Raw genomic sequence first — 57,671 nt, 5'->3', positions numbered from 1 at the left:
CCCTGAAAGCTGGTTTTTGAGGGTTTTGAGAAGATGACCCTTTAAATCCCATAATTTAATAGTATTGTCTTCACTTGCAGAAGCCAGAATTTTGCCATCGGGACTGAAGGCGACCGTATTTACGGTATCATGATGTTCTTCGAGGATATGTTTACCCTTTAAATCCCAAAGTTTGATGGTATGGTCGTCACTGGCAGAAGCTAAGGTTTTACTATCGGGACTAAATGCAACGCTGGTAACAGCGGCCTGATGTCCTCTGAAGATTTGGTGTTTCTTGTCCTTTAAATTCCAGAGGATAGCGGTATTATCAAGACTTCCAGAGGCTAGGCTGTAACCGTCAGGACTGAAGGCGACACTGGTGACAGCAGCCTGATGCCCTTTGAAAATTTCTTGTTGTTTCTTAGTATTTAAATTCCAAAGGATGATGGTTTTGTCGTCACTACCAGAGGCCAGAGTTTTGCTGTCACGGCTGAAGGCAAGGCTGGTGACAGCAGCCTGATGTCCTCTGAAGGCTTGCAGTTTATTCCCTTTCAAATCCCAAAGGATGATGGTTTTGTCAACGCTTGCAGATGCTAAAGTCTGACAATCTGGACTTATAGCCACACTTGTAACTGCATATTGATGTCCTGGAAAGATTTGCGGCTTCTTTTGCCCTAAATCCCAAATGTGCGGCTTGTTTTGGCTTAGATCCCAAAGTTGAATAATATTATCTTTACTACCAGCAGCGAGGATGTTACATTTGCCGTTGTTACGCTCATCGGCATTGAGAGGAAAAACTACACTTGTAAACGCTGCTTGCTTCCCTGGAATTGTAAGCCTTGCCGCATATTGGTTCAAGGTTGGCAAGAAATTAGTTTTTAAATCCCAAAGTTTGACAGTTTTATCTTCACTAGCAGAAGCAAGGGTATTACTATCGGGGCTAAAAGCTACGCTGGTAACTGCATACTTATGTTCCCTGAAGATTTGCAGCATGTTGCCACCTAAATCCCAAAGTTGAACAGTATTGTCTTTACTACCAGAGGCAATATTTTTACCGTCAGGGCTAAAGGCAACGCTTGTGACAGCAGCTTGATGCCCTGTAAAAGTTTGCAGAAGTTTTCCCCCTAAATTCCAGAGGATGACGTTATTATCTTTACTAGCAGAAGCGAGAATACTACCATCGGGGCTGAAGGCTAGACTTGTGATATCTCCTTCATGTCCTTTGAAAGTTTGCAGTTGATTGCCATCTAAATCCCAAAGGATGACGGTATTATCTTCAGTACCCGTGGCAATAGTTTTGCCATCGGGGCTGAAAGCTAGAGTTGTGATCTCGACGTCATGCTGGAACGGCTGGTTTTGTTTTTGAGCGCACTTTATTAAATTCCAACCTTTGACAGTATTATCTTTACTTTCTGCGTCAATAGGCTTACCAATCTCGTAACACTTTTCACTTGTGGCATCAGTTTTTGAGGGGGTTTTTGTTAGTTCTTTGCCTTGTAAATCCCAAAGTTTCACAGTTTTATCTGTACTAACTGTGGCAATAGTTTTACCATTGGGGCTAAATACTACATTTGTTACCGAATGCGGTAGGGTTATTTTTGTTAGTTCTTGGCCCTGTAAATTCCAAAGCTTGACAGTTTTATTGTCAATAGCTGTAGCAATAGTTTTGCTATCAGGGCTGAATACTACATTTGTTACCGAAGGCTGATGTGGGAGGGGGATTTTTGTTAGTTCTTTGCCTTGTAAATTCCAAAGCTTGACAGTTTTGTTGTCAATAGCTGTAGCAATAGTTTTACCATCGGGGCTGAATACTACATTTGTTACCGAAGGCTGATGCGGTAGGGTTATTTTTGTTAGTTTTTTGCCCTGTAAATCCCAAAGATTGACAGTATTATCTTTACTAACTGTGGCAATAATTTTACCATAGGGGCTATAGACGACGCTTGTTAGTGTTGCATCAAAGTTGAGAGAGAATTTAGTCAGTTCTTTGCCATCTAAATTCCAAACTTTAACAGTATTATCTTTACTAACTGTGATAATAGTTTTACCATCAGGGCTGAAAACGACGCTTGTGACTGAAGAACGATGCCCAGTTAAGTAATTGCGTGCTTGTACTCCATCAATGGCTTGTTGCAAAACTGCGATCGCATTTGCCTGAGAGTCAATTTGGTCTTGGTTTTTGATGATTATGCCACTAATTGCTGTCCAAAAACTTGTATTTTTCAAGATTTTGGCGGACTTAATTCCGTCGGTGAGAGCTTGCAAATTTTTATCGGATTTAGACAATAAGAAAGAATTTTGACGAAGAGAATCGGCTTTACTTAATTCGGCTTCTAAGCTTTTGGTGAAAGCTATTAGCCCTAAACTAGTGGTAACCAAAACAACAATTGCTCCTCCAATCATTGTCCGCTTTGCCCGAATTTCATGACACCGACGAGTTTCTTGTTCTTGTTTTTCGCGATCGCGCAGTTCTACACAAACTCGTACATAATTAGCTTCTAAGATATTTAAAAAATTAGATTTTTGTAATAATTTCCGAGCTTCTTCTAAGCGTCCCCCTCGCTGTACCAAATAGCTTTCGTCTTTTTTATTGTTGTCCCATTCCAAAGCCTCCTGACGAATCTTTTCTCGCAGCAGCAGGAGGCAACGGTTTTCATCTAACCAATTCAGCAACCTTGGCCAGTAACGAATTAAGGCTTCATGGGCGACTTCTACTTCTTCGCGTTGTGTCGCTGAATCGACGCTAGTAACCACTAGGCGGGCCCCTTCACCTGCTAACCGCTTGAGCAGATTTTTAATTAGAGACTGGGCGCTAAGAGTAGGAATTAATTCATCTAACCAAACTCGGCGGCGGGTATCGCGGCGTTTTTGTCCCTCCACCGCCGATTCATCTAAGCGGGTTAAACGGATAAAAATATTCTTGACTTGTTCTTGTTCTTCTGGTGTGCAACTATCATAAAAAGCATCAGCAGTTTGTGCGATCGCCATATTTACACCACCAATGGCTTCATACTCCACAGTCCTTAACCATCTACCATGTCGCCGCTTCCACAACTCTAGCAGTGCATGTTGTAGTAATGGCATTGCCCCTGGTTCACCTTGAACATCATCTAAAATCGAGTTACTCAAGCCTGCTTCAAAACGTAACCCCACTTGTGCGGCTTGCATTTCCATTGCTTTCCGCAGTTCTGTGGTATCCATTGGGCCAATCAGTTCTTGGCGAGATTGCATTAACTCCTTAAGTTGGGGATAGGAAGCACATTCACCCCAAAAGTCTGCCCGCATGGTAATCACGACTTTTTGCTGCCCAATAATGAACAGCAATTTATCTATAAATAACATCCGGGTGTCTTCATCAGTACAGAGCGTGAAAAGTTCCTCAAATTGGTCAATGACTAAGACTGACGCTTGATTTTGCACTTCTAAAAAACTAGCTTGTAGTTGCTTAATAGGGTTACTACTCGGTGTCATATACGCCATCATCAAATCCGGCTGTTTTTCCAACAAAGCCGGAATCAGCCCTGCTAGTACCACTGATGATTTACCACTACCCGAAGCCCCAAACACAGCTAAAAAGTTGTCTTTTGCTAACTTTTGTTGTAATTGTGTAATTAATCGTTCTCTGCCAAAAAAGAATTTGCGGTTTTCGACTCGGAAGGGATACAAGCCCAAAAAAGGACAACGAGCGTCGTAAATAGGTACTTCCTGATCTAAGGCTACAGCGTTGAAAGTGAGGTCAAGAACTGCTTGAGATAGATTGTTGACATCTTCTAAAGCTTGTTCTCGCTCTTGCCTAGCTTGTTTGCTCAAGGCTTTAGAATCTGTATTGAGCAGATTTCTCAATTTTTCTGCTGGTGGTTGCAACTTTGATTGCAGTATAGGCGATCGCTCTGCTACAAATACTTGCAATCGCTCTAAACCATATTTGATTTCGGCGTTGGTTAAGTCGCGGTCAAGTTGATCGCTAAATAGGGGCCTTCCCCCCAATCGACTAAATAGGGCGGGAACGGTAATATCCTGACGTTCTGCAAGGGAAGCAGAGGCATCCTGTAATGCTAAATCCACTTCCCCCGATTTATTTAATTGCTGGTAAAATTTTGCACATAAAGCTAAGGCGGTTTTAACAGTTACTTTCTCAGTCATGGCGATGACTGCGGGCATTCCTAAATCGCGCACTAATCTTTGCCCTAAACCCCCTAATGCCGCTTCTGCTTCTGGACTGGCACTTTCGCAGGTAGAAAGAAAGGTAAAGTGTGGTAAACCTTTGGCTCCTCTTAATGTCCGCAGTCTTTCTATTAAACGTGTTCCTGTTACTGGGTCTACTTTATTATCTGCTTTCGCCCAGTACAAAACTGTTTCACCATTATCTATGACTTTACCATGACTGACAAAGTGCAGCATCGTGTATTGTTTTGTGGTGTCGGTTAGATGGTGACACAGTTCGTCTAAAGTCGGTAAGCCAATAGCATCTTCTACTGTTGCTAAGACATCAGATGGTATTACCCCTAAAGATTGGCGGACACTTGCTACTGCGGCTTCAACGTTGAAAGAGTCTAAGCTAAATCGCTCAATTTCTGAAGGACTGGCTACCAGTATCAAGGCGCGTAAATCTCTTCTACCAATTGGAGGAAAACGTCGGTCTGTAATCGTTGGTATATATAGTGAAAATGGTGTTCGCTGCTCTAGGCTTAATAAATGCCATCCGTCATCGATGTTAGCGCACAGCCTTTCCCAACGTAAGGTTCTTAGTTCTTTATCTTCGGCTTCGATAAATAGCAACACCCGCAATGTTTCTTGGGAGTTCCGCAACGCACTTACAAAAGCATCTCTGATTTCATCACGAAACAGTGCTTTTCCTAAAAATATACCATAGTCTTTCGGCTGACCTTGTAAGCTAGTCAATCGTTGAAAATCTTCCAATGACAGTTGCAGAATTCCTTCCGAGCGTGATGATAGAAGTTCACCAGGTCGGCTATGTTCGACAACAATTGGCCAGTTATTTCCTGATTTACGCTGGATGTTAATCTCAAAGGTGTTCATAGCCTATTGGTGACTCAATTAGCAGCGCCCTATTTTTTACTGGATTGATGAAACGCGATGTTTACGACGGGCTATGATGCTTGATAGCATTAGCACATCACTTGCTACCGCTTCTCTACGAGACGCTATGCATAGCAAGATTCCTATAGAGGTAAGCTATCGGCGTCACAGATCAAACTTAGTTTTTTGAAAATACTTTAGAGTTAGGGTGTGAAAAAATTTATAAATATGCAAGCAAAAGTTAATAGAGTGATTAAAGTTAAATTTACGGCTAATGAATAGCCATTTAACTTTGCAACTTTATCTTCAAGTTGAAGTAGTTATTACCGTACTATGTGCTAGATGTTAACTAGAAACATTTGTGGTATACATCAGGCAATATACTGAATATATGTTTTTTTAATAAACTTTTTTTTGAATTAAGGGAAATTTAAAATCAGTTAATAGTTAACAGTTATCACAGTAAATAATGTAGAGACGTAGCAGTGCTACGTCTCTACAAGGGTTCTGGATAACGCATATTTAATTTCACCAGATGTCTAGTTGCGATCGCTTATAATATAAAATTTCAAAATAAAATCAAGAAGTTAAATTTTAAAAGGATTAGGGGGCGATCGCAACTATGTAAATTTAGTCATTTAGTTAATAACGGAATTTAGTTCATTTGTCTTTTAACAAGAGCATGGCCAGATTGAACATCAAACCAGTGAATATCTTCAGGGGGCAATGCTAGTGTAATATTTTCGCCACTCCAATTTTGGTCTGTTGGCAATAAAGCACGCACCGTAATCGCTCCGGTTTGTGAACCCTCAATGTTGACACTGACCAAATAGTGCATACCCAAGTTTTCAACTAAAAACACTCTCCCTTGGATAGTCTGGGTATCACCTGGTTGAGCAATGCGGACATCTTCTGGGCGGATTCCCAAAACAATCTGCGGTGGTACGGTTGGTATATCGGGGAGAAGTACTTGGAAGTTACCTGCGATCGCATATTGTCCCCTACAAGGTAAAGTCAGTAAATTCATTTGTGGACTACCAACAAATCCAGCCACAAATAGATTCGCTGGATGGTTATAGATGCGGTCTGGTGGGTCAAGCTGCTGGACATAGCCATCGCTGAGCAATGCAACTTTAGTGGAAAGCGTCATTGCTTCGGTTTGGTCGTGGGTGACGTAGACAACTGGCACTTTTTGGGCTGCAAAAATTTGCTTGATATCGGCTCGGACTCTTTCTCGCAGTAGTGCATCCAGGTTACTTAAAGGTTCATCTAGCAGGTACACATCGGCATTACGCACCAAAGCACGACCGACAGCAACCCTCTGCCTTTGACCTCCAGACATTTGTCCAGGCTTGCGGTTCATTAACTCTGCTAATCCTAAAACTTCTGCCACTTCTGCAACTCGCTGTTTAATTTCTGTAGGTGGTACTTTTTTCAGCTTGAGTCCAGAAGCGAGGTTTTCGTACACTGTCATGTGAGGATAGAGTGCATAGCTTTGAAAAACCATTGCAATGTTGCGATCGCTTGCTCGTTTATAGGTAACATCCACTTCCCCAATCTTGATTTGACCGCGAGTCGGTTCTTCAAGACCCGCAATCATTCTTAGGACGGTAGATTTGCCACAGCCAGAAGGGCCAAGTAAAGTGAGAAACTCATGGTTATCTACAGTTAAACTAACGTCTTTAACAGGGATAACTTTAGGATTATAGGTTTTGTTTAAGTTTGTGAGTTCGAGTTTAGCCATTTGTCATTTGTCATTTGTCATTGGTCATTTGTCATTTGTCAGAAATTATTATTCTCCCCTCTGCTTCCCCTGCCTCCCCTGCCTCCCCTATCCTTTGACAGCACCAGCAGTAAGACCTTGGACAATTCGGCGCTGGAAAAACAAAACTAGTAAAATTAAGGGTAACGTCCCCACAACAGTTGCAGCAGCGATCGGGCCATAGGGAATTTCATATATTGTCGCACCACCCAACTGAGCCGCAGCAACAGGAATTGTCTTCAACTCTTCACGGGTCATAAATGTGAGAGCGAAAATAAACTCGTTCCAAGCAAAAATAAAGGTAAGGATTCCAGTAGTCACCAAGGCGGGAAGGGTCATGGGTAGCACGATTTGCCATAGTAACTGAAAGGTGTTGTAGCCATCGACCCTAGCGGAATCTTCCAAATCTTTTGGCAATTGTTGAAAAAAGCTTCTCAGTACTAAAATTGTTAGCGGCAAATTGATGGCAGTGTAGGGTATAATCAGCGCCAGATAATTGTTGCCCAATCTCAGTGCTTGGATAATTTCTAACAGTCCTAAGAACAACAGAATCCCAGGAAATAAGGTAACAATTAAAACGCTGGCGAGGATAAATCGTTCACCCCAAGGGCGTAACCGTGCGAGAGCATAAGCCGCAGGTGCGCCGATCGCTAAAGATACAGCTGTAGAAGTAATCGATACAAAAGCACTGTTGAAGATATAACGCCAAAATGGACGACGGGTGAATAACTCAATGTAGTGATTGAAAGTAAATCGGGTGGGAAAATAAACAGTAGGAACGGCAGCAATATCCTCATTCACTTTAAACGAGGTCAGTAATTGCCATAAAGCTGGGGATAAGCTGAATAGCACTATTAATACAACTATTATGGGCAGTAAGATTTTTTTAAGAGAAAACTTGGTTCCCCCTGTTCGTTTTGGAGTCGTTGGAACTGCTTGTGGAGTTACACTCATGAGTTAAATGGCTCCTGATGTTTTGGCACGGTATTTGTTAAGTAAGAAACTAGCGATCGCTACCGCAGCAATCAATATTAAAAATGTCACTACTACCAGGGCTGCTCCATAACCAAAATCTAAGTAGCGCATCACCGTAGAATAAATATACAATGACACCACTTCCGTAGCGCCACCAGGCCCACCCCCGGTCATCACAGCAATCAAGTCGAAAATCCCGAAAGCTTGAGCAAACCGAAATAGCACTGCAATTAAGATTTGTGGCAGCAGCAGTGGCAGGGTAATATTGCGGAAGCTTTGCCAAGCAGTTGCCCCATCGACCGAGTAAGCTTCATAGAGGTCTTGTGATATCGACTGCAACCCAGCTAGCAACAGGATACTAATAAAAGGCGTAGTTTTCCAAACATCAGCAAAAACCACTGCTATCATCGCCAGCGTTGGATCTCCTAACCAGTTAATTCCAGTCCCAATCAGCCCCAATCGCCGCAGTATATCGTTTACAACTCCAAACTGGTCGTTAAAAATCCAAGCCCACGCCAGACCAATCAAAGAGGTAGGCAAAGCCCAAGGTATAATCGCGGTTGTACGCACTATGCCCCGCCCAAAAAAAGCCTGGTTGAGAACTAGCGCAACCCCCAGTCCTAGCACTAGTTCTGAGATTACTGATGCTGTTGTGAACACCGTTGTCGCCCACAAACTCTGCCAGAAACGACCATCCCCCGCCATCCGCACATAATTTTCCAAACCAGAGAATACAGGTTGTAGCTCTGTTCCTAGATTTCTAGTAAATACGCTTAACCAAAATGCTCGTAAAATCGGGTAGGCAAATACAAACAACAACAGCAGCAATGCGGGTGTTAGTAATATCCAGGCTGTTTGTTGTTCTCGACTTCTAAGTGTATTTAAATTTGTCATTTGTCATTTGTCATTGGTCATTGGTCATTGGCAAAGAGGAGGCAGAAAGCACAAGTTTTTTAATTTTTAATTTTTAATTGCTTTCCCCCTGCTCCCAGCAATCGCCGCGTTTCCGCAGCAGCAGCTTGCATTGCTCGTTCAGAATTCATCCGACCGGATAAGGCGGCGCTAAGATAACGCTGCAAAATATCTGATGTCTGAGCATATTGGGCAATCGGCGGACGCAAAACTGCATTGCCCACGACCTCCAATAATTGCGGATAGTGGGGGTATTTAGCGACAATCTTTGAGTCTGTAAATAAATCCCGGCGACTTGGCACATAGCCCGCACTAAAAATAAATCGGTGCTGTGCTTCCCGACTGGTAAAATATTGAATTGCTTTCCAAGCCTCTTCGGGATGTCTAGAGGTTTTAGAAATCCCTAAACCCCAGCCCCCTAAACAAGCCGCTCCCGTCTTACCAGGAGCATGAACCATCGGTTTAATTGCTATTTTGCCCCGGATTGGCGAATTTTCTGCCTGGGCTAAAGGCCACGCATAAGGCCAACTGCGTAAAAATGCTACTTGACCACTTTGGAACAAGCGTCGGGTGTCTTCTTCTTGATAAGTCGTGACTCCAGGAGGAGAAATGCCTTCTCTGATAGTACTACGTAGAAACTCAATGGCTCGTAATGTTTCTGGTCGATCTAGTCCAACTTCGAGGGTGTCGGGATTAACCCAGAAACCACCAAAGCCATCGAGAACTTCTGCAAACATCGCCACAAGTCCTTCATATTGACGACCTTGCCAAACATAGCCCCACTTCACCTGGTTTTTCTTCTGCAAGACTTGAGAAATTCGGATCAAATCATCAAAGGTTTCTGGCGGTTGCAATCCTGCTTGTTTGATTAAATCTTCCCGGTAGTAGAGCATTCCCACGTCGGAACGCACTGGAATACGGTACAGCTTGTCTTGATAACGTCCTCCTTCTACATCCTGCGATGAAAATGCTCCCAGATCCTGTTTAGAAATGCGATTGTCTAAAGGTAGCAACCATCCAGCAGCAGCAAACTTGGATGTCCAAATAACATCCATATTAACTAGGTCATAAGGGGATTCACCTAAGATAAAAGATGAAGTATATAGGTCTTCGAGCAAATTTGTAGCATTCGGCCCTTCAACCAGGTTTATGCGAATACCTGGGTTCTCAGCCTCGAAGTCTCTAATCAAACCCTGTCTCCAAGGTTCGGCATCAGGGGCAGTCATTAACAGATTTAGGGTAACTGGTTGCTGTGAGAGTGCTACCCAACTGAACAATATGATGCTCAACAGAGTTGCTAGGAAAACCCCTATATGTAAATAACTCTGTTTTTGGATAAATTTTTGTAATTTGTTTATTGGCTTTCGGTGCAACATTGTTAATGTAGCGATCGCTAGTACCGCAAGGCAGAAGTCAAAAGTCAAAAGTATTATGGAATCTGCTTTTTAGGGATTTTAAATGGTTGCTCTATTTCCGCCGTGGCGTACTAGTGGTAATTATTCAGAAATAAAAGCATAAATTATCTGAAAAAAAATTGTTTCATATTTTAGTGTACTCCTTTGGAGAACCCGCAGGGTAGCGATCGCCAAAGTACGGATGTTGCGATTACTTTGCTTCACTACATTATGTACCCTGCACGAACGCCAAGGGCGATCGCAATGACAAATTATATTTTTAGACATTTGGGATGCCCCCGTTCATCGTTGCCTTCAGTAACGGCTTTTTTCTTTGTCATGTCTTAACAAGCATATTTTGTGGGCATCATAATCCCAAGTCAAATACATCAGCTAGCAACCATAAAACTTTTTGGCAGCAAGTTTTATCATTTACAACTATGTATCGATTTATGGCAGACAATTTTAGACGTTATTTCTTTGTTTCTCGATATAGTTTGTATACTGAGTTGATTTTAGGATACTTACAGATTCAATCGGGAGTCATATGTAGCGTAGGTATTTGGACATTATCAGAAGCTAAGTTACAAGCTGCCCAAGCACATCAGACTTGGAAATCACCTTCAGAATTGACCGAGCGAGTCAGCAAATTCAAGAGGCAAGAAGAAAGTACGCTTAAAATGCCTCCCTATCGATTAAAGCCAACACCCATTTTGATGGCGGCACCCGAAAACTTCAATCCTGATTTGCAATTACCGACAGCGCTACCCGAACCACCGCAGAATTCTAGCCCACCACCAACTTCCACTGAACCACCGCAGAATTCTAGCTCACCAACAACTTCTACCGAGCCAAAAAAGCCGGGTGCAGTTTTGGAAAGTATTTATACGGACTATCGCTATGACACAGATAACTTTGGCCAAACCAATTTATTCTTTGAACCAAGGATTCAGTTTCGATTGAATAATGGCAATAAAATATTTATCAAGACAGGTTTTAACTTCTTTGAGCAACGTGGTGTTGAATCAGTTACTAATTTTCCCTTGCAAGTTGGATGGCAGGGAAAAATTAGGCAAACGACTTTGCAAACAGCAGTTGGAGTCGATGTGTTCAATCGTTTACCTACAGCTATTAATCTCAATGCTAAGGTAGAGGTTCCGATTTCACGGCCACGAGTTTCGTCATCCGGTCAATTGCTATCGGCAGTAATGCTATCAGGTAATTTAGAACAAGGGCCTTATAAATCTAATGCCCGAACTTTAGACAATCAAATTACTGCTTGGCGATTTGGGCCTGATTTGTATTGGCAGATTGACCGTCACACCAGCTTGTTTTCATCATTACGTTTGGGCAGTTATAACGATGGTAATGCTGAGGTGCAGTCATTTAGTAGGCTAGAGCGCAAGTTTGGACAGTTTTCTCTAGCAGCTAACTTATTCAATTGGAGTTTTGCTCGCAACTTAGAACGCACAAGTGGCTATTTTTCTCCAGCAGATTTCTTAGTGTACAACGCTGAGGTGGCTTGGGAAGGAGATATTTCTAAATTCTTACGCTGTCGCCTCGCTGCTAACTTAGGACAGCAGCGACTTCAAGGAGAATTTGATAACGCCTATACCTATCAAACGCGCTGTACAGTAAAGCTTTCACCAAATATAGAGACAGAGCTTGGCTATAGCTTTAGCAATGTCCGAAATCAAGAAACAGGGGGAAGTGCATACGCTGGTAATTCCTTGACAGGGCAGTTGCGGGTCAAATTTTAGAAGGCAGGGGGCAGGAGGTAAACCCTATAAATAATTTCAAATCTAAAATCTAAAATCCAAAATTGTATAAGCCTTAAGAATGAAAGCACCATTACCTGATAACGAAACACAGCGAATCGAATCTCTTTTAGAGTATAAAATTCTCGATACTGGTTCGGAAGCTGCCTTTGACGACCTTACCCGTTTAGCCTCATATATTTGTGAAACTCCCATTGCCTTAATCAGTTTAGTTGATAGCGATCGCCAGTGGTTCAAATCAAAAGTTGGTCTGGATGCGCTACAAACACCCAGAAATGTGGCATTCTGCGCCCATGCTATTATGCAGCCTGAGGTTTTTGTTGTACCTGATGCAACAGTTGACGAAAGGTTTGCTACAAACCCCTTAGTCACCTCTGACCCTAATGTTCGGTTTTATGCTGGTATACCACTGACTAACCCTGAAGGATATGCGCTAGGAACACTTTGCGTAATTGACCGTGTACCAAGAAACCTCTCTTCAGAACAAGTTGAAGCATTACGAATTTTAGGTCGTCAGGTAATCAAGCAACTAGAAATGCGGCGCACTTTAGCAAATTTAGTATTGGCGAACGATACACGCAAACAGGCACAGAAGGTACACAAACAATTTTTTAAAAGAGTAGCCGGGGGGTTTGGGTTAGCATCGGCAATTCTAGTTTTGATTGGTATGATTTCTTATCAAAATACACGTATATTAATTGATAATAATAATCAGGTAGAAAAAACCCAAGAGAAAATCAATAAACTGGAAGAATTACTGTCTGAAATGAAGGATGCTGAGACCGGACAACGCGGTTATATCCTCACTGGACAAGAAATTTATCTGGAACCTTATCAAGCAGTAATTACAAACATCAATCCAAAAATTGCAGAACTGAAGCATTTAATCTCAGATGAACCTGGCCAACAAAAGCAGTTTGCAAACCTTGAATCTTTGATAGCTGCAAAACTTGTCATACTCAAGCAGACTATATACCTGCGTCAAAATCAGGGATTCGAGGCCGCCTTGCAGGTAATCCAAACAAATCAGGCAAAAAATCTTATGGATCAGATCCGCAAGGTCATCCATGAGATAGCGAATCAGGATAAAAGGTTATTAAAACAACAGTCACAAGCTGCAAAAGCCAGCGCTAAAAACACGATTTTGACACTTGCCTTCGCTATTTTTTTAAGTTTTCTTGTTCTGGCTATAGTCTACTACTTCATTTTTCGTGAGGTAAAAGAGCGTAAATTAACAGAAGAGACACTAAACACAGAACGCAACTTTATCTCAGCAGTCCTTGATACAGCCAGCGCTTTAGTAATAGTTCTTGACACACAAGGGCAAATCGTTCGCTTCAATCAAGCTTGTGAACAAATAACTGGTTACTCATTTGATGAGGTGAAAGGAAGGCATTTCTGGAACCTGTTTTTACTTCCTGAAGAGATAGACCCGGTTAAAGCAATTTTTAAGGAGTTGCGTATTGGTGCAGGTCGTAACAAATACGAAAACTATTGGCTAACGAAGGATGGCAGTCGGCGGTTGATTGCTTGGACTAACACTACCTTGCAAGATTATGAGGGCGACGTTGAATACATTGTTGGGACAGGTATCGATATCAGTGATGCCTATGAGGAACTTCGTTTACGTAAACGAACTGAACAACATTTGAAAGCAGAGTATGCTACAACACGCGTCTTAGCAGAGTCAACTACAATCAACGAAGCCATGCCCCAAATTCTGCAAGGAATCTGCGAGAGTTTGGGATGGAATTTAAGTGAATTTTGGATAGTAGATCAGCAAGCAAATCTACTGTCATTGCTAAATTCATGGTATAAAATATCCTACAAAATGCAAGAATTTGACATCTTAAGTCGGCAGATTACGTTTGCACCAGGAATTGGGCTGCCTGGTCGTGTCTGGGCTAGTGTTGAACCTGTTTGGATTGCTGATGTTGTTGAAGATCAGTATTTCCTCCGCTCTCAAATCGCTGCCCAAGCAGACCTGCACGGAGCTTTTGGTTTTCCGATCCGTAGTGGTAAAAAAATTATTGGTGTCATTACCTGCTTTAGCCATGAAGTCCAGCAACCTGACCCAGATTTGGCAACGGTCATGAATTCTATTGGTGATCAAGTAGGGCAGTTTATTGAGCGCAAACAGGCAGAAGAAGAACTTCAACGCCAAAATTTGCGATCGCAACTATTTACTGAAATCACCCTCAAAATTCGTCAATCTTTGCAAATCAAAGAAATTCTCCAAATCACTGTTACGGAGGTACAAAAAATCCTCAATAGCGATCGAGTTTTGATTTATCAACCATTGGCAGATGCATCTGGAGCCACCATCGTTGAGGCAGTAGTTTCTGGCTGGCTGGCAATCAAAGACAAAGAGCTAGTCGATGCTTACTTTCAAGCGGAATATACACAGCAGTATTATCTACAGCAGTATCGTCAAAAACGGAATCTGGGGCTTATTGACTTAGATATAACTGAAGTCCAAAAAAGCCACATCGAATTACTGCAACAATTTGGGGTAAAGTCCAATTTGGTCATACCCATTCTGGTCAAAGAAGAACTCTGTGGTTTGCTAATTGTCCATCAATGCGGTAGCTACCGTCAATGGTCTAGCTTTGAAACTCATCTTTTACGACAAATCGCCGATCAAGTAGGTATTGCCTTAGCCCAAGCCCAAATGTTAAACGCAGAAACTCAACAGCGAAGAGAACTCGAAATTGCTCGTCATCAAGCTGAATTAGCTTCTAAAACCAAAAGTGCTTTTTTAGCGAACATGAGCCATGAAATCCGAACTCCGATGAATGCTGTGTTGGGCATGACAGGCTTAATGTTAGACACTCCTTTAAACTCGGAGCAACGCGATTTTATTGAAACAATTCGGATTAGTGGAGATGCCCTCTTAAGCCTAATTAACGAAATTTTGGATTTATCCAAACTTGAGGCTGGGGAAATGGCTCTAGAAACTCTAGATTTTGACTTATCTACCTGTGTAGAAGAGGTGTTAGAACTATTGGCTCCCCCAGCCCATAATAAGGGATTAGAAATTGCCGCATTAATTTATCCCAATGTCCCCACCCAGCTGCAAGGTGATGCTGGCCGCCTGCGGCAAATTCTCATGAACCTGATTAGCAATGCGATTAAGTTCACTAGTAATGGAGAGGTAGTACTACGAGCAGAATTACGTTCGCAAAACTCTACTACAGCCACCATCTATTTTTCCATCACAGATACTGGTCTTGGTATTACCTCTGAAGACCAATGCAAACTCTTTGCGCCATTTACCCAAGTAGATGCTTCTACAACCCGCAAATATGGCGGTACAGGTTTGGGATTAGCAATTTGCAAGCAACTAGTGAGCTTAATGGGAGGAGAAATTGGCGTAGAAAGTCGCTTGGGCAAAGGATCTAAGTTTTGGTTTGAAGTAACTTGTGCCAAGCAACTTCACCCTATTTCGTCAGCAAGCGAACCCGGACTTCTGACTAATCGGCGCTTGTTAGTAGTGGATGATAATACTACTAATCGCAAAATCATCTACCATCAAGCTACTCGTTGGGGAATGATTGTAGATCAGGCTGCTTCGGCTGTTAGTGCCCTCAAAGCTATTCAGGAGGCTGCCAAGCAGAAAATTCAATATGACGTTGCTGTGATTGATATGCAGATGCCAGAAATAGATGGCATGACTTTAGGAGAGCAAATTAAGACAAATTCAGCGATCGCTAGTCTACCTTTGATTATGCTTACCTCTACTAATCAACGGGATGAAATCCAACGGGCGCTCAAAATAGGATTTGCAGCTTATTTAGTCAAACCTGTTAAGCCGTCCCGACTCTTCGATACCATCATGACTGTTTTAGGAGGGCAGATGGAACAACAGGAGTCAGAATTGAGCAGTCAGGAGGTAAAAGTCAAAAATCACGAAAACAAGAGCAACTATTATTCTCCTGTGCCTAACTCCTCCAAACTTAGAATTCTTTTAGCTGAAGATAATCTGGTAAATCAGAAAGTTGCCTTGAAGCAACTCCAAAGCTTGGGCTACAGTGCTGATGTCGCTGGTAATGGAAAAGAGGCATTGCAGCTATTAGAAAGAATTCCCTACGATTTAATTCTGATGGATTGCCAAATGCCAGTTCTCGACGGTTTAGAAACCACAAAAGAAATTCAGCGTTGGCCACAAAGTAGCTTTGTCAATAATCGTCGTCCTGTAGTAATTGCGATGACAGCGAATGCCATGAAAGAAGACCAACAAATGTGTCTAGATGCCGGAATGGACGACTATCTAAGTAAGCCAGTAATCAAAGAAAAATTGGCTGTGGCGCTAGAGCGTTGGGGAGGTGCAATTTTTAAAGAAAAAGAAACAGATGCTTTGGAACAGACAGTTTCTCCAACGGATGTAGATTCATTTGACCTCCCAATTGATTGGAAACGCTTGCATCAACTCTCAGAAAATAACCTAGAATTTGAGTTGGAACTACTACAAATGTTTGTTGAAGATATTCAACCTCATTTAGAGGCAATTAAAACAGCGATCGCTGATCATGATTTTGAGCAACTAGCGCTCCGAACTCATCAAATTAAAGGTTCTAGTGCCAATATTGGAGCTATAACTATGCATCTAGCCGCAGAAAAACTAGAACAACTAGCGAAAAAGCAAGAGCGCCGAGGTACTAGTAACTTAATTTTAGAGTTAGAAGAGTTTGTTAAACGCATCCAAGAGTTTTTGATCTGTAAAGATAGTAACGCCAAAAGTTGAAAAAATAATATTTCTTAATAAATTAACGTTAACAATTTTTTCTGAGTAATCATGAAAAATATTTATTTTCATTTCTCATTACTTATTTCCTATTTTCCAGATAGAACTTGTGAACAACTGGGAATAATAACTTTGATGTACTAAAAAAAGTATATTCGGTGAGTTAGCTGCATCAAAAGCTGAGAATTTTCAGCCTAGATGTTCAGTTAAATGGCATCACCTTCTATTCCCAATTGATTACCGAAATGTGAGGCTTTCCTAATGAGTCAGATGAGTAGAGACGATGTACGAGAACGGCTTGGTAATATCGACCAGATCCGCGATATTATTCTTGGAACACAGCTAAGAGAGTACGAAAATCGATTTAACAAGCTAGAATCAGATATATCTCTCCTGCAACAACAGATGCGATCGCATGTCGATCAACTCAAGTCAAACTTTTCGGCTGAACTAAAAGCAGGGTTTGAGGCATTGGATAAAAAGCTGAAGTCACTTAACCTAGCAACTCAAGAAGAAACTCTTGATTTACGGCAACAGGTTGATAGACTTAATAAAAAGTTCTCTAGTAGCGTTCAATCGCTCGATGAAACTTTAGATAACCAAACTACCTCGATTAGAGATGAAATCTTTCAGACGAAAGTCCAATTACAAGATGATGTCACGGCATTACGGGATCTGATTTTAGAAGAAATAGATCGACGCTTCTCGCAGTTGACAGACACTAAAGTTTCTAAAGACGATATGGCTGAAACTTTGTTTGCCTTGGGAATGCGTCTGAAAGAAACTGAATTTATTCCTAAATTGCGAGAAGCAGCCGATGAACGCAGTGATGAATATACTGCTGTACCGCTTTTAGAAACTACAAAGTTGTCAAAAGTGTTCACTCACTCCAATAGTACAGCAGAATTACATTCGTAATTAAGTTATAAGGCAAGGAGAGATAAGGGAGATGGGAAAGATAATGACTCCAAATTCTTAACTCCTAACTCTTGTAGAGATGCAATTAATCGTGTCTCTACTCTTAATTCCTAACTCAGCACTCTTAAAAGGATGACTCAGGTGGAAAATTCGATTTCTCAATCTATTGAGTTGAAACCAGGAAAAGCTGGAGAGCTTGACAATTTGCTGCATTTGCTAATCGAACTCAAAATTATCGAATCACCTGAGCAATCTTGTTCTTTATTACCACCAGAAAATGAATATATTCCAGAAGAAATTGAATTGCTGCAACTTGCTCCAGTGACATTAGAAGTATGTGAAGCTTATTTAGAATCGAATTTTAATGTTATTCAAAATATATCTAATTCCTCACAAACTACTCAAGAAGAATTAGAAAAATCTATTGAAATGGTTGCACAATTTGAGGAAAAATTAGATAACTCAGAGGATGCATTGCAAAAATTACGGGAAATATTGGTTGGATATGAATTAGCAGAAATAAATAATATTACAGCTAAAACTGAACAAAAGTTAACAAAAATAGAGAATCAAATTTATGATTCAAAAGAGCTAATAAATCTCCTGCTACCGTGCATTTCTGAGCTTTTAAGGCTAAAAATTACAGAGTCGAAAGAGGAAATTGTCGAGATAATTGCTCCTATTCTCGATCAGACTATCCGCAGTCGCACTGAACAGAATAAAATTAGCATGGGTGAGGCGATCGCACCTGTTATTCCTCTGGCTATTTCCCAGCAGATTATTATAGCTCCGGAAGAAATTTCAGATGCGATCGCTCCTACAATGGGACGAGCTATAAAGAAGCAAATTGAAATTGAACAGAATATTGTTGTGGATGCACTCTACCCAATTATTGGTAGTACCATAGCCAAATATATGGCAGAGACAATCCGTGCCATTAACCAACAAGTTGAAGAAACCCTCAGCATAGAAGGCATCAAACGTAAAATTCGTGCCAAACTACAGGGAGTTTCTGAAGCAGAATTAATTCTTAAAGAAGCTCTACCATTTACAATTCAAGCCATTTTCTTAATTCATAAAGCATCTGGTTTAGTCATCTCAGATATTCAGCATTCTGATGTAGAGCAGCTAGAGGCTGAAATGGTAGCAGGAATGCTAACAGCAATTCGTAGTTTTGCCAATGATTGCATCAATCAATCTGGAAGCATAACAGAATTAGATGCAATTGAATATGGGACATCCAAAATAATTTTAGAAGTTGCAGGATATTGTTATTTAGCAATTGTTGTGCGTGGAGAACCAAGCAAAAATTTTATTTGCAAAATGCGGCAAATTTTTAGCATAGTTGTTAAGAAATATGGTGATGTAATTGAAAAATTTGACGGCGTTCCAGATTTAATTCCTCTTGAAGTTCATACACTTCTAGAACAGTTGAAAGATACAGATATTCAGGATAAAAATAAAACAAAAATCTCACCTCTACTGGTATTAGGCTTAACATTTATCAGCACTATTCTCATTCCTTGGGGTATTTGGCAATACCGTAGTGGAGTTATACATGCCATTGAAAATAAAACTTCGTTGGCTCTAACTTCTGTTCCAGAACTAGCCGTATATCGGCTAACTGTACAAGCAGAACATAATAAATTAAAATTAACAGGACGATTACCTAATCAACTTCTTCGCCATAAAGCCGAGCAAATTGTTAAAATTACCTCTCCTAATTGGTTGATTGATAATCAAATTTTATTAGTAGAAGTACCAGCAGATCCTGTATTAGCTGCTGCTGAAGTCAAACGAATCACAGCAGTTTTAAATCAGACTGATGATATAGCAATTTCCGCTCAATACATCGCTGGTAAAGTAGCTATTGAAGGAACAGTCAACCGAATTGCAGATGCTCAGATTATTGCTCATGCATTTGAACAAATTCCAGGCGTAAAATCTGTGTCTAGTGCAGTGCGAATACAACCCCCACACATTGAAGTTCGATTTTACTTTCAACCCGACTCAGCGAGTTTAATGAAAGCAGACGCACTACATAAAGTTCAACAGGTCAAGTTTTTCCTCAATCAGCACCCAAATAAGCATTTAAAAATTATTGGTTATAGTTATGACCGTACTGGCGTGAACAAATCTCAAAAATTGGCACTGGCGCGAGCAAAAGCTGTACAACAAGCACTGGTTAAATTAGGTATCGAACCATCTCGTCTACAGGTCATTGGTAGGACAAATTTACCACCAGGAATTGATGTAACTCACCCCTTATGGTTAAGTCGCTGTGTCGCTCTAGAAGTGATAAACAAGCGATTTTAAGTTTGTAGTAGCTATGATTTATATAAAATATTCCCTACTTTAACTCAACTATGTCTACAATCTCTAAAAAAATATGTTTATTTGGTGATTTTGGTGTTGGAAAAACTAGTTTAATTCGCCGATTTGTTGAGTCTCAATTTAGTGACGAATATCTTTCAACTGTAGGAGTAAAAATCTCTCGTAAATTGGTTAGTGTTTCGGAACAAGACCTACAGCTAATAATTTGGGATATAGAAGGTAGTAATAAGTTTAAAGCAGTAGCAAAAAATTATTTTCAAGGTTCTAAAGGTGCTGTGATAGTTGGTGATGTGACACAAGCAGAAACGCTTCTTCATATCCAGGAACATATTCAAACTTTTTTAGCTGTTAATCCTAAAAGCTATATTGTTGTTGCACTGAACAAATCAGATATGATTGCAGCCGAATATTTAGAAAACATTCGTAAAATGTATCAATTCACCAATCAAGCTAATATATTAGACACGTATATAACTTCAGCTAAAACTGGCAATAATGTTGATAAAATATTTCAATTTTTAGCCACTCATTTAATTTAATTAAGATGAACTCATTTTTGATCAATTTATTATCTGTATGTGGTATTGAATATTTGATAATTGATGAAAACTTCAAGATTCTAGAGATGTCTTTGGGACTAAATCGTTTTGTCGATATTTCTAATGAATTGAAGCCAGGTCAAGATGTTCGGATTGTATTTCCCGAATTAGAGGGACTTGAAGATGTTTTTGATGCAATTTGGCAGAGAGAGCAAGATAATTTTGAATTAAAAGGAATTATGCGATCGCAAGATCCGGCTTTTCCTTTATATATTGATATTCGTATTACTAATAATATCACAGAAGATCATTTTAGTAATCGACTAATCATTGTTATTGAAGATGCGACAGAACGGATGGTTCTTGAGCAATCTTTATTTCAAGGTGCAAATGAAGCAAATCTTTTACTACGTAATTTAAAAGCTTCCAAACAATATATTGACCAAATTGTGACATCAATGGCAGATGCGTTGTTAGTGACAACGCTATCAGGTGAGATAAAAAAAATCAATTGTGCTGCACAAAAACTATTGCAATATAACGAAATAGAACTCATTGGTCAATCTATCACAAAAGTGATTAAAGAAGTCAAGAACTATCCATTAATAATTAGGGACATTAAAAGTATTGATACCTATAGTCAAGACATAAATTTTTTAGTAAAAGAGGTAGAAAGCATTTGCTATACCAAAAATGGTAAAACAATTCCCGTAGCTTTTTCATCCTCAATAGTAAAGACAGAAATTGAACATTTTCAAGGTTATGTTTACATTTTGCGAGACATGACTGAACGAAAGCAGGCAGAACTTGCTAAACAGGAATTCTTAGCGATGATTAGCCATGAGGTTCGGACTCCAATTGCATCGGTAATTGGTATGGCTAGTTTGTTGTTATATACTGAATTAGCTGATGAACAGCAAGATTTTGTTGAAACTATTTATAACAGTGGAAATTATTTGCTCAAAATTATTAACGATTTCCTTGACTTTTCCAAAATCCAGTCAGGTAATTTGGAACTAGAAGAAGAACCTTTTGGTTTGCGAAATTGTATTAATGAGGCTCTTTATATGCTTGGGCCTACAGCTAGAGAAAAAGGTTTAAAACTCACATTTTTAGATACTCCTGAACTTCCTAATACAATTGTAGGAGATATCACTAGACTACGCCAAGTCTTGATTAATTTACTCAGTAATGCTATTAAATTTACCGAAACTGGAAGCATAGAAGTTTCAGTTATAACCCGCAAGAATAGCGATATTAATCATTCTTCTACTGTAAATACTGACGAAATTCAGTTTAGTGTTAAAGATACAGGCATTGGAATTCCACGCGATCGCCTTGAACGTTTATTTAAAGTTTTCAGTCAAGTTGACTCTTCCATTACTCGACAGTATGGCGGTACGGGTTTAGGTCTTGCTATCTGTAAGCAACTGTGCGAGTTAATGGGTGGCAAAATTTGGGTTGAAAGTGAGCTTAGTGTAGGTAGTACATTTTACTTTACGATTGCCGCTTCTGTTATTTCAGAGGAGTCAGGAGCCAATAATCAAGAGTTATTTTTATTGTCCGCACGTAAAAGCTACCCTGTGTCTTCTTACCAGTCTCTTAACCCCCATAAATTAAGAATCCTCTTAACTGAAGATAATCAAGTGAATCAGAAAATAGCCTTGAAGCAACTCCAAAGCTTGGGCTACAGTGCTGATGTCGCTAGTAATGGAAAAGAGGCATTACAGCTATTAGAACAAATTCCCTACGATTTAATTCTGATGGATTGCCAAATGCCAGTTCTCGACGGTTTAGAAACCACAAAAGAAATTCATCGTTGGCCAAAAAGTAGCTTTGTCACTGGTCGTCGTCCTGTAGTAATTGCGATGACAGCTAATGCCATGAAAGAAGACAAACAAATGTGTCTAGATGCCGGAATGGACGACTATCTAAGTAAGCCAGTAATGAAAGAAAAATTGGCTGCAGTGCTAGAGCGTTGGGGAGATGCGATATTTAAAGAAAAAGAAACAGATGCTTTGGAACAGACAGTTTCTCCAACAGATGTAGATTTATTTGACCTCCCAATTGATTGGAAACACTTGCATCAACTCTCAGAAAACAACCCAGAATTTGAATTGGAACTATTACAAATGTTTGTTGAAGATATTCAACCTCGTCTAGAGGTAATTAAAATAGCGATCGCAACCCACGACTATGATAAACTAGCGCTTGAAACCCATCAAATTAAAGGTGCTAGTACCAATATGGGAGTTACAACTATGTATCTGGCAGCAGAAAAATTAGAACAACTAGCGATCAATCAAGAGCGCCGAGGTACTACTAACTTAATCTCAGAGTTAGAGGAGTTTGTTCAACGCATCCAAGAATTTTTAAGCAGGACTCTTAATTCCTAAACTTTAATAATATTTACTAATAACTAAACAGTAACGATGATCTACTGTCGGCTCATAACTCAACTTGTCGGCAATGGCGGACATGATTTTTAAACCACGGCCGCGCTCTTGCTCATTCTCCTCAAATTCAGGTGTTTGTTGCAGTTGCTGCTCTAAGTCAAAGGGTTCACCTTGAGACCAAATACGAATTTCTATATATTCATCTAATCGTACAGCTTCTATTTCAATAGGAGTTTCAATAGGTAAATTCCTGTGAGCATGTTCAACAATGTTAGTGAAGCCTTCTATCATTAGAGTTTGACATTGCCACCAAATTGTTTTATCGAGAATAGCTGGTTGATTCATCTGCTCGAACCAAGACAACACTTGAGGTGAGGCTGTCAGGTCTGTGTTGACTTTTAGATAAATTTTATTTTTCACTTTTTAACCAATAAATATTTTGAAACGATCATATTCGATAATGAATTTATTTAATTTGAGTATTTTCACTATACATTAAAAACTAAATTTAATATAACTTTAATAAAAGCAATTAATTACTTTTTATTCAACTTCGCTAAATTTAATTTATGTTTAAGATTCTGGTTATTGATGATGACCCTATAGTGCGAACAGTACTGAAAAAAACACTCCAAAATCAGGGTTACGATATTAGTGTCGCCAAAAATGGCGAGGAAGGAATTACACAAGCACAATTACTACGTCCTGCTCTGATTATCTGTGACTGGATGATGTCTCAATTAGATGGGTTAGAAGTGTGTCGTCGAATTAGAGCAGATCCACAATTAGCAACTACTTTTTTTATTCTATTAACTGCTAGGGGAGCAGCTCGAGGAGAGGAGGAAGATAGAGTTAAGGGACTTGATGCTGGAGCAGACGAGTTTGTTTCTAAACCAATAGAAATGAATGAATTGAAAGCACGGGTAAGAGCAGGGCTAAGATTACACCAGTTAAATCAGGATTTACAAAGTAAAAAAGAAGTTTTGGAGACACTAAATCAAGATTTACAAACCCAAAAGCAAATTTTGGAAGCAGAATTAGCTGAAGCTGCTGATTATGTGCGATCGCTTTTACCCTCACCACTTGTAGGAGCAGTAACTACAGAAAATCTGTTTATTCCTTCAGCACAGCTAGGGGGTGATTGCTTTGATCATCATTGGATCGACGAGGATAATTTGGCAATTTATTTGTTGGATGTATCCGGCCATGGGGTAGGTTCAGCCCTCCTATCTGTATCTGTGCAGAATGTTTTGCGATCGCAATCTCTACCGAACACTAACTTTTGTCAACCCAGTGAAGTCCTAAAAGCACTCAATCACGCCTTCCAAATGACGAAACACGGTGATAAATACTTCACAATTTGGTATGGAGTTTATCACCGCCTTAAACGTCAACTCATTTATGCTAATGCCGGACATCCACCAGCTTTATTGTTATCTAATACTTCAACAACAAGCATCCAAGTTGAACAGTTAAGTTCTTTAGATTTACCAATTGGTTTTTTACCTGATGTCCAATTTGAGGATGCTGTTTTTGATATTGGAGAAAACAGCACTCTATACATTTTTAGTGATGGTGCTTATGAAATTAATCAGTCAGACGGCAAAATTTGGGGTATTGATGCTTTCATTGACTTACTAACGAAACACAGCCAGGGAGATACCTGTAACTTAAATCAACTGTTAGCAAATATTCTCAGTTTAAATGCTCAAGATAATCTTGATGATGATTTATCTTTGGTAAAAGTTAACTTTGGTTAGGATAGTCAAATATGCATATTCAAATTTTGTTATTGTCTATCTGATTACTGTGTTGCCAATACTTGGCGATTGAATTCCTCTTGGTCAGCAAAGCTCTGGAAAATTCTATCCATTTTAGTCAATTCAAACAACATCCTGACTTGATCGTTAATAGAACAAACAAAAAGTTTACCATTAGCATTACGCACCATTTGCATTGCTGATACTAAAGCACCTAAGCCAGAACTATCGATAAACTTTACTTCTTTCATATCAAGTAACAAAATATCGACTCCATTTGCTAGAATACCGCTAATTTCACGACGTAGCTCATTACCTCTAATTCCATCTAAAATTCCAGATAACTCTAGTACTGTTACATTCAAATTCATGGTTTGTTTCCTTATTATTTTGCTTGAGAATATGTATTTATATTTTGGCATCGACCTAAGAAAACCGCAATACAAAAAACAATGTTTTTGTGTTTTATACGCAACTATTTGTGTTTGAGTACTTGGTAATTGTTATTTGCTATTGCAGTAAAAAAGCTCCCATTTACACATTGCCGGGAAATTTCAAAAGCTTCAAAATAACCATCTTTCTGACCTAACTCTCGTGCCCAAAAGCGAGATAAAACTAGTATGGCATCAAGTTGCATAAAAGCTTTGTTTAGCTCTGATTCGTAACAGCCGATAGCTGCAACTTTTTCCTCAATTACAGAGGTAATATCCACAAAAAAATTAGGTTCGAAACCACGCAAAAAAACAGGCGGTGCTGAATACCATAAAGATATATTTTTACGCGTAGCAACATTAGAAACTGCAATACCACACACTTCATGATCTCTATGTCCATATTTTTCAGGTTGTGGTGTATGAGTAATAATTAGATCCGGTTGCCAACGACCAATAGCTTCTTCAGTAACTTTAATCACTGCTTGTGTTGAGAAATTGCACTCCTCAAGTGCATGAAAATCGTAAGTTGCACCGATGATTTTACCAGCTGCATCTGCTTCTTGATGACGTGTACCCTTAATAGGTGAACTAGAAAGACCGCCATCGGTCAAAATTAAGCAACGAACATTCCATCCTGCCTTTGACATCAGACTGAGAGTGCCAGCAGCAGGTAGAACTTCATCATCAGCATGAGCATAAACTGTTAAGACAGTTCGCTGACCAAATTTGTTTAAGTCTGAATAAGTGTTCATAGCTGTTTTCTTTCTAAAAGGCTACCATTTCATTACAGTCAGAAAACTCAAAATTAAAGCATGATTGACTTTTGACTCCGCCTTGTAGTACTAGTCTCTTAGACTTCTTTTGAAGGTTGCCAAACAGATGCGCGAATAATAGCCCACAAAAGTAACAAGTTATAGATAGCCCATGCTCCATTGAGTAAATGAACCAAAGGATCATTTAAATGACCAATCGCAAAGCGATAAAGACTCCACAACATTCCTAGAATAGTGAGGGCAAAGACAACCAGCTGTGGCCAAACAAGCCGAAGATAAATTCCGGATTGGCGTTGCTTAGGCGTTACTTGGAAACTGAGTTTTTGCCCTGTAAACACACTCCATACCGCTTGGATTAATAAGGGGAATAAAGCGATCGCATATTGTTCAGAACGCCAAACTTCTCTAGCTGGAATCCCCCAAGTAGCAGCCAGGAAAGTAAGACGGTTGATAATAAAAGCTGGAAAAAAGTGTATAGCAAAGTCAGACCCATAGGTTCTAACTGGAACAATGTCCGTAAAAAAATAGATAATTGGACAAGAAATAAAAACCAGAGTTGCAAAACCAGAGAAATAACTATACATTGTCTGAAAATATTGCAATCTCTGCCAAAACATTAGCCCCGATTTTGTCAGGGGATTTTCTCTTACTAGTACTTGAATAGTTCCTTGTGCCCAGCGTAGCCTCTGTTTAAGAGTAGAACTCAAATCATCTGGCGCTAAACCTTCTGCCAAAAGTTCGTTGTGATAAATAGATTTCCAGCCAGCACTATGCAGACGCATGGCTGTATTCATATCTTCAGTAATGCTATTACTCGATACTCCACCAACTAAATCAAATTCATCTAAACGTTTTTCATCTTTAGCAAATTCATCAGCAAAATTTTGCAGTCCCACACTAACTAATGCTTCACGCCTCAATATCGCATTTGTGCCAGTATAGAACGCAGAATTCATGCCATCTTTACCTTGTTGAAGTGGCCCATAAAATAAATTTGCTCGATGTCCAAAAGGATCTCCTGGAGGAATATTGTAAAAATCTTGGCGAGTTTGTACAAAAGCAATTTGATTCTGGTCGTATTTTCCTGTTGAAAGATTATAGGTGTAGAAATAAGGCAAAACTCGCTTGAGAAAATTTGGCTTGGGAATGTGGTCAGCATCTAGAGTAACAATAAAATTTCCTGCCGTTTCTCCAGAAAAAATTGCGTAATTAATATTGCCTGCTTTAGCATGATGCGCTACACCAGGGGTCTTGGGACGAGCAATATAGCGAAACCGAGAGAGTTCCACCAGTTCCAGTTCTTTTTTGCGAATAGCTGCTTCTAAGGCTTTTCGTTCGGTGGTTAAGCGTTCGCGTAGCGTCTTTGCAGGAGAATCGCTTATACTTTGATGCTGTGGAGGTAACCAAAGAATAAACTGTCGCAGACTTTGGACAAATTCGCTAGCAAACTGCTTCGCCTCTGATTCCGATGATTGCAGCCATTGTTCAGCAGCTTGAGTATTAGGTGTAAGATTTTCCAGTTGCTTCAGACGCTCCAACAAGCTAGAGTGTTCTGCATCAATTCGATTCGCTTCTCGTTGTAGTTGTGGTGACTGCAAATCCTCAATACACAATCTTTCTGTCATAGCTCGTATATCAGCCGAGTTACCGTCATCCAGTACATAAACGCATAATTTGGTTGGCGGATAATCTATTGCTAGAGCAGCTTTGGCAGTTTCTTCTACAATTTCCGGCGGCTCGTTGTAGCAGGTGATAAATATATCCACTGTTGGCCAGTCCGATCTGGGTATAGATGGGATCATCTGGTCGAGAGACTTAATCTGTCGCACTAAAGGACGCCACAACCCAATTACAAACATTACACCACCGAAATAGCTATAAATTTCTGCTATCAGCAAAGGAATTGAGATCCAGAGCGCATCAAAATTGATGGAATCGGTGATGCGCCATTGCAAATACCAAATTCCAAAAATTAAATTTATTTCTGCCAGGTAGCGAAACAACAGCGTTCTTTTTTTGAGTGATGAACGACTGTTACCGGAAAAGTTTGAGGAATTATCACTAAGAGAAACTGAAGTCATGTTAGTACCAGTAATTAAAACAATTAGAAGTTGACCATTTAAAATTAAAAATTAATTGCTTTAAGTTTTAATTTTTAATTTCCGAAGAGTTAAGCACTAGTGGATGTCTGCCTCTAGCTTGGTAAAGCAGACTTTCTAAAATACTCGCATTTGTATTAATATCAACTGAAGCATTAACACCTAATTTAGAATTTTCATATCGTCCTGAAAAATAGCCGCGATTTTTATCGGATAGATTTTGAGTAAAGTTTCGCAGCCTTTTGGTGTAAGGATCATCTGGCATGAGCGCAAACCAAGAGAATGCTGCTTTTGTACTGATAAACCGCAATTGAGGATAGGCTTTTCCTCCAGTGTTAACGGCTTGCCAAGGTTGACCATTGGCGTAGACACTGTAATATAAAAAGTAAGGAGGACGATCTAAAGAATCTTCATTTACAGCAGTTATAATTCCAGTGCGTTTAAACCTTTGTTGTTGCACTTTGAAAAGGTTTTGTACTTGAGATTTAACAGCATCATTCCAACCCATTTCTAAACCCCAAAGTAAATAAGGATCATTCGTCAGGTAGTTAGTAGCTCCAGAGTTTTTGAAATTACGCTCGTCGATTTGCAGTTTAATTCCATCTATCTCAACGGTTTTTACTGGTGGATTGGAAAGAGCATTTGCAGCTTGAATATTCCACAGCTTTAAACTGTGAGCAGCGTATTGCTCGTAGCCTAATCGTCCTTCTTGCACTTCCAGAAGTTTGCCTGCTCTAGGAATGGCACCATTTAACCAACCATCTTTGACAAGTTTCGATGTATGCCAACGAGCAACAATGCGATTAATACGATCGCTATATTCTGGATAATGCGATCGCATAACATGCAATCCTAATAAAAATCGCGCCATATCCAAAGCTGACCAACCACTTGTACCCTTGGGATCGGGGGTGTCATTGAGTCGGCGCATTTCGGCAGTATGGGTGCTGTAAGCTTTGTTAGGCAAACCAGTTGCAGGTAGCGGCAGTTTTTCTAACGTTTGTAGCAATGTGTTCATCCGCTTTTGGAAAACATCTTGCGGCAATAACCCTAACTGGTAAGCCGCATGAATTCCTAGTAAGGCACTACCTTGATCCCACCAAGTTGTCCACGGCAAGTTATCTACCGAATTTACTAAACCTGTTTGAGGATTCCAGTTACGCTCAAAATATTTCCAAGCTCGTCCCGCAGCAATTTTATCCGCTTCTTGAGTCAATCGTGGTAAAGAAGTTGTGGGCGTTGGAGTAGCAGGTTTTTCTGGCGTAGCGGTTGGTTTTGGTGGCGTCGGTTTTGGTTTTAGTGGTAGTGGCGTGACTATCGGAGCAATCGGTTCTGGAACGGTTGATGGCGTTGGTGTTTGGACATCAGGATTAAAGTTATTAGGGGCAGCAATGATCATAGATGGGGTAGGAGAACATTGCCACGTCGCCGAACTTGGACAAAGCAGGGGTTGTTGATTTGCCGTTGCGTACAAAACTGATTGCAAAATCATGCTTTTGATGCCGCTTATTGCCATTTATATCTTCTTTGCCAACTCAGCAGGCGATAAATAGCCGAAAGCTGGATTATTTACCGCGTCTTTATAACCAGCAGATTTGCCGCTATTGCTGTTAATTGCCCAATCACATTCCTTATTAATATTGAAATAAAGAATAGCTCTTACACCCATCCCACCTAGCTGAGTGTAAGAGTCTCGTAACCATTGGTCTTTGCCACTGTTGGGCAAACCATTTTGCGTATTACTCGTACTAGCTGTTTGAGCGATGAAAATCGGCTTACTGCCAGCCATAACCTTCATCCGCTTGATATATGGTTCAAAAACCTCTTTTGGACTACTCCAATGTTTCCAAGCAGAATTACTACAATACCCCCAGTTGTACGAACTAAAGGCAACGACATCTACCGATTTGTCCCCAGGATAGTAATTTTCAAAGCGATGTTCGTTGTTTTCACTCCAACCATTAGGTGCAAATACCCAACGGATTGCCTGTGAAGATACACCAGCTTCTTTAAATATTTTTTGGATACGTTGATAAGCTAACTTAAAGTTTTGTGGGTCTTTGCTGTATGCTTCTCCGGGAATGTTCATCTCTTGCAACGGAGCGATAAACGCAATACGACCGTCCCCTCGTTTTGTCCAGTCAGAGTATGCTTTTGCCACTTTTTGCAGAGAACTATCTATGTTTCCCCTAGCAATCTGCGCTGCTGAATGAGTGGATTTGAGATTAATAAAGGCTGTGTATCCGTTTTGCTTGAGTTGTTCTAGGGAAACTGGGATATTGTAGGCAGGATTTGAGTCTTCGATATCAAAGAAAAATCCAGCAATAGAATGGCGCTTACCAACCCATTGATCGACTTGGCGCAATTGGCTATCAATTGTACTTTTATTTCCGATGTAATCTGGGGTGTACAGCCCCAGTAGTACAGGAGGATTGGAAGTTGTTTGATTTAATTTACGGTTTTCGAGTTGCTTTGAGGCATCAGCGATCGCCATTAAATTTTTACTCGCAAAGATGCTTCCTAGTAAAATTAGCATCATCAGCGCCAGTCGTACCTTGTTCATAGATTTGAAGGAATAACTAGGGATTTTGAATCAATATGTCAGTTACTGTGCAAGCTACTAACTGCATCATGTACAAGTATTCCCAAATACAACTGATTAATAACAGACACGACTTTGTAATTACAGTGAGTTGTATTTAATCAAGATTTAATAAGATTTCCCAAAATAACCCTTAAAAAGCAGAGTCAAAAAGTCGCCTGACTTTTAACTCTGCCGGTTAGCTGACTTTGTTGTAGGTGGAACTGCTTCAGGTATGGGAAGCAATACTGTTCGCTTTGTGCATTTTTAACTTGAAATTGGGCTTGGGAAAAGGTTAAAGGTTTTTCTTTTCCCTTTAACCGAAAGGTATTGGTATGGAAGACGTTCTTAGTTTGTAACTTTTGTATCCGTTACTAACTTAGTATTTTCACTACCGGAAACCCAGTAACTTCCAGAACCATCAGAAATTAACTTGGCTCGTTGTTTTGCAGTGTTGGGTAAACCTCGCCCAGAATCTCCCTTTGTAATTTCTTGCCACCAAGGAGATTTCATGCTGGTAGCCGGACGAATTAGGGGTTGTCGATTCATGGCTTTGTACAGCAAGGATTGCAAAATCATACTGTTGGTGCTGCTGGTGAAACCAACTGCCGTTTTACCTGTGGCTTCATAGAAACCTTCATAAAATCCGGCTAATGAATTGTATAAGTCAGTCGTTCCTTGCAGTAACTCTTGACTGTACTTGTTTTCTGGAAGCAGGGCATGATAGGCAAAAGCGACTGCTGTACTTACCAATCGCCCTTTTGGTACAGTTTGCCCGTCATCTCCTAAAGCCACCCAAGACTCACCCTGGCCAGTAATTGTGCTGTGGACAGTGTAAGGTTTACGATCAATTAGGGTGGTGGCTGAGGCTGTGAGAGTGCCAGTGCGACGGTAACGTTCAGCTTGCGCCTGAAAAATTGGTTCAAAGAGCGATCGCATTTGTGGATCTAGTCCAAACTCCAGTGCATAGAGTAAGAATGGATTGCTAACTGTGTATTGATTAACTTTAGATTTAGTATCTGTGCGACGGCGTTGGATTGGAACTTTCACTCCCTCAACTGAGGCAGTTTGATATTCACCGCCAACAGCAGAACCATCAACATTAAATCCCCATAATTGGAAAGCACGAGCGGCATATTCTTCATAACCCAAGCGGGTTTCAGGATTGACACGAGTAAGCGATCGCCCATCTTCCTCTTTGGTGGTTGTAGCACTAGAAAGAATACCCTCACGTACCACACGCAAGTATGACCAATCCAGCACAATTTTATCTACGGCAGCCGTATACTCTGGATGACAAGTTTTTAAGTTGTAAAGCGCTGCCAGTATTCTACCTAAATCTAAAGCTGACCAGCCGTTGCCTTCTGGAACTGGATTTCCACCATAATCTACTGATTGCAGCGTTCTGGTATCATAACCCCGACCCGGCAATTCTCCCGCAAATAATGGTAACTTTGTCAACGCTGCTAAAAGATGTCGGGTGCGCTGGTCAAATTCTTTAGGAGTAATTATATCGAGCGATCGCGCTGCATGGATTGCTGCCAGATAATCTCCTAAGCCCCAGAGGGTTGCACCTTTGAAATCACTGCGATCGTCTATCAGCCCACTCTTGGAGTGATAATTCGCTTGAAAGTATCGCCAAGCCGCCTCTGCATAACGTCGTTCAATTACTGATAGTGGTCGATCTAGTTTCAGGTTAGATGATTTGGGACTATTCACTGGTGGAATGGGTGCAACAGCCACTTCTGTAGGTTTAGAAGTACCCGCAGGGGTTGGGGTAGGAGTTGTAACAGGAGAATTTGGTTGATTTGCGGTAGGAGTCGTAACAGTAGAATTCGGTTGATTTGATGGTGTTTCAGGAGAAGCATTTTCACTGGGCTTGCCAGTAGACACAGTTACAGAACTAGAAGCAATTAAAGGGTGATTTCCCTTAGCTTTGTAGTATAAAATCTCTAAAATCAAACCATTAGTATTACCTGTCAAAGCTTTATTTGGTTGTTTTGATTCTTCATAGATACCAGCATAGTAACCACTGTCATCAGGACTGCGGAGATCCTTGACAACATCAAAAACTTTTTGAGCATAGGCATTATCTGGAAAAAGATAGCGCCAACCAAAAGCAGCTTTGGTGCTGATGCTGCGAAACTGTGGATAAGGTTGATTGGCATCGGTGATTGTAGCCCAGTTTGCACCGTTAGCGTAGACGGTGTTGTAGAGAAAATAAGGCGCTTGGTCAATATTATCTTCTGTGACAGCAGTCAACTGCCCTGTAGAATCATAACGCCGTTTTTGCACATCTAAAACCCTGGCAGCAAAATCAGCTAACTCACCTTGCAAACCAAACTCAATCCCATCAAGAATATAAGACTCACTAACAACGTAATTATTAGCGTTGGTGCTTTTAAAATCACGGGTATCAACCGGAATTTGCACACCATTAATTTTAACTAGCTGAAATGGTTCTAAAGAAATAGCCTTGGGTGCAGAGAAACCCCAAAGTTGATAACCCCTAGCGCCGTATTCTTCATAGCCAAGTCGGCCTTCTTGCACCAGCAGCGTTTTGTTGTCTGGGAGAACAGCAGCGCCATAAAGTTGTCCATCTTTGAGCGATCGCGCCACTTGCCATTTTGCTACAATTCCTTTTAGCCAGTCATTATATTGAGGATGACAGGTGCGGATAACATCAAACGCAGCCAGGATTCGCCCGACATCCAAAGCAGACCAACCAATACCTCGCTCCAGTGGATTATTGCCATAATCAACCATTTGTGCATTGGCTGCGTTATAGACTTTATTGGGCAAAGTATCTTCAAATAACTTTAAGCTGTTGAGAGTTGTCAAAAACTTGTTAAGACGTGAATCAAAATCTGCTTGGTCAGTAAGATTTAACCAACGTGCAGCATTCAACGCCATCAGGTAATTCCCCATATCCCAGAGTGTACCAGAAGGATAACCGCCTGTAGAATTGGTAAATCCCGTTGCTGGCTGATAATTTTTGACAAAATACTGCCAAGCAGCACGAGCATAAGTTTGTTCTTCAGGAGTAAGCGGGGCTGTAATATTGCCACAGCTACTGGAATTTTCGGATAAGACTGGTGTCGGGATGTAAAACAACAATTGCAGAAATGTCCCAATTAGGAACAATGCAATCCATCTCAACAGTTTTTGTTGACGGGGTTTGTATATCATAATCATAATGCAAAGAAGGAGTTAGGAGCGTCATAGGTGACAAATTTCTCGTTCCCGGCAGTATAATCACGCGCTAACCAGTGAAATTCTTGCGCTGCTTTGATCCGATATTCCGTTGTACGGATATTCTTGAGCAGTACTGCAAAGTAGGTGACGAGTGCAAACACAAAATTTTCCGGATCTAAGAAAATTGCAAACTCAGTCTAACCAAAGAAATAAAAAATTGACAAAAAAAATGCTTAGGGTGTTATTTTATTCACGTATTCAGGCTCTAAAACCCTCAACAATCTCTAAAAAGCGAATCGGAATACACTCGACTAATGCGATCGCTTTGTTGTCATATATCTCTCCGAAGAAAACAGAATGGTTTTTTAGGAGAGGGATATCAAAAGATACAACTAAATAGTGATAAAAGTAGAAGGTTGAGCCGAAAGGATACTTGCAGTGACATTATCCAACCTCGCTAACACTTGATTGTCAGAACTATCCATAATCAAGGCAATACTTCCTTGTTGCTGTATCGACAATTGACCGAACTTAAGACCACCTGACAACGCAAGCTTATCTTTACCTATTTCAAAGTCAGTAATAGAGTCTGTGCCCTCACCTAAAGCTAATACAAAAGTATCAGCACCATAACCTCCGGTAAGTACATCTTTGCCATTGCCCCCATAAAGTAGGTCATTGCCTGCACCCCCTAATAGTTGGTCATCGCCAATACCACCAAATAGCGTATCGTTTCCGTCGCCTCCGAAAAGTTGGTCATTTCCTAGATTACCTACGATAGTGTCTTGACCCCCAAACCCATAGATTTTGTTGGCTTGGTCATTACCTTTTAGGGACTCAGAGCTATCAGTGCCATTAAGAAGAGAAATTTGGTTAGCAATAGCAGTCTTATTGGTCGCGGCTTCGTATGCACCAGCATCAATCAATACACTGCCGTTGCCATCGCCATCTATGGGAGTATTCTTAGTGCTTTTATTGAAGGCATTGGAACCAGCATCGATCGCAGGACTTCCAGATTTGAGTCTAAAGTCATGATTCGCTGCATTAACAAACAACGGGTCTTTTAAAACATTTCCTGATCCTGTGTCTTTAAAAGCTCCGTTGTAAGCAATGTTATTGTCAAATGAAACATTACTAGAATTAGCTATATAATTGGCAGACGCTCCGGACTTGGCATACATAATATTGTTAGATGCCTGAACATTTTTAGAGCTGTTAATAAAAATTTCTCCAAGTAAAAGGTTTTGAGAATTTTTGTAAATTGTATTATTTACAATATCTACAGGGTTTTGTCCTTTGAAAATCTGAATACCTCCGCCACCATTGTTGTAGATTAGGTTGTTAGCAATTAAGGCTTTGCCTTCATAAAAATCAGTGCCAATATAGCTTCTATCAAGCATTATCCCATGACCTTCCTGTATTCTTCCCGTTGCATCACTAGGTACTAACTGATTGTTATCAAAGGAAGTGTTACCACGAATAATTACTTTGTAATCTTTGACATTATTATCAGAATTCCAGAGGTTCAGCATTGTAATCCCTTGGACTCCAAAGGGAGAATACCAACCATTCCCAGAAACGACATTTTTTTCTACTGTAATGTAGTCTGCTTGGGTTGTTCCAATCCCACCTCCGGGAAACTTAGAAATGTTGTTATTACTAATTGTGATGTGATGTGAATGCTGCTTTTCATCGCCATCAATATATGTAACATTAATACCATTTCCAGATGTTGCTGGATTACCTAAATTATTTTTTTCTTGGAGCGCATATTTTAATGTAGTTTCATCCCGCGCTCCCGTCATCGTCAGCCCATTAACTACTATATAAGAAGAGCCTGTAATTGAGACAGCATTCCAATTGTTTTTGTGTGCTTCTAGAACAGGTGTGTGTCCTGGATAAGCAGTAAATGTGATTGGCGCCTTAGCGGTACCGTGCTTATCTGAAATATCCAGAATGTTAGGGTAAATATTTGTGTAAGTACCATTCATGACGTAGACGGTATCACCTGCCTTCACCAAGTCTCCAGCTTTTTGAAGGGTACGAAATGCAGCTCCTTCCTTCAAGCCATCATTTTTATCATTGCCTGTTCCAGAAACGTAGTATGTTTTGCCAGCCATGAGATTAACTCCTAATATTTGTAAGGTGAATTGGTAGTACGTTCTCAGCAATAAACTATGTTGCTAAGTAGTTATTTGAATGGATAATTTATCTAGTCTTTTTAAGACAGTCGCAGTTGTGCGATGGCGTACCCGCCCTTTCCGGTGGCGATCGCGACTTAGAATCGCATCGTTTGTAGAAACACTTTTGTAAAACTGAAAATTTTTATCCTATTAACCGTTGATGGTTAAAGTAGGGATGTCGATACCGTCAATCGTTAGTGTTTTATTGAAAGTGATCGGACAATTTGCACAATACAAAGCCGGAGACTTTTCCTGTCATCTCTGCGCTTGTTGAGCGGTTAATTAAATTGGTTGAAACTTTAGTAGGTTTACCCTTTAACTTAAGGGAACTAATGTAACAACTTAGTCGAACCTGTTGTAAGCGGTGTAACTGAGTCTGGTGAACTCCTGTATTAAAACTAACCTTTACACCAAGGACACAAATCAGTAAATATTCTGAACTTAGTTATTTTTTTTACAACAAATACGAAATTTTTATGGAGACGTCGTAGTGGAATCCTGTTAATTTCTAGAGTGATATGGGAGTGGAGAGCGCTTTGTGCAAGGATTTGATGAAGTTTCTCTAAAAATTTTTAAAGAAGCGATATTTCTCGCAGGGTAAGACAGAAAGAAATAAGAAACTGAGAAAATTTGGCGTAGCCTCATAAAGAAATGGTATGAGTTTGGAGCATCAGTCAACTACTGGTGTACTTTCAAGAGCGATCGCTCATTTGTCAGAGAACCCATGTTGTCCCCTTCATTTCACAGCAGTTCTTGATGGGGTCATTCATTTCCCCCTGCTCCCTGCCCCTTTTCCTCTTCTTTGACCAAGAGAAGAGTATCCTTGTAGGGAAGCGAATGAGGGTTAAGTCTCTATTAAACTCAACTTAGAACCGCCATAGCCTAAAATGAATATCCGCCGCCAACTAATTCATAATGCATCCCTCAAAAGAGAGAGATAGGAGGCTAAACCCTGTTATAAAATAGACATATAAGGATTCGGGGGGCCATTTAACTGGTCATAAACGCCTATAGAAACTATTTTTGGAAATCTCCAAGGTTTAAAGTCCAGCCAGCTGAAGCAACTACAGAGGCTGTATCACCAGCGTATACCGGGCGATCGCATCACCACGTCCGAGTTTTCCCAGCGTCTGGCAGCAATTAGTACAGAAATCAATCAGCCTGTGTGCGCCTATATCAACCGTCGCGGACAAGTGATTCGCGTCGGGGTAGGCACACCGCGTCAAACACAAATACCACCTCTAGAATTGCCCCGTTACGGTGCAGAACGACTCAGTGGTATTCGTTGCATCGCCACCCATCTCAAGGCAGAACCGCCAAATGAGTCGGCACTCACGGCTATGGCACTGCAACGCTTAGATGCCCTAGTAGTCCTAAACATTACCGGAACAGGATTTACACGACGGGGAGGCGGTGCGACTGGATATGTCAAAGAAGCTTATCTAGCTCATCTGATACCCCAAGAGTCTCGCACGTTGATTACTAGTCCTGCTGCTTTCAAAGTAGAAGAGAGCCAAATTCAATCCCCAAGCTGGAATATATCGCCACCTCTGGGCTTGGATGATCTGGCAGAACAGGATTTAATAGACTTGGTAGAAAATCTGGAAGCGGAATTCCAACGCGAATTTGTTGCTCAGGAAGTAGATTCTGACCACGATCGCGTGTTAATTGTAGGACTAATGACCAGTGAGATAACCCCCCTACAATTCCAAGACACCCTAATGGAATTGGCGCGTTTAGTTGATACTGCTGGGGGAAATGTATTACAGACAATACAACAAAAGCGATCGCGCATTCATCCCCAGACAGTAGTTGGCGAAGGTAAAGTGCAAGAAATTGCCCTAACTGCCCAAACACTAGGAGTTAATCTCGTCGTCTTTAACCGCGACCTCTCACCCTCCCAAGTCCGCAACTTAGAAATGCAAATTGGTATCCGGGTGGTTGACCGCACCGAAGTAATTTTGGATATCTTTGCTCAACGCGCTCAGTCTCGTGCCGGGAAGTTGCAAGTAGAATTAGCACAATTAGAATACATGCAACCGCGACTGGCTGGTAGAGGTCGCGCCATGTCCCGATTGGGTGGTGGTATTGGAACTCGTGGCCCTGGTGAAACCAAACTTGAAACTGAACGCCGTGCCATTGGGCAGCGCATTTCTCGACTACAAAAAGAAGTAGACCAATTGCAAGCACATCGTTCACGGTTACGACAGCGACGACAGCATGAAGAAGTTCCCTCCGTGGCTTTGGTTGGATATACTAATGCTGGCAAATCCACTTTGTTGAATGCTCTTACTAACGCAGAAGTTTATACAGCCGACCAGCTATTTGCGACTCTCGATCCTACTACGCGCCGTTTGGTAATTCCTCATGGCGAAGCTAATAAACCTCAAGAAATTCTGATTACAGATACAGTAGGGTTCATACATGAACTGCCTGCATCATTAATGGATGCCTTTCGCGCCACCTTAGAGGAAGTCACAGAAGCCGATGCCCTACTCCATTTGGTGGATTTGTCTCATCCCGCTTGGTTGCGTCATATTCGCTCAGTCAGAGAAATCTTAGCGCAAATGCCAATAACTCCTGGCCCCGCGCTGGTTGTTTTTAACAAGATTGATCAAGCCAATAGTGAGACACTGGCTCTAGCTAGGGAAGAATTTCCCCTCGCGGTGTTTATTTCTGCGAGTCAGCGCTTGGGATTAGAAACCCTGCGTCATCGTCTTGCCCAGCTGATTGAATATGCCGTTGACTGTAGTTAAAACTTGAGTTGCGAATTCAGTGTCAACATCTTAATATTAGTGTCCTAAATTTTTAACTTTGGGGAAGGCGATTTCGCCTTCCCCAAAGTTAAATCTAAAATCTCGTGGTATCTATGGAAAACCATCAGCTTTTATTGTAAAGCGAATTACCAATCTCCCATACGAATTAATTGATTAAATATTGAAAAATAGAAGCTTAATTAAGCAAGCTGATTATGCATAGTTTAAGCTTAAAATTAGTTTAAGTGTAAACACTGAAGCTAATTATATATACTGGTAAAAATTTATTGATTGTTTCCAACTTAAAGTTTTAGTTAACCTTGATATATAAGGTAGACAATGAATAGTTTCTTATGTCAATTTATACATGAGCGTTTATTACTAAAAAAGTTCTCTTAAGACATTTTAAATGCCTTAAATAGAAACCAAAGGAGTTTAAAGCAAGTGTCTCAACTATATTCCAAGAAGATAGTAGGTTATGCGGCCTACTGTATATCAACATTAGCTGTGGTTATTTCGCAGATGCCAAGAGCAGATGCAGCCTCCATGACTTTCTCAGCTACAGGTACTAACCCAATATCAGGTGGAAGCAGTACAGCCCTTTCGGCAAAAGCTGTCTTTGATGATTCAATAGCAGGCAAGTTGACACTGACCCTTACTAATACAGGCCCAGGTGCATCAGCTCCTTCTGATGTTCTAACAGGAATCTTCTGGGATTATGCTGGATCTCCCTTAACAAACTTAACCTTGTCTTCAGCCAAAGCTCCAACCGTAATCAAGAATAATGTAACTACCGGAACTAATGTCGATCTTACCAAGGTTGGAGGAAATACAGTTGAATGGGGTTTTGCTAAGACTACCGCTAGCACTGGACTTGGTGGTGCTAGTGGCGTACTTAAGCCAGTAACTCAGCACTACGGTATTGGTACAGCAGGTTTTGGGATATCACCTGGTTTCGGTCTTTCGGGTGGACAGCAATTCAATTACGGTATTATTACTGGTTACGATAGTCCAAATTCAGCAGTAAGTGGAGGGACTTTTGTAAAAGACTCTGCCACATTCGTTTTCTCAGGGCTACCTACTGGCTTTGATTTAACAAAGATTCAGAATATTCGTTTTCAGTATGGTACTGGTTTAGATGAGCCTAGTACTTATTATATTGCTCCACCACCTCCACCTAAACGAGTACCTGAGTCTAATGCAACAGTAGCTCTTGGTTTATTTGCTCTAGGTGCGCTGAGGGTTGCCAAGAAAAAGCCTCTAGTCTCAGCTTAAATGAGAACTTGAGTACTAACTGACAACTGAGTTACGCTTTATAAGCAATTCTCACAATTAAATAATAGCCACTCTGTTTTTTAACAAAATTGGTATAAACATAATATCTTAGTCAAGAATCCAGACTTTATCTCTTGACTAATTTTTTATGTAAACCAAGTTAGCGCCTTATAAGGGTAAAGACAAAGCAAGATAAGGTATTGATAGTCTGTCAATAAATAATTTATGAATAGATTTCCTGTAGAGACGGCGATTTATCGCGTCTCTTTGTAAAGAAGGCGATTTATCGCGTCTCTTTGTAAAGAAGGCAATTTATCGCGTCTCTCTAACCGTCAAAATGGATTTGACAGACCACTAGAGTCAGTGGCAAAGTTCTAAAATTAAAAAGTATTAAATAAAGTTGAGGACTTTATGGCTGCAAAAGTAGAAATTTATACTTGGAGAACTTGCCCATTTTGCATTCGTGCCAAAAGTTTGTTGAAGAACAAGGGAGTTGAATTTATTGAATACAGCATTGATGGAGATGAGGCAGCCAGAAATAAAATGGCTCAAAGAGCAAATGGACGGCGCTCTTTACCGCAAATTTTTATCAATGATGATCATATAGGTGGTTGTGATGATATCCACGCTCTAGACAGTCAAGGCAAACTAGATGAACTACTAACTTCTAGCAACGTATAGGTTGAGTAAATATTGCTAGAAGCTAGCGACAAGCCGCTACACACGGCAGTCGCCACAACTCTGGAGAGTTACGCGCTGCCTTGTTTACAGGATTTTTCTCAAAAAAACGATATCTGTCCACAAGACTTTATCCACTAGGTTCCACTCAGCAGTACATATATACGTCAATTGGTGAGAGCATCAAGAGATAATAATTGAATAACCATTTAATTTGTTGGTGATTGAGGTATAAAGGGTGAAACTGGCTTTTATCATTGATCCCATCCATCTGCTTGACCCGTGTCATGATACCAGTGTTGCCCTAATTGAAGCAGCGCAAATCCTGGGACACGAAGTTTGGGTGACTCAGGCAAATCTGCTGAGTGTGGTGGAGAGCAAAGCTTGGGCTGTCCTACAGCGAGTCGAACTTGTGCCAGTGCAGTTGCTGGAGGGACGCTGGGTAGCGGTGAATCCTTGGTATAAGTTGAGCGATTCTTGCTTAACTTCTTTAGAGACAATGGACGCCGTATTTATGCGGACAGATCCACCTGTCAATGATTCCTACCTCTATGCCACGTACATTCTGGATTACATTGACCAAAATAAAACCTTGGTGATTAACAGTCCTAACGGCATCCGAGGGGCAAATGAAAAAATGTACGCCCTCCAGTTTACTAAAGCAATTCCAGAAACCATTGTTAGTGCTGATAAGCAGTTTATCCGGCAATTTGTCGAAGCGAACAAAGCTGCGGTTCTCAAACCACTGGGTAACAAAGCTGGCGAAGGAATTTTATTTTTGCAATCAGGCGATCGCAATTTTAACTCTATTGTCGAACTCAGTACTTTCCAAGGTCGAGTGCCTGTAATGGTGCAAACCTATTTACCGGAGGCAAAAGCAGGAGATAAGCGAATTATCCTACTCAATGGCGAACCAATTGGTGCGCTCAATCGCCTCTCTAGCGGAACTGATTTTCGCAATAATATGGCTACTGGTGGCACAGTCGCTCAAACTGAAATTACCCCAAGGGAGTATGAAATTTGTACCCAAGTAGCCGAACGGTTACGCCAAGATGGCTTAATTTTTGTAGGTATTGATGTTATTGGTGGCTACTTAACTGAAGTTAACGTCACTAGCCCTACTGGAATTCGTGAGATTGATCGCTTAGATGGTACTCACCTTGGTCATCAGGTTATTCAATGGCTTGAACAGACAATAGAAAGCAAACAATAATTTACATTTATTTTTTGCTTCGAGTTTTGAGGGTTTGTAGTAAGCACGCTTTGTGCTTACTACATCAGTTTATTTTTTCCAAAAGCATAGCTGGACATGTGAGCCAGCCGACTCCTGCCCAAGTTAATTTTATTTCTATAAAGTAGCGTTAACGAGTTTTTACCCATTAGCAAGATTGGGGATGGCAACAGATTGCTTACCCCTGCTCTTAGTAAAACCCTGGAACTAGCAGATTTTATACAGCAGTCAGCCTAACCTGAGACTGCTAATTTAATCTAAAACCTCAAATCCAAAATCTTTTAATTCCGTGGTGTACGTCGGTTTCTCAGAAAATCAGGTATATCTAATCCTGGTTTTTCTTTCGGTTCTGGAATTGGAGTTGGAGTTGGAGTTGAACTTGGAGTTGAGGTTGAAGGATTAACAGCTGGTTGCTGTGTTACTGGTCGCTTCGAGGTATTAGGTGCTACTCGAACGTTCGCTACGCTTTGTTGTACCGCAGCTTGCACTTCACCTGTAAACCCGGTGGCAATTACAGTAATTCTTACCTCACCTTGGAGTCTGTCATCAATTACAGCCCCAAAAATAATATTGGCGTTGGGATCAACTACTTCATAAATTGCTTCTGCGGCTGCATTCACTTCATGCAAAGTCAGGTCAGTACCACCAGTAATATTAAAGACTACCCCTCTGGCACCTTCAATAGAACATTCTAGTAATGGTGAAGAAATAGCTGCGATCGCAGCTTCTCTGGCTCTAGATTTTCCAGAGCTAACGCCAATTCCCATCAATGCCGATCCCGCATCTGCCATCACCGCTCGGACATCAGCAAAGTCAACGTTTACCAAACCAGGGATTGTGATGATATCAGAAATACCTTGCACCCCTTGACGCAGTACATCATCTGCATAACGAAAAGCTTCTTGCACAGGTGTTTGTTCGGGGATCACTTCCAGCAGCTTGTTGTTGGGGATAATAATCAGTGTATCTACCCTACTTTTTAGTCCTTCAATACCTTGTTCTGCTTGGCTAGTACGGCGGCGGCCCTCAAACACAAATGGACGTGTGACTACACCAACAGTCAGAGCGCCCATTTCCTTTGCTACTTCTGCCACTATCGGCGCTGCACCTGTCCCAGTGCCACCCCCCATACCAGCAGTGATAAATACTAGGTCTGCACCCTCTAAAGCTGTGGCAATTTCATCTCGTGATTCTTCTGCTGCCTTTTGACCAATGGCAGGATTACCACCTGCTCCTAAACCCCGTGTTAGCTTCTGTCCGATTTGTAATCTACTGGGAGCGCCAGCTAAGGTTAGAGCTTGGGCATCAGTGTTAATTGACCAAAACTCTACCCCAGAAACATCGGATTCGATCATGCGGTTAACGGCATTCCCACCGCCACCACCGACACCAATCACTTTAATGTTGGCAACCCGACCAGGAACGATCTCGCCAATTCGGCTATTTTCCGTAGAAATCTTCTTATTATCGTGATTTTGTCCGAAGTTCAACCCAGAGTTATTAAAGGGATTGGTCGAGTTAACTGCCAGAGAGAACCCCGGCTGTCCCGTCGATTGGGAATTTTTATAGTTAAGTCCTTGGTTATTATCAAGTGTCATTGGATTTGTCAAAGGGTAGATAAACGACTTTTTCAGGTGTTACTCACCTCAGAGTCAACTTTAGTTTGACAGTGCCACAATACTATGGCACTGTTCTTTATTGTTTTCACTACTGCCAAGCCTAACAGAGTTGGCAGTGTGAAAATTTGCTATGGGATGAGCCTTCAAGGCAAGCGATCGCACAGCCAATTCTAGAGAAGTATACCTACATTTATCTAAAAGTGATCTGTATAACTTCAACCATACATTAATCGTTTCATTATTCTCAGCAGAGGGCAGAACTAGTAAAGACACACTACAGTGCGTCTGATCTACCTCAATAATATTGTTAATAGATTTCACCATTGGGGATAGCTGCAACTTTAGACACAAAATTTACCTTATACTTACTTATCCCTAAGGTTGAAGTAAGCAATAATTTACTTTGTCAGACTATACCTGATTAATTTGTTGTTTGGGGGGTCTTAATGGAGACTTTGTTCGAGCAATAGTCTATCTTACGAGAACCCTTACTAGTGTGGTCAACAAATCAAGATTTTTCCAGAGGTTTTGTAAACCGATAGGAATTACGGCACAGAATAGTCTAAATTGACTGCCCAGAAGCTATGCTTACGCAACTTTGGGCGGCATTTTCCTTTACAGATTGAAACTTCGGTAAACTGTCTTTGGAATAGAAGGCGTTTTGCACGCCATAGCCGATGATTAGATTGCTGAACATCTTGCACCCTACTATTAGGTGTTAGGAGTCATAATTGAAAGTGTTTTACTCGTAATAGAGATTTTAGGATTTATCTTCTCATTTTAATTAGAAGTTAATGCCAATTTTCGTGCGGGTTGCTCGAAAACTGAAAATAATAAATTTATTTATCAGCATAAAGCTTCTTAATTTACTAAAAGCTATCAATACATTAAACACTCTAGTACTGCAAGGCGGAAGTTAAAAGTCAAGCATTCAAAAGAATTGTATTCCAGGCTTTTACGCTATTTGAAATGGTCTGTTTATTTACGTCATGCTGTACTAGATGTTTTTAGGAGTTTTAGAAGTTAATTTTTGTTCTTTTTGGTTCATCTGTACTAATGGAAGTTCGGGATTTTTCAGATCAATATACTCTATTTGGCCGGAATTTAGTTTTGCTGTTAAATGCCGCATCTGGGCGAGTACTTTAATTTGTTCAGACAGTTGGGGGCCTGGAACGCCGAGATGCACATTTCCGAGTTCTGTTTTCAAAATTAAATTCGCTGGATTTTGGCAATCAATTTCCATCACCTTTATGGGGCTTTGGCTTACAGCTTGATGAAGTTGAGTCCAGTAGAGACAGTATTGTTTGGGCAATCCAATTACTCTGAGATTGGGTAATTTCTTAGTAGGATTCAGTGATGTATATTTTTCTAAAGGCATCCAGGCCCCGCTTGCATCTAGCAAGCCGATTGTGACTTTTTTGTTGCCAGCGCCTTGATTTTGCCCATTTGGTGTTTGAGTTACGGCTACAGGGACTCGTTCTTGGATTTCGATGTTTAATCCAGGAGGAAACAAGCGGCGTCTAACGATCGCTTCGGCAATAGTTGGTTGTTTCTTCAAAGAGTTAGCGATCGCTGCCGGTTCAATCCGCCACAAAGATTGGGGGTAAGATAGCGCCAATAGTGATTGAGTTGTCTCATCCGACAGGGACTGATTACCTGATTTGATCGCAACTTGTTTAGGACTTTTTAGCACCCACACTGGTTGGACTGCCACCCACAGCAATCCAATCGCCAAACCAGTAATGGCAAAAGTTCGCCAAATAGCTTGAATAATTTTCATCTGCCTCTGCCGACGTAATTTCTTACGACGCTGGGCTAGATCGGTGCGGGAAACTGATATTATGCCAGCCATTCAAACCCCTTTCTACTTACAATTCAAATTCCTTGACGCCTTTTTATCATTATTAATCTCAGTAAACACTGCCAGCATCTATTAGCCGCTCTCCTCAAGACTTTTTTTATTTTTAGTAACACTTTACAGTAACTACATTAACGAACGTGGCGCTAGTCATCCTTCCAATTAAAGTTTCCGGTGTCCATTCTTAACTTACTGTTGTCTTTTCGACAAGGGATCGTCAAACATCTTGTCTCTAAAGATTACAAAAGGTTAATTTAGATATTTCTAATTTTGCCACCTTGACAAAGAAAAGGTGAAATGATAAGCAAATATCATTAAGTCTCTGTATAGATTGCTATAATTCATACCAGTCCTTATCATTAGCAATCCAAACTGGGAACTATAAGACGTAGTAGCTTTTTTACTAATTAACTCAGCTATAAAGGGTTGTGCTAAGTCACACAAAAGCTACAGATTACCAAAAACTCAATAGCAGGTGTAAAAAGGACAGATATGCTTAAGGTTACTAGGGTCAACTAAATCTCTACCATACTACTGACAGCGATCTGGAACAAGTGCTGTCTTTTGCAAGATATTGCCAACTTGCGAAGTAATTGTGTGCTTACATCCAGACTAGAGATTTTTGGTATAAAAAATACAAGTTAACTGCATCTACACACATCTACACACACACATCAACATATACCTCTAGATACATGAAAACGACATTAAATTTGTCACGTTTTTATAAAGCATGTAATCCAAGCTACACGCTCAATATAAGTAACGTGCTAGATCGCCAGTATTACATAGATTTTGCTGATGTTCGTGGTTGCAAGATTGTCGAAGAATTGCAGCGAACTATCATTCGAATTTCTCCTGATGAGCCAACCTGCCAGTTATTTACGGGTCACATTGGCTGCGGGAAGTCAACGGAATTGCAGCGCCTCAAGACAGAACTAGAATTAGCGGGATTTCATGTAGTTTACTTTGAGTCGAGTCAAGACTTAGATATGGCAGATATTGATATCAGCGATATTTTGCTAAGTGTAGCCCGTCAAGTCAGTGCTAGTTTAGAAGGCATTAACGTCAAACTTAAACCTGGTTACTTTACCAATTTATTCAAAGAAGTAGGCGATTTTTTGCAAAGTCCCATAGAGCTTTCTGGACAAGCAGAGTTATCGTTGGGTATTGCCAAAATTACCGCTAAAACCAAAGATAGTACCCAGACGCGGAATCAACTAAGGCAATATCTAGAGCCACGTACCAATAGTATTTTGCAAGCCATTAACGAAGAAATTCTAGAAAAAGCTGTTGAACAGCTAAAGCTACGGGGTCAAAAAGGATTAGTAGTAATTGTAGATAATTTGGATCGAGTAGATATGCGTCCCTTAGCATCGGGGCGATCGCAACCAGAATATCTCTTTATCGACCGAGGCGAACAGCTACGCCGACTCAAATGCCACCTAGTTTATACAATTCCTCTAACGTTAATTTTCTCCAATGAGTATGAGACACTGAAAAATCGTTTGGGGGGAGGGATTGCGCCAAAAGTACTACCGATGGTATTGGTACGCCAAAGAGATGGCAGTGACTACGAACCAGGCATGTCACTAGTCCGCCAATTAGTTCTAGCAAGAGCTTTTCCAGAAGTTCCTTTGAATGAAAGGCTTTCATTAATTACAGAATTATTCGATCACTCTCAAACTTTGGATCGTATATGCCGCATTAGTGGTGGTCATATTCGTAATTTATTAGGTTTACTTTATAGCTGCCTACAACGAGAAGATCCACCTTTTTCTAAGGACTGCTTAGAAGCCGTGATTAAGGACTACCGCGACGATTTGCTACTAGCTATTGATGAATCCCAATGGGAATTATTGTTTGAAGTAGTGCAGCAGCAGAGAGTTAAAGGTGAGTCTGATTATCAAAGTTTACTAAGAAGCATGTATCTATTTGAATATCGTGATCCTCTGGGACGATGGTTCGGTATTAGTCCAGCCCTAGCAGAAACAGAAAAAGTTTTAGCTTGGCAACAAAAAAAGTAACAATGCTGCGTGAGTCATTAGTCGTTAGTCCTTTGTCATTTGCCATTGGACTAATAACTAATGCTCAATTTCTCATTCTCCATTCCTCACTTTCCATGTTCAATAACCCATGACTACTGATAAGCAGCTACACATCTACACAAAAGAAAATCAGCATACATTGCAAAGACTAATTAGAGCGATCGCACTTTCTGAAGGTCAATTTGCCCTAATTTTAGTTCGGTGTAACTATGGGCAATTACGTGAACAAATGTTAGAAAATATTCGCTCTATTAGCAAAGACATTTATTTCAGAGAAATCTTTCTAAATCCATCAACTACTTCCTTACATAATACAATAATCTCAGAACTATCTTTAGATAATCCTGCTGTCCTTACAGATTGTTTGCCATCAGCTGTAATGGTTTTTGGTATTGAGTCAACTATAGACATAGAAAACTTACTTACAGGTATCAACCAAGCGCGAGATATCTATGCCGTGACTTTTCCATTTCCAGTGGTGTTGTGGCTACAAGATGATGTGGCATCATTGCTTTCAAGATTAGCACCTGATTTTAAAAGCTGGGCTGCAACCACGATTAAATTTGAAATGGCAAAAGCAGATTTAATTGCTTTGATCCAACAAGAGACAGAATCTCTATTTACTAAAGTTTTAGAAGCAGGTGCCGAAACATTTTTATCTAACGCCTCCCTAGATTTAGATCCTAAGTCTCAACACCGCCACGAAATAGAATCAGCCCGTAATGATTTGCTGCGCTTGTACGGCGTTAAATTAACACCAGGATTAGAAGCTAGTTTAGAGTTTGTTATAGGGCGAGATAAATACGCCAACGATCAAATTAATGGTGCTTTAGCCAATTATCAAAAAAGCCTAGCATTGTGGCAGCAAGAAACCAGGAGAGTAGCAGAGTGGGAAAGTAATTCTTCTTTACCCCTCTCATCTTTACTTAAGCAAGCAATAGTAATATTCCATCTGGGGCTGTGTTATCACCGAATGGCGGACTTACATCAAAATAGTAATAGAAGCTATTGCGAACATGCTCTGTCGTGGTTTAAACAATGTCTAGAAATATTGGAGGAAGTACAAAGAGAAGACTTAGTTGCTAAATTTATTTTGCCTGCTTGTGAAATGCTGCAACGTTTACAAGCCTGGAATGACTTAAAAGAATTAGCTCAAAAGTCATTACATCTACATCAAAGCTATGGAAATCCTGCACAAGTTGCTCAAGATTATGGCTTTTTGGCAAGTGTGGCAGCTTCTGAGTCGAATTGGATACTGGCTCATGAATTAGCGAATACAGCACTTTCTATCTCCGAAGAAGTAACACAAGCTTCTCTGCAAGATGCTTTACGAAGACGACGACAAGAAAGTTGGTATCTTCTCTTGCTAGCACGTACACAGAGGCATCTCGGTGAGCCAGAGGAGGCTATTAATAATCTGGAATGGGCGAGGGTAGTTTGTGAGCTACAACATCAGCCATCTCTTTATTTAGAGATTTTAGAGGAACTGCGATCGCTTTACTTTTTTGAGCGTCATGACTATACAGAAGCCTTTAAACTTAAGCAAGAAAAAATTCAAATAGAGCATCAATATGGCTTTCGTGCTTTCATTGGGGCAAGTCAATTGCAGCCGCAACACTCTAAAATTAACCCAGCATTGGAACCTCAAAAAATACCGTTTATTCCTGAGGGAGTTGCCCAAGAAATATCTGCTTCTGGACGGCAGCAAGATGTCAATCGTTTGATTGAAAGAATTAGTCGTGCAGATTACAAGCTTACAGTAATTTATGGCCCATCTGGTGTAGGTAAAAGTTCAACTCTCAAAGCTGGTTTAGTTCCAGCGCTCAAAGGTAAAGTTATCGGTGAACGCATTCCTATACCTATTGTTTTGTCTGTTTACACTGATTGGCTCACAGTCTTAATAAGCAGTCTAAATCAAGTGCTGGCATCTACAGGAATATCGGTTAATCTTGACTCTACACCTACTATACTCCTAGAAAAAATTCGGTTAGCAACCGAGCGTAATTATACAATAATTATCATTTTAGACCAGTTTGAAGAGTTTTTCTTTATTAGTAACTTTCCCAGTGAAAGAATAGAATTTTACCAATTTTTTAGTGAATGTTTAAATATTTCATTTGTCAAAATTATTCTATCATTAAGAGAAGATTATCTACATTATTTATTAGAATTTGAACGGTTAAGCCAAAAAAATAGTATTAGTTTATATGATTTAGGCGTAATTAATAAAAATATTCTTGATAAGGATATTCGCTACTATCTAGGGAAATTCTCTAGCCAGGATGCTAAAGCCATAATTCATAGTCTTACTCAACGTTCACATTCCGAACTAAGTGATGAATTAATTAACCGATTAGTCCAGGATTTAACAACAGAACTAGACGAAGTACATCCAATTGAATTACAAATAGTTGGCGCTCAACTACAAATAGAAAACATTACCACACTCGGACAATATAAACTTTGCGGTGGCTCGGCAAAATTAGTAGAACGCTGGCTTGAGGAGGTTATTAAAGATTGTGGTCAGGAGAATGAAGAGTTAACTTGGAAACTATTATTTGAGTTAACTGATGAAAAAGGCACGCGACCGTTAAAAACTAAAGCTGATTTAGCGGCTGCATTAGTTAATAATCGTGATATAGATACAATATCAAGCTTTGAAACAGTTGGGGAACTGATTTTAGAAATATTGGTGGGTTCAGGTTTGGTGTTGCGAGTTAGAGAAGAATTAGGCGATCGCTATCAGCTAGTTCACGATTATTTAGTTGAACCGATTCGGCAAAAGAACAATTATGGTATGCTCGCGGAATTAGAAAAAATCAAACTTGAAAAAACTCAAGCTGAAGTCGCCCAACAACTTAGTCAAAAGCAACTCAATTTGGTATTGCAACGACGACTGCGGGAAGCACGAATAGCAGGCGCAGTGCTGGCAATCATGGGGGGAACAATAGCAACATTATGGTGGCAAGCCGACTTGCAAAAAAGAGCAGCAATCCGCCAAACTCTACGAGCTGAACGTAGTGAAAGCAACTTGAACATTAGTGCGATCGCTGCTGCTAGTGAAGCTTTATTTGCCTCCAATAAAGAATTTGATGCCCTATTAGAAAGTTTGCGGGCTTGGAGAGAACTTAAACAAGCAGATGGAGTGCAGCCAGATACCCGAATGCGGGTGGTGACAGCTCTGCAACAGGCAGTTTATGGGGTAACAGAGGTTAACCGCTTGGAAGGGCACACCGATGTTGTCTGGGGACTAGCTTTTAGTCCAGATGGTCAGTTACTAGCATCAGGTAGCCTAGATAAAACTGTGAAACTTTGGCGTCCTGACGGAACTTTACTCCAAACTCTTAAAGGTCACACTGGTGCTGTCAACTGTCTAAGTTTTAGCCCTGATGGTCAAACCCTAGCCTCCGCCAGCCTCGACAAAACAGTGCAAATCTGGCACAAAAACTCGGTTACAGGTGGATTTGACACCAAGCCATACAAAACCTTGAAAGGAGATGGAGATGAGGTTTATAGCGTTAATTTTAGTCCTGATGGCGAATTGTTAGCTACTGGTAGTAAGGATAAAACCGTAAAACTCTGGCGCAAAGACGGAAGCTTAGTAAAAATACTGGTAGGACATCAAGGGCCAGTTAACTGGGTAAACTTCAGCCCTGATGGTCAATTCATCGTCTCATCCAGCGACGACAAGACATTGAAAATCTGGCGACGCGACGGTAGCCTTGTTACAACTTTGCAGGGACATCAGGAAGCTGTAACTGTAGCTGTTTTCAGCCCAGATGGTAAATTGTTGGCGTCAACAAGTCGAGATAAAACAGTCAAGCTTTGGCGGCGGGAAAGTAATAGCACTAAAGACGGTTTTAACTTTCGTCTTTACAAAACTTTACGGCAGCATCGTAAGGCTGTGTGGAGTTTGAGTTTTAGTTCCGACAGTAAAAAGTTAGCTTCCGCAGGTGAAGACAAAACCATAAACCTCTGGAGTACCAATGGTACTTTACTGAAAACCTTCAAAGGACATAGCTATTATGTTGTCAGTTTAGCTTTTAGTCCAAATAATAAATTGCTGGCCTCAGGAAGTTACGACAAAAGTGTGAAACTATGGAGTTTAGATGCCCCAACACCGTCTATTCTTAAAGGGCATCGGAAGCGAGTTTTTAGCGTTGCTTGGAGTCCCGACGGTCAGATGCTAGCTTCTGGTAGTAGCGATCGCACTGTTAAACTTTGGCAACGATACACTAGTAAAGGTGAGGTCAAAACCCGGTTTTACAAAACTTTAGTGGGGCATACAGATCAAATTCATAGTGTCAGTTTTGACCCAAAGGGTAAAATGCTGGCTTCAGGAAGTTATGACAAAACTGTGAAACTTTGGCGGCTTGACGGTACTTTAATCATGACTCTCCACGGGCATACTGATAGTGTGATGAGCGTGAGTTTTAGTCCTGATGGTCAGTTTTTGGCATCAGCTAGCAAAGATAAAACAGTCAAACTTTGGAACCGTGAGGGCAAGTTGCTCAAAACCTTAGTGGGGCATCAGGATTCGGTAAATAGCGTCAACTTCAGTCATGATAGTCAGGTTTTAGCCTCTGCTAGTGATGATAAAACAGTGAAACTGTGGAGTCGAGATGGTACTTTACTCAAAACTTTATCGCCCCATGACAGCTGGGTGACAGGTGTCAGCTTTAGTTCCACTGACGAGTTACTGGCTTCTGCTAGTTGGGATAACACTGTGAAACTGTGGCGACGGGATGGGACGTTATTAAAAACTTTATTAAAGGGGTACACTGATAGCGTCAATGCCGTTACTTTCAGTCCCAATGGCGAATTGCTCGCCGCTGCCAGTTGGGACAGTACAGTGAAACTCTGGAGCCGTGATGGCAAATTAATTAAAAGTCTTAATGGGCATCATGGTGGGATACTCAGTGTCAGCTTTAGCCCAGATGGTCAAACCCTAGCATCAGCGAGTGATGACAAAACAATAATCCTGTGGAATTTAAATCTTGACAACTTACTTGTTCGTGGTTGCGACTGGGTGGGCAATTACCTCAAACATAATCACAATCTAGAGGAGCGCGATCGCATTCTTTGCGATGGTATAACCAGTAAAAACCCCTTTTAATTAAGAATTAAGAATTACGAATTACGAATTAGCTTGAAGCCTCAATGAGCAACCGCTCTTGGTTTAGCGGTTGATGAGGCGATCAGAGTTGTTAATTCACAGCTAGAAATTTATTTTGACATGATCAGCCGTATGAGCGATCGCTCTCTAAAACTTCATGATTATTTTCTGCGGGAGCCTCTTGTGGCAAATTTGCTAAAAAGGCTTGTAGTCTCATGCGCTCAATATAAGGCCAGCCTCCCTCAGACTCAATATCTTTCAGTAGTGAGTAGAGTTGCCGACGGTTAACAGGCAAACTCTCTTGAAAAACTCCATCTCGGATCTCTCGGTGTAAATACTCCAATTGCCGAAGCATTGCCAAAAGAGCCACACTATCGCCTTGACAACCTTGAACTGCATCATACACCACAGTTGCGATCGCTTGCAGTTTACAGGACAACTCCCCTGATTCAAGATTTTTGTTATCGTTCATGCCATCCTTTCCGTATAAATGAGTTCAACTCAAATTTACCGGAGATTTTTAATTTTCCCTAGTTTGCCAATAGTTCTCCTAAAAAATGAACCTTCTGTAAGCTTCTAGAATCTCCCTTTCCCTCTGCCCCCTGCCGTCTGCCCCCTGTCCCCTCCTTGACTCAGAGGTGAATATAACTAGATTTGTATCTTTATCAAAAGCAATTGCGATCGCTCGTAAAAGAGCGTAGTAACCTTTACCATAGGCTCCACGGTAGCTAGATGCGATCGAGATGAGACTTTCTTGAATTTTGAGTACTTTGATTTTGAGTTAAAAAAAATCGTATGATCTGGCTGATTTACCCATCAAACAATGGGCTGTATGTAGTGGCGTCACATACATGATACAAAAAGACTTGGGCGACGCCGCTTTTGCTATATGCAAGAGCAAAGTGCGAAGCAGCGACACGTTTAAGTACGTTTAGCAGAGAAAAGTTTGAGTGGCGACTGCCAACCTATACGCCCGGACACTTGTTTCAACTCAAGAATCAGAGCAATACAATGTCCGATAAAGGATGGCTTCTCGTCAAAAATCAAAGCTTCGATGCAGTTTTACAACTTAGATATTAATTTTTGAGATTGAGGTTGACCATGAGGTATCGCGCTTTAATTGTTGCATTCTTGGCTTTGTGCCTGGGGCTAATAACAGCTTGTAGTGATGCTCCTGCCGTTAGTAGTGGTAGAGATGTACTCACTTACGATCAAATTCGCGGCACTGGCTTGGCTAACAAATGCCCCCAACTAGCAGAAACAAGCCGTGGCTCCATTCCCATTGATTCTAGCCAGTCATACACCATCAAAGAACTTTGCTTAGAACCAACTAGCTTCTTTATCAAAGAAGAACCTGCTAATAAACGCCAACAAGCAGAATTTGTTGCTGGCAAATTGTTGACCAGATACACTTCCACCATTGACCAGGTACAAGGCGACCTAAAAATCAACTCAGATAATAGCCTCACCTTTGTGGAAACAGATGGTCTTGACTTCCAAGCCATCACTGTGCAACTTCCTGGTGGTGAACGAGTACCTTTCCTCTTTACTATCAAAAACTTGGTTGCTCAAACCCAACCCAGTTTGAGCAGTATTAACACCTCTACAGACTTTGAAGGCACCTTCAAAGTTCCTTCCTACCGTGGTGCTGCCTTCCTAGATCCAAAGGGTCGTGGTGTCGTTAGTGGCTACGATAATGCTGTGGCTCTCCCCGCCCAAGCGGATGATGAAGAACTTACCCGCACTAACGTCAAGCGTGCTGAAAATCTTAATGGCAAGATTTCATTGCAAATCGCTAAAGTTGATAGCTCTAGTGGTGAAATTGCTGGTACTTTCGAGAGCGAACAGCCATCTGATACAGATTTAGGTGCTGGCGAACCTAAAGAAGTTAAGATTCGCGGTCTATTTTTTGCACGGGTTGAACCGGCTCGTGCCTAAACTCTCTGGAGTTAGGTAACTGACTGGCACTCAGAACTACAATTCTGTAAGCATCAGGTTTCATAACAAAAGTTAACTTTTTTGCCCCCATTCTCAGGGCTGTTTCATTTCTATAAAAGCATTACAGCGACGAAAAGAGACAAAGGTTCAAGGGGAGACAAGAGAAAAATTCTTCCTTCCCTTGTTCCCAGCTTTTCAAGAGGCTTTTAAAGAATGAAACAGCCCTGCCTTTTTTTTAGCGTTTTTTACAAATAAAGGATAATACACTTGGGTTAAGCATTTTCTTTTCTCTGTTTTGCGCCAGTTGCTAAAGAGCGGGAACGCCAAAGACGAACAAGTCGCGAAACCGCAAGGGCGCACTGGCTTCTCTGCGCCTCTGCGGTAGACTGCGGCAAGCCCTCCGGGTAACGCTCCTAACGTCGCTCTAAGCGTAGTCCTACGGGGAAGCAAGCTACGCACAGCGTCTCCAAAATTTGCCATGCCGTAAAGCCTGCGGCATAGCTACGCTTAGGGCGCAGCCTCTCGTAGAGAAGGCTTTACGTTGCGCTAACAGCAGTCGCTCATGGGGAAACCCCCTACAGCCCTTCGGGCATCCTACGGCAGGCGTTAGCCTCTCCCTTTGGGAGAAAACCACACCGCTTCACCGCTTTGCGTCTACGTTAAAAAATTTGACTTTGATAAAAAGTTTTAGCCTTAACTGAACCGTATTGAATATAGAGAAAACTTTAAATACAACAAAGGGTGAAATACCTTTTGTTATCTCTTTTTGCGTAAATTTACGTATTATTTTCGGCAAATTATTAGTAATTTTTAATTATTGGATGAATTTAGTTTAATGAACACGTAATTTTACTGTAAATCAAACTTTTGCTTATCCAACAAAATTACGGCTACTGTTGTTTTTTTTATAGAAATTAGCTTCAGCATTAATTAATTAAAGTTAAGTACAATCTCGGTTTTATATTTGGTAACTAATTTTATATTTTATTTCTATGTAGTCCTAAAAACAGCTACAGAATATACCGATTTTGCTTATTTAAACTTTGCTCGATTGTCAAGTAAGTCTGTGGAATTTTCTTGAGAAAAACGTTGTTATCTACCAGAGAACTTGCTAAAGCATATAGCACGACATTAGCTTTGATATCGTGCGATCGCCACCGAAAAAGGCGGGTACGCCATCGCAGCAGAGTTTAAAACAGAGAAATTAATTGTTGATTTACTTAATAAACATGGTGCTATGCCTACCACAACAACCAATGAACTGAAACATGAAATTTGGCAGTTGTTGCGAGAATATCAGCAATCTCCGTCAGAAAGTATTCGCAATAAGCTGGTAAAACTCAATATTGGACTTGTGAGAAAAGAAGCTCACTACTGGACGAATCAATGTCATGAAACCTACGATGATTTGCTCCAAGTTGGATCTTTGGGTTTAATCAGGGCTATTGAAAAATTTGAACTTTCTAAGGGACATGCCTTTAGTTCTTATGCTCTTCCCTATATTCGGGGTGAAATTCAACACTATCTGCGAGATAAAGGTGTCACCGTGCGAATTCCTCGCAAGTGGTTAGCACTGCAACAGCAAGCAATAGGAGTGTCACGTTCTTGGCGTGAAAAGCATAATCGCCAACCAACAGACTCGGAATTAGCAACAGCACTGGAAATTTCTCCAAACGAATGGCAAGAAATTAAATTAGCGTGGATAAATCGCGCTCCCTTGAGTCTTGATGTGCCAATCCAAGATGGAGAAGAAGGCTCTACTTGTTTGGGAGAATTAGTTCCAGATCCTAACTATCGCAGCTTTCAACTAGTACAAGAAGACCAACTTCGCTTGCAACAAGCATTGGTTCAGCTAGAACAACGCACCCGCGATGTGTTGGAATGTGTATTTTTACAAGATTTAACACAAAAACAAGTTGCAGAACATCTGGGAATTAGTGTGGTAACAGTTTCCCGTAGAGTTAAGAAAGGTCTGGATTTGATGAAACAGCTTATGGGTGTGGCAGAAGATTGATTGCATAAACACCAAGCCGCAGTTATACCCAGTAGGTAGTGCTAAAAATAACCCTCAAAATTTAAAAAATTAAGTTATAAAGGTAACATACTTTGCCTTTGATACAAGTTTTAGGCATGTTGATTTCCACGTTCCAATTTTTCAATGGCTTTTGAGAACAGCTCATGGGCAGAAATTTAAAAATTACAATTGCAGCTATTTTAACTTTGGCGATCGCTGGATGTGCTTCTGAAGATACACCACAAGCCATCAATCCTGCGCCGATTCCTAAAATAGCAGCAAAGTCGCCACCAACCACTCAATCCTTTAAAAATCCAGTGATACCTGCCAAAGAGGTTTCACAAGTTACTCCTGCATCTGCTAACTTGATTCAATCCACTAATGCTACAGAGCGGGTACAGTTAGTTCAACTATCAAAAGATCGAAGTGATCCGTTTGCACAACTTTTCGGGCAAACGGTTACCGGAATGCCTAAAACATCTGGAAGACCGGTTCCTGTGGTGCCTAAGCTACCTACTCCATCAATAACAGTCCGAAAACTTCCAACACCCAAAATAGCTTTAAATCAGAAAAAAAATAAGATTGCTTCTGTACCAAAAAAAGTCAATCCTAGTTTGATCTCAGTCTTACCTAAGGTTTTGCCTCAAGTTGTCCCTAACCCAGCTTTAATATCTGTATTGCCACCGCCAGCACAACCTGAGTTAGCAAAGGCAGTTGTTGTGACTGGTGTAGTTTTAATTAGTAAGGAACCACAGGCAATTATCAAAGTACCGGATGAGCCGACGAGTCGCTATGTGCAGGCGGGACAGCGATTAGCAAATGGCGTACTGGTTAAACGTATTGAAATGAATCAGGGCTACAATCCGATCGTGATTCTTGAACAATATGGTATTGAAGTTGCCAAAATGGTAGGAGAAGGGGCTGTCAATTCAACGCCGTCAGCTGCATCTGCTAGCGGCAATCCTGTGTCAGTGACAACGCCTCCCTCAAATCCTGTCAATGTTGGAGCTTCATAAAGATGGAGACTAAGGAAAAAATTGAATTCGCTGGTTTACCTTTAGCTGTCTATAGAGAGATAGCAGCTCATTTACATCAAGTCAAAGGGGTAGAAGTGGAGTTAATTCCCCAGTCATCCCAAGAGTTTGATTACAATCAAAGTCAAATTGATGGCTTGTGTATCTCGTGGACAGCAAACTCTGGTTCAGAAAGTCGGCAAAGAGTTAACCAGATTTTGGCTTACTATCAAAATCGCTATATGAATTCTATTTGATTTGTGAAAATTGAAATTTTAGATTCCCGATTTCTCAAATAAGTCGGGAATTTTGTTGTTCAAAAATGACTA

At 40.7% G+C, this 57,671-nt stretch carries 35 protein-coding genes and 2 pseudogenes (1 of these 37 running past the window's edge); 18 read left to right on the top strand and 19 right to left on the bottom strand.

Annotated features, from left to right (window positions below; translation table 11 throughout):
• From RMY00_RS12325 to RMY00_RS12300, 6 genes are all read right to left on the bottom strand, one after another.
• On the bottom strand, window positions 1-5,019 hold the 5' portion of the coding sequence (locus RMY00_RS12325; RefSeq protein ID WP_322647810.1) for an eIF2A-related protein. It extends 1,092 nt beyond the left edge of the window; 5,019 of the gene's 6,111 nt are visible here — the first part of the coding sequence; its start codon is at window positions 5,017-5,019; its stop codon lies off the left edge, out of view.
• A gap of 655 nt (window positions 5,020-5,674) precedes the next feature.
• Entirely contained in the window at window positions 5,675-6,763 is a 1,089-nt protein-coding gene (locus RMY00_RS12320) for an ABC transporter ATP-binding protein (protein WP_322647809.1), read from the bottom strand.
• Window positions 6,764-6,850: 87 nt separating this feature from the next.
• Window positions 6,851-7,735, bottom strand: coding sequence for a carbohydrate ABC transporter permease (locus tag RMY00_RS12315; protein WP_322647808.1), 885 nt, complete (start codon window positions 7,733-7,735; stop codon window positions 6,851-6,853).
• A gap of 3 nt (window positions 7,736-7,738) precedes the next feature.
• Window positions 7,739-8,650: a sugar ABC transporter permease gene (locus RMY00_RS12310; RefSeq protein WP_322647807.1), complete on the bottom strand. Its 912-nt coding sequence runs from the start codon at window positions 8,648-8,650 to the stop codon at window positions 7,739-7,741.
• A 59-nt stretch (window positions 8,651-8,709) separates the two neighbouring features.
• Window positions 8,710-10,044, bottom strand: a complete 1,335-nt coding sequence (locus RMY00_RS12305) for an ABC transporter substrate-binding protein (RefSeq protein WP_322647856.1) — start codon at window positions 10,042-10,044, stop codon at window positions 8,710-8,712.
• 120 nt (window positions 10,045-10,164) lie between these two features.
• Window positions 10,165-10,350, bottom strand: coding sequence for a hypothetical protein (locus tag RMY00_RS12300; RefSeq protein ID WP_322647806.1), 186 nt, complete (start codon window positions 10,348-10,350; stop codon window positions 10,165-10,167).
• Window positions 10,351-10,514: 164 nt separating this feature from the next.
• Here RMY00_RS12300 and RMY00_RS12295 point away from each other — a divergent pair, with 164 nt between their 5' ends.
• The 7 genes and pseudogenes from RMY00_RS12295 to RMY00_RS36150 form a co-directional block, all read left to right on the top strand.
• Entirely contained in the window at window positions 10,515-11,822 is a 1,308-nt protein-coding gene (locus RMY00_RS12295; protein WP_322647805.1) for a hypothetical protein, read from the top strand.
• Between the two features lie 79 nt (window positions 11,823-11,901).
• Window positions 11,902-16,584 (top strand): response regulator, encoded by a 4,683-nt coding sequence (locus tag RMY00_RS12290; protein ID WP_322647804.1) that lies wholly within the window; start codon window positions 11,902-11,904, stop codon window positions 16,582-16,584.
• A gap of 261 nt (window positions 16,585-16,845) precedes the next feature.
• Window positions 16,846-17,502 (top strand): hypothetical protein, encoded by a 657-nt coding sequence (locus RMY00_RS12285; RefSeq protein ID WP_322647803.1) that lies wholly within the window; start codon window positions 16,846-16,848, stop codon window positions 17,500-17,502.
• Window positions 17,503-17,634: 132 nt separating this feature from the next.
• A complete protein-coding gene (locus RMY00_RS12280; protein WP_322647802.1) occupies window positions 17,635-19,818 on the top strand; it encodes an OmpA family protein in 2,184 nt (727 codons plus the stop codon).
• A 50-nt stretch (window positions 19,819-19,868) separates the two neighbouring features.
• Complete coding sequence (locus RMY00_RS12275) at window positions 19,869-20,375, top strand: Rab family GTPase (protein WP_322647801.1); 507 nt, start codon at window positions 19,869-19,871, stop codon at window positions 20,373-20,375.
• Window positions 20,376-20,380: 5 nt separating this feature from the next.
• Window positions 20,381-21,322, top strand: a pseudogene (locus RMY00_RS36155) (PAS domain S-box protein); the annotation flags it as partial.
• Between the two features lie 174 nt (window positions 21,323-21,496).
• Window positions 21,497-22,771: pseudogene (locus RMY00_RS36150) on the top strand (ATP-binding protein); the annotation flags it as partial.
• A gap of 3 nt (window positions 22,772-22,774) precedes the next feature.
• Here the strand turns inward: RMY00_RS36150 and RMY00_RS12265 are convergent.
• On the bottom strand, window positions 22,775-23,191 hold the full coding sequence (locus RMY00_RS12265) for an anti-sigma regulatory factor (RefSeq protein ID WP_322647799.1): 417 nt from the start codon (window positions 23,189-23,191) through the stop codon (window positions 22,775-22,777).
• 149 nt (window positions 23,192-23,340) lie between these two features.
• On the opposite strand from RMY00_RS12265, the gene RMY00_RS12260 reads away from it, so the two are divergent.
• Window positions 23,341-24,531 carry a SpoIIE family protein phosphatase gene (locus RMY00_RS12260; protein WP_322647798.1) on the top strand — a complete coding sequence of 397 codons (1,191 nt, stop codon included), beginning with the start codon at window positions 23,341-23,343 and terminating at the stop codon, window positions 24,529-24,531.
• Window positions 24,532-24,575: 44 nt separating this feature from the next.
• On the opposite strand, the gene RMY00_RS12255 is transcribed toward RMY00_RS12260, so the two are convergent.
• The 8 genes from RMY00_RS12255 to RMY00_RS12220 form a co-directional block, all read right to left on the bottom strand.
• Window positions 24,576-24,902, bottom strand: a complete 327-nt coding sequence (locus RMY00_RS12255) for an STAS domain-containing protein (protein ID WP_322647797.1) — start codon at window positions 24,900-24,902, stop codon at window positions 24,576-24,578.
• A gap of 104 nt (window positions 24,903-25,006) precedes the next feature.
• Entirely contained in the window at window positions 25,007-25,717 is a 711-nt protein-coding gene (locus RMY00_RS12250) for a PIG-L deacetylase family protein (protein WP_322647796.1), read from the bottom strand.
• 98 nt (window positions 25,718-25,815) lie between these two features.
• A complete protein-coding gene (locus RMY00_RS12245; RefSeq protein WP_322647795.1) occupies window positions 25,816-27,819 on the bottom strand; it encodes a glycosyltransferase in 2,004 nt (667 codons plus the stop codon).
• 67 nt (window positions 27,820-27,886) lie between these two features.
• A complete protein-coding gene (locus tag RMY00_RS12240) occupies window positions 27,887-29,353 on the bottom strand; it encodes a DUF3131 domain-containing protein (protein WP_322647794.1) in 1,467 nt (488 codons plus the stop codon).
• Window positions 29,354-30,400: a hypothetical protein gene (locus RMY00_RS12235; protein ID WP_322647793.1), complete on the bottom strand. Its 1,047-nt coding sequence runs from the start codon at window positions 30,398-30,400 to the stop codon at window positions 29,354-29,356.
• A gap of 366 nt (window positions 30,401-30,766) precedes the next feature.
• Complete coding sequence (locus RMY00_RS12230; protein ID WP_322647792.1) at window positions 30,767-33,607, bottom strand: DUF3131 domain-containing protein; 2,841 nt, start codon at window positions 33,605-33,607, stop codon at window positions 30,767-30,769.
• A gap of 2 nt (window positions 33,608-33,609) precedes the next feature.
• Entirely contained in the window at window positions 33,610-33,774 is a 165-nt protein-coding gene (locus tag RMY00_RS12225; protein WP_322647791.1) for a hypothetical protein, read from the bottom strand.
• 231 nt (window positions 33,775-34,005) lie between these two features.
• Window positions 34,006-35,733, bottom strand: coding sequence for a choice-of-anchor Q domain-containing protein (locus RMY00_RS12220; RefSeq protein ID WP_322647790.1), 1,728 nt, complete (start codon window positions 35,731-35,733; stop codon window positions 34,006-34,008).
• A 1,073-nt stretch (window positions 35,734-36,806) separates the two neighbouring features.
• Between RMY00_RS12220 and hflX the strand changes: the two genes are divergently transcribed.
• The 4 genes from hflX (at window position 36,807) to gshB (ending at window position 41,718) form a co-directional block, all read left to right on the top strand.
• Window positions 36,807-38,552, top strand: a complete 1,746-nt coding sequence (gene hflX, locus RMY00_RS12215; protein WP_322647855.1) for a GTPase HflX — start codon at window positions 36,807-36,809, stop codon at window positions 38,550-38,552.
• 444 nt (window positions 38,553-38,996) lie between these two features.
• Window positions 38,997-39,827: an XDD4 family exosortase-dependent surface protein gene (locus tag RMY00_RS12210; RefSeq protein WP_322647789.1), complete on the top strand. Its 831-nt coding sequence runs from the start codon at window positions 38,997-38,999 to the stop codon at window positions 39,825-39,827.
• 411 nt (window positions 39,828-40,238) lie between these two features.
• Entirely contained in the window at window positions 40,239-40,508 is a 270-nt protein-coding gene (gene grxC, locus RMY00_RS12205; protein WP_229470541.1) for a glutaredoxin 3, read from the top strand.
• A 235-nt stretch (window positions 40,509-40,743) separates the two neighbouring features.
• Window positions 40,744-41,718 carry a glutathione synthase gene (gshB, locus tag RMY00_RS12200; protein ID WP_322647788.1) on the top strand — a complete coding sequence of 325 codons (975 nt, stop codon included), beginning with the start codon at window positions 40,744-40,746 and terminating at the stop codon, window positions 41,716-41,718.
• A gap of 299 nt (window positions 41,719-42,017) precedes the next feature.
• Here the strand turns inward: gshB and ftsZ are convergent, their stop codons facing one another.
• The 3 genes from ftsZ to RMY00_RS12185 form a co-directional block, all read right to left on the bottom strand.
• Entirely contained in the window at window positions 42,018-43,334 is a 1,317-nt protein-coding gene (gene ftsZ / locus RMY00_RS12195; protein ID WP_322647787.1) for a cell division protein FtsZ, read from the bottom strand.
• Window positions 43,335-43,394: 60 nt separating this feature from the next.
• On the bottom strand, window positions 43,395-43,679 hold the full coding sequence (locus RMY00_RS12190) for a hypothetical protein (protein WP_322647786.1): 285 nt from the start codon (window positions 43,677-43,679) through the stop codon (window positions 43,395-43,397).
• Between the two features lie 673 nt (window positions 43,680-44,352).
• Window positions 44,353-45,207 (bottom strand): cell division protein FtsQ/DivIB, encoded by an 855-nt coding sequence (locus RMY00_RS12185; protein WP_322647785.1) that lies wholly within the window; start codon window positions 45,205-45,207, stop codon window positions 44,353-44,355.
• A gap of 701 nt (window positions 45,208-45,908) precedes the next feature.
• Between RMY00_RS12185 and RMY00_RS12180 the strand changes: the two genes are divergently transcribed.
• Both RMY00_RS12180 and RMY00_RS12175 read left to right on the top strand, forming a co-directional pair.
• On the top strand, window positions 45,909-47,240 hold the full coding sequence (locus tag RMY00_RS12180) for a P-loop NTPase fold protein (RefSeq protein ID WP_322647784.1): 1,332 nt from the start codon (window positions 45,909-45,911) through the stop codon (window positions 47,238-47,240).
• A gap of 109 nt (window positions 47,241-47,349) precedes the next feature.
• A complete protein-coding gene (locus RMY00_RS12175) occupies window positions 47,350-52,377 on the top strand; it encodes a hypothetical protein (protein WP_322647783.1) in 5,028 nt (1,675 codons plus the stop codon).
• 124 nt (window positions 52,378-52,501) lie between these two features.
• Here RMY00_RS12175 and RMY00_RS12170 read toward each other — a convergent pair whose 3' ends face one another.
• A complete protein-coding gene (locus RMY00_RS12170; protein ID WP_322647782.1) occupies window positions 52,502-52,849 on the bottom strand; it encodes a hypothetical protein in 348 nt (115 codons plus the stop codon).
• A 629-nt stretch (window positions 52,850-53,478) separates the two neighbouring features.
• Here RMY00_RS12170 and RMY00_RS12165 point away from each other — a divergent pair.
• From RMY00_RS12165 to RMY00_RS12150, 4 genes are all read left to right on the top strand, one after another.
• On the top strand, window positions 53,479-54,315 hold the full coding sequence (locus RMY00_RS12165) for a photosystem II manganese-stabilizing polypeptide (RefSeq protein WP_322647781.1): 837 nt from the start codon (window positions 53,479-53,481) through the stop codon (window positions 54,313-54,315).
• A 1,237-nt stretch (window positions 54,316-55,552) separates the two neighbouring features.
• Entirely contained in the window at window positions 55,553-56,329 is a 777-nt protein-coding gene (locus RMY00_RS12160; protein WP_322647780.1) for an RNA polymerase sigma factor SigF, read from the top strand.
• A gap of 164 nt (window positions 56,330-56,493) precedes the next feature.
• The gene (locus tag RMY00_RS12155; RefSeq protein WP_322647779.1) at window positions 56,494-57,345 is read left to right on the top strand and encodes a hypothetical protein; all 852 of its coding nucleotides are present in this window, start codon (window positions 56,494-56,496) and stop codon (window positions 57,343-57,345) included.
• 2 nt (window positions 57,346-57,347) lie between these two features.
• Window positions 57,348-57,599: a hypothetical protein gene (locus RMY00_RS12150; protein WP_322647778.1), complete on the top strand. Its 252-nt coding sequence runs from the start codon at window positions 57,348-57,350 to the stop codon at window positions 57,597-57,599.
• Window positions 57,600-57,671: the final 72 nt, after the last annotated feature.

This window comes from Nostoc sp. ChiVER01, from assembly GCF_034531155.1.
In the GTDB taxonomy this organism is placed as follows: domain Bacteria; phylum Cyanobacteriota; class Cyanobacteriia; order Cyanobacteriales; family Nostocaceae; genus Nostoc.
This window is presented reverse-complemented; position numbering and strand designations above follow the sequence as displayed.

What these genes read in the sequence shown, in the direction of transcription:
- RMY00_RS12320 (WP_322647809.1), bottom strand. Translation starts at nt 6,763, where the DNA reads ATGGCTAAACTCGAACTCACAAACTTAAACAAAACCTATAATCCTAAA.
- RMY00_RS12315 (WP_322647808.1), bottom strand. Translation starts at nt 7,735, where the DNA reads ATGAGTGTAACTCCACAAGCAGTTCCAACGACTCCAAAACGAACAGGG.
- RMY00_RS12310 (WP_322647807.1), bottom strand. Translation starts at nt 8,650, where the DNA reads ATGACAAATTTAAATACACTTAGAAGTCGAGAACAACAAACAGCCTGG.
- RMY00_RS12305 (WP_322647856.1), bottom strand. Translation starts at nt 10,044, where the DNA reads ATGTTGCACCGAAAGCCAATAAACAAATTACAAAAATTTATCCAAAAA.
- RMY00_RS12300 (WP_322647806.1), bottom strand. Translation starts at nt 10,350, where the DNA reads ATGTCTAAAAATATAATTTGTCATTGCGATCGCCCTTGGCGTTCGTGC.
- RMY00_RS12295 (WP_322647805.1), top strand. Translation starts at nt 10,515, where the DNA reads ATGGCAGACAATTTTAGACGTTATTTCTTTGTTTCTCGATATAGTTTG.
- RMY00_RS12290 (WP_322647804.1), top strand. Translation starts at nt 11,902, where the DNA reads ATGAAAGCACCATTACCTGATAACGAAACACAGCGAATCGAATCTCTT.
- RMY00_RS12285 (WP_322647803.1), top strand. Translation starts at nt 16,846, where the DNA reads ATGAGTCAGATGAGTAGAGACGATGTACGAGAACGGCTTGGTAATATC.
- RMY00_RS12280 (WP_322647802.1), top strand. Translation starts at nt 17,635, where the DNA reads ATGACTCAGGTGGAAAATTCGATTTCTCAATCTATTGAGTTGAAACCA.
- RMY00_RS12275 (WP_322647801.1), top strand. Translation starts at nt 19,869, where the DNA reads ATGTCTACAATCTCTAAAAAAATATGTTTATTTGGTGATTTTGGTGTT.
- RMY00_RS12260 (WP_322647798.1), top strand. Translation starts at nt 23,341, where the DNA reads ATGTTTAAGATTCTGGTTATTGATGATGACCCTATAGTGCGAACAGTA.
- RMY00_RS12255 (WP_322647797.1), bottom strand. Translation starts at nt 24,902, where the DNA reads ATGAATTTGAATGTAACAGTACTAGAGTTATCTGGAATTTTAGATGGA.
- RMY00_RS12250 (WP_322647796.1), bottom strand. Translation starts at nt 25,717, where the DNA reads ATGAACACTTATTCAGACTTAAACAAATTTGGTCAGCGAACTGTCTTA.
- RMY00_RS12245 (WP_322647795.1), bottom strand. Translation starts at nt 27,819, where the DNA reads ATGACTTCAGTTTCTCTTAGTGATAATTCCTCAAACTTTTCCGGTAAC.
- RMY00_RS12240 (WP_322647794.1), bottom strand. Translation starts at nt 29,353, where the DNA reads ATGGCAATAAGCGGCATCAAAAGCATGATTTTGCAATCAGTTTTGTAC.
- RMY00_RS12235 (WP_322647793.1), bottom strand. Translation starts at nt 30,400, where the DNA reads ATGAACAAGGTACGACTGGCGCTGATGATGCTAATTTTACTAGGAAGC.
- RMY00_RS12230 (WP_322647792.1), bottom strand. Translation starts at nt 33,607, where the DNA reads ATGATATACAAACCCCGTCAACAAAAACTGTTGAGATGGATTGCATTG.
- RMY00_RS12220 (WP_322647790.1), bottom strand. Translation starts at nt 35,733, where the DNA reads ATGGCTGGCAAAACATACTACGTTTCTGGAACAGGCAATGATAAAAAT.
- grxC (WP_229470541.1), top strand. Translation starts at nt 40,239, where the DNA reads ATGGCTGCAAAAGTAGAAATTTATACTTGGAGAACTTGCCCATTTTGC.
- ftsZ (WP_322647787.1), bottom strand. Translation starts at nt 43,334, where the DNA reads ATGACACTTGATAATAACCAAGGACTTAACTATAAAAATTCCCAATCG.
- RMY00_RS12190 (WP_322647786.1), bottom strand. Translation starts at nt 43,679, where the DNA reads ATGGTGAAATCTATTAACAATATTATTGAGGTAGATCAGACGCACTGT.
- RMY00_RS12185 (WP_322647785.1), bottom strand. Translation starts at nt 45,207, where the DNA reads ATGGCTGGCATAATATCAGTTTCCCGCACCGATCTAGCCCAGCGTCGT.
- RMY00_RS12180 (WP_322647784.1), top strand. Translation starts at nt 45,909, where the DNA reads ATGAAAACGACATTAAATTTGTCACGTTTTTATAAAGCATGTAATCCA.
- RMY00_RS12175 (WP_322647783.1), top strand. Translation starts at nt 47,350, where the DNA reads ATGACTACTGATAAGCAGCTACACATCTACACAAAAGAAAATCAGCAT.
- RMY00_RS12170 (WP_322647782.1), bottom strand. Translation starts at nt 52,849, where the DNA reads ATGAACGATAACAAAAATCTTGAATCAGGGGAGTTGTCCTGTAAACTG.
- RMY00_RS12165 (WP_322647781.1), top strand. Translation starts at nt 53,479, where the DNA reads ATGAGGTATCGCGCTTTAATTGTTGCATTCTTGGCTTTGTGCCTGGGG.
- RMY00_RS12160 (WP_322647780.1), top strand. Translation starts at nt 55,553, where the DNA reads ATGCCTACCACAACAACCAATGAACTGAAACATGAAATTTGGCAGTTG.
- RMY00_RS12155 (WP_322647779.1), top strand. Translation starts at nt 56,494, where the DNA reads ATGGGCAGAAATTTAAAAATTACAATTGCAGCTATTTTAACTTTGGCG.
- RMY00_RS12150 (WP_322647778.1), top strand. Translation starts at nt 57,348, where the DNA reads ATGGAGACTAAGGAAAAAATTGAATTCGCTGGTTTACCTTTAGCTGTC.